This window comes from Synechococcus sp. R50.1 (genome assembly GCF_047462115.1).
GTDB lineage: Bacteria > Cyanobacteriota > Cyanobacteriia > Thermostichales > Thermostichaceae > Thermostichus.
Window position 1 is genome coordinate 56,445 of the sequence record NZ_JANSIN010000002.1, and the last position, 55,337, is coordinate 111,781.

59 protein-coding genes, 1 tRNA gene and 1 other RNA gene (1 of these 61 only partly in view) are annotated in these 55,337 nt (G+C 58.1%); 30 read left to right on the forward strand and 31 right to left on the reverse strand.

What is annotated here, in order from left to right; genetic code table 11:
* Positions 1–10: 10 nt before the first annotated feature.
* The 9 genes from NW870_RS01020 to NW870_RS01060 all read left to right on the forward strand — a co-directional run bounded on the left by NW870_RS01020 (position 11) and on the right by NW870_RS01060 (position 12,821).
* Entirely contained in the window at positions 11–1,192 is a 1,182-nt protein-coding gene (locus NW870_RS01020; RefSeq protein WP_414373414.1) for a pyridoxal phosphate-dependent aminotransferase, read from the forward strand.
* A 124-nt stretch (positions 1,193–1,316) separates the two neighbouring features.
* Positions 1,317–2,117 carry a ParA family protein gene (locus tag NW870_RS01025; protein ID WP_414351212.1) on the forward strand — a complete coding sequence of 267 codons (801 nt, stop codon included), beginning with the start codon at positions 1,317–1,319 and terminating at the stop codon, positions 2,115–2,117.
* A 1-nt stretch (position 2,118) separates the two neighbouring features.
* Complete coding sequence (locus tag NW870_RS01030) at positions 2,119–2,952, forward strand: hypothetical protein (protein ID WP_414373415.1); 834 nt, start codon at positions 2,119–2,121, stop codon at positions 2,950–2,952.
* Positions 2,953–3,246: 294 nt separating this feature from the next.
* On the forward strand, positions 3,247–4,872 hold the full coding sequence (locus NW870_RS01035) for a peptide chain release factor 3 (RefSeq protein ID WP_414373417.1): 1,626 nt from the start codon (positions 3,247–3,249) through the stop codon (positions 4,870–4,872).
* A 186-nt stretch (positions 4,873–5,058) separates the two neighbouring features.
* A complete protein-coding gene (locus tag NW870_RS01040) occupies positions 5,059–6,294 on the forward strand; it encodes an aminotransferase class V-fold PLP-dependent enzyme (protein WP_414373419.1) in 1,236 nt (411 codons plus the stop codon).
* Positions 6,295–6,456: 162 nt separating this feature from the next.
* Entirely contained in the window at positions 6,457–9,120 is a 2,664-nt protein-coding gene (locus NW870_RS01045) for a TIGR03960 family B12-binding radical SAM protein (RefSeq protein ID WP_414373421.1), read from the forward strand.
* 766 nt (positions 9,121–9,886) lie between these two features.
* Positions 9,887–12,058: an Rne/Rng family ribonuclease gene (locus NW870_RS01050; RefSeq protein WP_414373423.1), complete on the forward strand. Its 2,172-nt coding sequence runs from the start codon at positions 9,887–9,889 to the stop codon at positions 12,056–12,058.
* A 35-nt stretch (positions 12,059–12,093) separates the two neighbouring features.
* Positions 12,094–12,735 carry a ribonuclease HII gene (locus tag NW870_RS01055; protein WP_414373426.1) on the forward strand — a complete coding sequence of 214 codons (642 nt, stop codon included), beginning with the start codon at positions 12,094–12,096 and terminating at the stop codon, positions 12,733–12,735.
* Between the two features lie 12 nt (positions 12,736–12,747).
* Positions 12,748–12,821 (forward strand) — tRNA-Arg (locus tag NW870_RS01060).
* A gap of 17 nt (positions 12,822–12,838) precedes the next feature.
* Here the strand turns inward: NW870_RS01060 and msrP are convergent.
* From msrP to gvpA, 6 genes are all read right to left on the reverse strand, one after another.
* Positions 12,839–13,795, reverse strand: a complete 957-nt coding sequence (msrP, locus tag NW870_RS01065) for a protein-methionine-sulfoxide reductase catalytic subunit MsrP (RefSeq protein WP_414373427.1) — start codon at positions 13,793–13,795, stop codon at positions 12,839–12,841.
* A 324-nt stretch (positions 13,796–14,119) separates the two neighbouring features.
* The gene (locus NW870_RS01070; protein WP_011433424.1) at positions 14,120–14,539 is read right to left on the reverse strand and encodes an LptA/OstA family protein; all 420 of its coding nucleotides are present in this window, start codon (positions 14,537–14,539) and stop codon (positions 14,120–14,122) included.
* Between the two features lie 74 nt (positions 14,540–14,613).
* Complete coding sequence (locus tag NW870_RS01075; RefSeq protein WP_049749583.1) at positions 14,614–14,958, reverse strand: gas vesicle protein; 345 nt, start codon at positions 14,956–14,958, stop codon at positions 14,614–14,616.
* 32 nt (positions 14,959–14,990) lie between these two features.
* Positions 14,991–15,875, reverse strand: coding sequence for a gas vesicle protein GvpN (gene gvpN / locus NW870_RS01080; RefSeq protein WP_011433426.1), 885 nt, complete (start codon positions 15,873–15,875; stop codon positions 14,991–14,993).
* A 79-nt stretch (positions 15,876–15,954) separates the two neighbouring features.
* Positions 15,955–16,971 (reverse strand): gas vesicle protein GvpC, encoded by a 1,017-nt coding sequence (gene gvpC / locus NW870_RS01085; protein ID WP_414373430.1) that lies wholly within the window; start codon positions 16,969–16,971, stop codon positions 15,955–15,957.
* Between the two features lie 289 nt (positions 16,972–17,260).
* A complete protein-coding gene (gene gvpA / locus NW870_RS01090) occupies positions 17,261–17,479 on the reverse strand; it encodes a gas vesicle structural protein GvpA (RefSeq protein WP_011429717.1) in 219 nt (72 codons plus the stop codon).
* 406 nt (positions 17,480–17,885) lie between these two features.
* Between gvpA and NW870_RS01095 the strand changes: the two genes are divergently transcribed.
* The 6 genes from NW870_RS01095 to aroH all read left to right on the forward strand — a co-directional run bounded on the left by NW870_RS01095 (position 17,886) and on the right by aroH (position 21,293).
* Positions 17,886–18,104 carry an Hfq-related RNA-binding protein gene (locus tag NW870_RS01095; protein WP_041437389.1) on the forward strand — a complete coding sequence of 73 codons (219 nt, stop codon included), beginning with the start codon at positions 17,886–17,888 and terminating at the stop codon, positions 18,102–18,104.
* 328 nt (positions 18,105–18,432) lie between these two features.
* The gene (locus tag NW870_RS01100; protein WP_414373431.1) at positions 18,433–19,116 is read left to right on the forward strand and encodes a V4R domain-containing protein; all 684 of its coding nucleotides are present in this window, start codon (positions 18,433–18,435) and stop codon (positions 19,114–19,116) included.
* Entirely contained in the window at positions 19,113–19,364 is a 252-nt protein-coding gene (locus tag NW870_RS01105; RefSeq protein ID WP_414330906.1) for a hypothetical protein, read from the forward strand. Before NW870_RS01100 ends, NW870_RS01105 begins: the two co-directional genes overlap by 4 nt.
* Before the next feature lie 36 nt (positions 19,365–19,400).
* A complete protein-coding gene (locus tag NW870_RS01110; protein ID WP_041436599.1) occupies positions 19,401–19,859 on the forward strand; it encodes a hypothetical protein in 459 nt (152 codons plus the stop codon).
* A gap of 269 nt (positions 19,860–20,128) precedes the next feature.
* Positions 20,129–20,815: a V4R domain-containing protein gene (locus NW870_RS01115; RefSeq protein ID WP_414373433.1), complete on the forward strand. Its 687-nt coding sequence runs from the start codon at positions 20,129–20,131 to the stop codon at positions 20,813–20,815.
* A 103-nt stretch (positions 20,816–20,918) separates the two neighbouring features.
* Positions 20,919–21,293 (forward strand): chorismate mutase, encoded by a 375-nt coding sequence (gene aroH / locus NW870_RS01120; protein WP_011433434.1) that lies wholly within the window; start codon positions 20,919–20,921, stop codon positions 21,291–21,293.
* A gap of 384 nt (positions 21,294–21,677) precedes the next feature.
* Here aroH and NW870_RS01125 read toward each other — a convergent pair whose 3' ends face one another.
* Positions 21,678–22,079 carry a hypothetical protein gene (locus tag NW870_RS01125; RefSeq protein WP_414373434.1) on the reverse strand — a complete coding sequence of 134 codons (402 nt, stop codon included), beginning with the start codon at positions 22,077–22,079 and terminating at the stop codon, positions 21,678–21,680.
* A gap of 181 nt (positions 22,080–22,260) precedes the next feature.
* On the opposite strand from NW870_RS01125, the gene NW870_RS01130 reads away from it, so the two are divergent.
* The gene (locus NW870_RS01130) at positions 22,261–23,067 is read left to right on the forward strand and encodes a Ycf66 family protein (RefSeq protein WP_414373436.1); all 807 of its coding nucleotides are present in this window, start codon (positions 22,261–22,263) and stop codon (positions 23,065–23,067) included.
* Between the two features lie 62 nt (positions 23,068–23,129).
* On the opposite strand, the gene ppc is transcribed toward NW870_RS01130, so the two are convergent.
* A complete protein-coding gene (gene ppc / locus NW870_RS01135) occupies positions 23,130–26,066 on the reverse strand; it encodes a phosphoenolpyruvate carboxylase (protein WP_414373439.1) in 2,937 nt (978 codons plus the stop codon).
* Between the two features lie 188 nt (positions 26,067–26,254).
* Here ppc and NW870_RS01140 point away from each other — a divergent pair, with 188 nt between their 5' ends.
* The 4 genes from NW870_RS01140 (at position 26,255) to NW870_RS01155 (ending at position 29,522) form a co-directional block, all read left to right on the forward strand.
* The gene (locus NW870_RS01140) at positions 26,255–26,818 is read left to right on the forward strand and encodes a hypothetical protein (RefSeq protein WP_414373442.1); all 564 of its coding nucleotides are present in this window, start codon (positions 26,255–26,257) and stop codon (positions 26,816–26,818) included.
* Positions 26,815–27,009, forward strand: a complete 195-nt coding sequence (locus NW870_RS01145) for a hypothetical protein (protein ID WP_414373445.1) — start codon at positions 26,815–26,817, stop codon at positions 27,007–27,009. The genes NW870_RS01140 and NW870_RS01145 overlap by 4 nt, the downstream gene beginning before the upstream one ends.
* Positions 27,010–27,035: 26 nt before the next feature.
* Positions 27,036–28,148 (forward strand): bifunctional diaminohydroxyphosphoribosylaminopyrimidine deaminase/5-amino-6-(5-phosphoribosylamino)uracil reductase RibD, encoded by a 1,113-nt coding sequence (gene ribD, locus NW870_RS01150; RefSeq protein WP_414373448.1) that lies wholly within the window; start codon positions 27,036–27,038, stop codon positions 28,146–28,148.
* A 342-nt stretch (positions 28,149–28,490) separates the two neighbouring features.
* The gene (locus NW870_RS01155; RefSeq protein ID WP_414373451.1) at positions 28,491–29,522 is read left to right on the forward strand and encodes a hypothetical protein; all 1,032 of its coding nucleotides are present in this window, start codon (positions 28,491–28,493) and stop codon (positions 29,520–29,522) included.
* A gap of 114 nt (positions 29,523–29,636) precedes the next feature.
* Here the strand turns inward: NW870_RS01155 and NW870_RS01160 are convergent, their stop codons facing one another.
* Positions 29,637–29,876: a hypothetical protein gene (locus tag NW870_RS01160; protein ID WP_148202739.1), complete on the reverse strand. Its 240-nt coding sequence runs from the start codon at positions 29,874–29,876 to the stop codon at positions 29,637–29,639.
* Between the two features lie 49 nt (positions 29,877–29,925).
* On the reverse strand, positions 29,926–30,306 hold the full coding sequence (locus NW870_RS01165; protein WP_414329149.1) for an Npun_F0494 family protein: 381 nt from the start codon (positions 30,304–30,306) through the stop codon (positions 29,926–29,928).
* Positions 30,307–30,388: 82 nt separating this feature from the next.
* On the opposite strand from NW870_RS01165, the gene NW870_RS01170 reads away from it, so the two are divergent.
* Complete coding sequence (locus tag NW870_RS01170) at positions 30,389–30,637, forward strand: hypothetical protein (protein ID WP_011433446.1); 249 nt, start codon at positions 30,389–30,391, stop codon at positions 30,635–30,637.
* 315 nt (positions 30,638–30,952) lie between these two features.
* Here NW870_RS01170 and NW870_RS01175 read toward each other — a convergent pair whose 3' ends face one another.
* A complete protein-coding gene (locus tag NW870_RS01175) occupies positions 30,953–31,783 on the reverse strand; it encodes a DUF1350 family protein (protein WP_414373454.1) in 831 nt (276 codons plus the stop codon).
* Positions 31,784–32,102: 319 nt separating this feature from the next.
* Here NW870_RS01175 and NW870_RS01180 point away from each other — a divergent pair, with 319 nt between their 5' ends.
* Positions 32,103–33,158, forward strand: a complete 1,056-nt coding sequence (locus tag NW870_RS01180) for a TauD/TfdA family dioxygenase (RefSeq protein WP_414373457.1) — start codon at positions 32,103–32,105, stop codon at positions 33,156–33,158.
* Positions 33,159–33,358: 200 nt separating this feature from the next.
* Complete coding sequence (locus NW870_RS01185) at positions 33,359–33,541, forward strand: hypothetical protein (protein WP_414342619.1); 183 nt, start codon at positions 33,359–33,361, stop codon at positions 33,539–33,541.
* An 89-nt stretch (positions 33,542–33,630) separates the two neighbouring features.
* On the opposite strand, the gene NW870_RS01190 is transcribed toward NW870_RS01185, so the two are convergent.
* From NW870_RS01190 to crtE, 4 genes are read right to left on the reverse strand one after another with little or no spacing between them, the layout of a single operon-like run.
* The gene (locus tag NW870_RS01190) at positions 33,631–34,473 is read right to left on the reverse strand and encodes a SirB1 family protein (protein ID WP_414350903.1); all 843 of its coding nucleotides are present in this window, start codon (positions 34,471–34,473) and stop codon (positions 33,631–33,633) included.
* Positions 34,474–34,517: 44 nt separating this feature from the next.
* Positions 34,518–35,165 (reverse strand): hypothetical protein, encoded by a 648-nt coding sequence (locus NW870_RS01195; protein WP_414373459.1) that lies wholly within the window; start codon positions 35,163–35,165, stop codon positions 34,518–34,520.
* A gap of 13 nt (positions 35,166–35,178) precedes the next feature.
* Positions 35,179–35,661 carry a divergent PAP2 family protein gene (locus tag NW870_RS01200; RefSeq protein ID WP_414328881.1) on the reverse strand — a complete coding sequence of 161 codons (483 nt, stop codon included), beginning with the start codon at positions 35,659–35,661 and terminating at the stop codon, positions 35,179–35,181.
* A gap of 50 nt (positions 35,662–35,711) precedes the next feature.
* Positions 35,712–36,605, reverse strand: coding sequence for a geranylgeranyl diphosphate synthase CrtE (gene crtE, locus NW870_RS01205; RefSeq protein ID WP_414342614.1), 894 nt, complete (start codon positions 36,603–36,605; stop codon positions 35,712–35,714).
* A gap of 243 nt (positions 36,606–36,848) precedes the next feature.
* Between crtE and hemE the strand changes: the two genes are divergently transcribed.
* Positions 36,849–37,949 carry a uroporphyrinogen decarboxylase gene (gene hemE / locus NW870_RS01210; protein ID WP_414373461.1) on the forward strand — a complete coding sequence of 367 codons (1,101 nt, stop codon included), beginning with the start codon at positions 36,849–36,851 and terminating at the stop codon, positions 37,947–37,949.
* A 77-nt stretch (positions 37,950–38,026) separates the two neighbouring features.
* Positions 38,027–39,010 carry a glycosyltransferase family 2 protein gene (locus tag NW870_RS01215; RefSeq protein ID WP_414351237.1) on the forward strand — a complete coding sequence of 328 codons (984 nt, stop codon included), beginning with the start codon at positions 38,027–38,029 and terminating at the stop codon, positions 39,008–39,010.
* Here NW870_RS01215 and NW870_RS01220 read toward each other — a convergent pair.
* Positions 38,965–39,846 carry an inositol monophosphatase family protein gene (locus NW870_RS01220; RefSeq protein ID WP_011433458.1) on the reverse strand — a complete coding sequence of 294 codons (882 nt, stop codon included), beginning with the start codon at positions 39,844–39,846 and terminating at the stop codon, positions 38,965–38,967. The two genes, NW870_RS01215 and NW870_RS01220, sit on opposite strands and share 46 nt — an antisense overlap.
* A gap of 141 nt (positions 39,847–39,987) precedes the next feature.
* On the opposite strand from NW870_RS01220, the gene NW870_RS01225 reads away from it, so the two are divergent.
* The gene (locus NW870_RS01225) at positions 39,988–41,964 is read left to right on the forward strand and encodes a protein kinase domain-containing protein (protein WP_414373464.1); all 1,977 of its coding nucleotides are present in this window, start codon (positions 39,988–39,990) and stop codon (positions 41,962–41,964) included.
* Between the two features lie 207 nt (positions 41,965–42,171).
* On the opposite strand, the gene ssrS is transcribed toward NW870_RS01225, so the two are convergent.
* Positions 42,172–42,359, reverse strand: a non-coding RNA gene (gene ssrS, locus NW870_RS01230) — 6S RNA.
* An 85-nt stretch (positions 42,360–42,444) separates the two neighbouring features.
* Between ssrS and NW870_RS01235 the strand changes: the two genes are divergently transcribed.
* A complete protein-coding gene (locus NW870_RS01235) occupies positions 42,445–42,969 on the forward strand; it encodes a YIP1 family protein (RefSeq protein WP_414356283.1) in 525 nt (174 codons plus the stop codon).
* A 198-nt stretch (positions 42,970–43,167) separates the two neighbouring features.
* Here the strand turns inward: NW870_RS01235 and NW870_RS01240 are convergent, their stop codons facing one another.
* From NW870_RS01240 to NW870_RS01255, 4 genes are all read right to left on the reverse strand, one after another.
* Complete coding sequence (locus tag NW870_RS01240; RefSeq protein WP_011434056.1) at positions 43,168–43,395, reverse strand: indolepyruvate ferredoxin oxidoreductase subunit alpha; 228 nt, start codon at positions 43,393–43,395, stop codon at positions 43,168–43,170.
* Between the two features lie 395 nt (positions 43,396–43,790).
* On the reverse strand, positions 43,791–44,435 hold the full coding sequence (mreD, locus tag NW870_RS01245; RefSeq protein WP_414356284.1) for a rod shape-determining protein MreD: 645 nt from the start codon (positions 44,433–44,435) through the stop codon (positions 43,791–43,793).
* Positions 44,413–45,165, reverse strand: a complete 753-nt coding sequence (gene mreC / locus NW870_RS01250) for a rod shape-determining protein MreC (RefSeq protein ID WP_011434053.1) — start codon at positions 45,163–45,165, stop codon at positions 44,413–44,415. The genes mreD and mreC overlap by 23 nt, the downstream gene beginning before the upstream one ends.
* Positions 45,166–45,232: 67 nt before the next feature.
* Positions 45,233–46,261, reverse strand: coding sequence for a rod shape-determining protein (locus NW870_RS01255; RefSeq protein WP_414356309.1), 1,029 nt, complete (start codon positions 46,259–46,261; stop codon positions 45,233–45,235).
* A 204-nt stretch (positions 46,262–46,465) separates the two neighbouring features.
* On the opposite strand from NW870_RS01255, the gene NW870_RS01260 reads away from it, so the two are divergent.
* From NW870_RS01260 to NW870_RS01270, 3 genes are read left to right on the forward strand one after another with little or no spacing between them, the layout of a single operon-like run.
* On the forward strand, positions 46,466–46,846 hold the full coding sequence (locus tag NW870_RS01260) for a Rid family hydrolase (protein ID WP_414356286.1): 381 nt from the start codon (positions 46,466–46,468) through the stop codon (positions 46,844–46,846).
* 27 nt (positions 46,847–46,873) lie between these two features.
* The gene (locus NW870_RS01265; protein ID WP_414373467.1) at positions 46,874–47,587 is read left to right on the forward strand and encodes an isochorismatase family protein; all 714 of its coding nucleotides are present in this window, start codon (positions 46,874–46,876) and stop codon (positions 47,585–47,587) included.
* 53 nt (positions 47,588–47,640) lie between these two features.
* The gene (locus tag NW870_RS01270; RefSeq protein WP_414356288.1) at positions 47,641–48,066 is read left to right on the forward strand and encodes a VOC family protein; all 426 of its coding nucleotides are present in this window, start codon (positions 47,641–47,643) and stop codon (positions 48,064–48,066) included.
* Here the strand turns inward: NW870_RS01270 and NW870_RS01275 are convergent.
* The 10 genes from NW870_RS01275 to NW870_RS01320 form a co-directional block, all read right to left on the reverse strand.
* Entirely contained in the window at positions 48,063–48,656 is a 594-nt protein-coding gene (locus NW870_RS01275; protein WP_414373469.1) for an SAM-dependent methyltransferase, read from the reverse strand. The genes NW870_RS01270 and NW870_RS01275 overlap by 4 nt on opposite strands.
* A 133-nt stretch (positions 48,657–48,789) precedes the next feature.
* On the reverse strand, positions 48,790–49,557 hold the full coding sequence (locus tag NW870_RS01280) for an RNA polymerase sigma factor SigF (protein ID WP_414356291.1): 768 nt from the start codon (positions 49,555–49,557) through the stop codon (positions 48,790–48,792).
* Entirely contained in the window at positions 49,544–49,681 is a 138-nt protein-coding gene (locus NW870_RS01285) for a hypothetical protein (RefSeq protein WP_414373471.1), read from the reverse strand. Before NW870_RS01285 ends, NW870_RS01280 begins: the two co-directional genes overlap by 14 nt.
* A 428-nt stretch (positions 49,682–50,109) precedes the next feature.
* Entirely contained in the window at positions 50,110–51,288 is a 1,179-nt protein-coding gene (locus tag NW870_RS01290) for a tetratricopeptide repeat protein (RefSeq protein WP_414373474.1), read from the reverse strand.
* A gap of 24 nt (positions 51,289–51,312) precedes the next feature.
* Entirely contained in the window at positions 51,313–51,618 is a 306-nt protein-coding gene (locus tag NW870_RS01295; protein ID WP_414356294.1) for a hypothetical protein, read from the reverse strand.
* Positions 51,619–51,646: 28 nt separating this feature from the next.
* A complete protein-coding gene (locus NW870_RS01300; RefSeq protein ID WP_414373477.1) occupies positions 51,647–52,459 on the reverse strand; it encodes a hypothetical protein in 813 nt (270 codons plus the stop codon).
* Positions 52,460–52,569: 110 nt separating this feature from the next.
* Entirely contained in the window at positions 52,570–53,883 is a 1,314-nt protein-coding gene (gene hisD, locus NW870_RS01305) for a histidinol dehydrogenase (RefSeq protein ID WP_414356296.1), read from the reverse strand.
* Between the two features lie 35 nt (positions 53,884–53,918).
* Positions 53,919–54,050, reverse strand: coding sequence for a hypothetical protein (locus tag NW870_RS01310; RefSeq protein ID WP_414373479.1), 132 nt, complete (start codon positions 54,048–54,050; stop codon positions 53,919–53,921).
* Between the two features lie 80 nt (positions 54,051–54,130).
* Complete coding sequence (locus NW870_RS01315) at positions 54,131–54,874, reverse strand: hypothetical protein (protein ID WP_414356297.1); 744 nt, start codon at positions 54,872–54,874, stop codon at positions 54,131–54,133.
* 124 nt (positions 54,875–54,998) lie between these two features.
* Positions 54,999–55,337, reverse strand: the 3' end of a protein-coding gene (locus NW870_RS01320) for an LL-diaminopimelate aminotransferase (RefSeq protein ID WP_414373481.1). The gene runs 837 nt beyond the window's last position; 339 of the gene's 1,176 nt are visible here — the last part of the coding sequence; its start codon lies off the right edge, out of view; the stop codon is at positions 54,999–55,001.

The following is a 55,337-nucleotide window of genomic DNA, read 5'->3' on the forward strand; positions in this document are numbered from 1 at the left end:
TCCCTGACCGATGGTGTCTGCTGGCTTGTCCCAACGGGTCGCCTATCTATCCCCTTCCCCCACGCTATCCATTTCGGCTCTGGCTAAAGCCATGCAGGCAGAGGGGCTGGATGTGTGTAGCTTGAGCGCAGGCGAGCCGGATTTCGATACACCTGACCACATTCGGGCCGCGGCCATCCGTGCTCTGGAAGAGGGCAAAACCCGCTACGGCCCCACCGCTGGGATCCCCGCCCTTCGCCAAGCAGTGGCCGATAAGCTGCGGCAGGAAAACGGCCTGGAGTTCAGCCACGACCAAATCCTGATCAGCAACGGCGGCAAGCAAACCCTGTTTAACCTGGCCATGGTGCTGCTGGATCCCGGCGATGAAGTGATCCTGCCTGTTCCCTACTGGGTCAGCTACCCCGAAATTGCCATTTTGGCAGGGGCAAAGGTTGTGCAGGTGCAGACGGAAGAGGCCCAGGGGTTCAAGCTCACCGCCGCCCAACTGCGCCAGGCCCTCACCCCCCGCAGCAAGCTGCTGATTCTCAACTCGCCGGCCAACCCCACCGGAGCCGTTTACCACCAGCACGAGCTGGCAGCTCTGGCAGAGGTGATCCTCTCCGCCCCCCATCTGTACGTGATCTGCGACGAGATCTACGAAAAGCTGGTTTATGGACAAGCCCGCCACATCAGCCTGGGATCCCTTTGCCCTGACTTGATGCCGCGCCTGATTCTCAGCAGTGGCTTTGCCAAAGCCTACGCCATGACCGGCTGGCGGGTGGGCTACTTGGCCGGGCCCAAGCCCATCATTGAGGCGGCCATCAACCTGCAAAGCCACAGCACCTCCAATGTGTGTACCTTCGCCCAGTACGGCGCTCTGGAAGCCCTGACCAGCCCCCTATCGGCAGCGGCTGTGGAAAAAATGCGCCAAGAATTCTGGCAGCGGCGAGATCTGATGCTGGACGGGATCCGCACCTTGCCGGGGGTGACTTGCCCGGAGCCAGAAGGTGCATTTTATGTGTTTGTCAACATCGGCCAAACCGGGTTAAGTTCGGTGGAGTTTTGCCGGCAGCTGCTCAAGGAACACCACGTGGCTGCTGTGCCGGGGGTAGCCTTTGGGGCAGATTCCTACATTCGCCTTTCCTATGCTGCCGATCGCACCACCCTCGAAAAAGGGCTGCAGCGGCTGCACCGGTTTGTGTCTTCCCTCTGAGGATTGAAAAGAGCGGATGGATCCCCGCAGGCCATCCCCAGTGGCGGAATCCCCATTAGAGGTGTGAACACCATTGCTTAACCCTAGCTATAGTGTTAGGGGATGGGCTACGAGGGGATAACTCATGTCTGGCAGAACGGCGCTTGTCATCACCGTTGCCTGTTTGAGTGGGGGATCCGGAAAGACCACAGCCGCCCTCAACCTGGCCATCATGTTGGCCGAGCATGGCAAGACGCTGGCCGTTGACTTTGATCCGCAGGGCAACTTAAGCCAGTGGATGGGCTGGACGGATCTGTCCGAGTCGGCCACCATTGCCGAGACGATTCTGCCGGGGGCGGATCGGGTTCACATTCGGGAGATTATCCGTCCGCCGTTGAATGAGGATCGCCAGGAGCGGCTGTGGTTGGCCCCCAGCGATTACAGTCTCTCGCGGGCTATGGATGCGATCGTGATGGAGCCGGGGCGGGAGCTGTTTTTGAAGCGGGCTTTGCGACCGATTCTGCCGGAGTATGACTTTTTGGTCATCGACAGCCCCCCCTCGAAAGGGTTGCTCACCTACAACAGCATTCTCAGCGCCGATCTGCTGGTGGTGCCGACGGAGTGTACCCAAAAGGGGGTGATGGGGGCTCTGAGTACTCTGGTGCTGTTGAAAGAATTGGAAGAGCTGGATTTTCATGTGCCCAAGTTTTTGGGGGTGCTCCCCACCCGGGAACAATGGGTGGGCAACAACCGTACCAAAATGTCGCGGGCCGCGGTGGAAGCCTTGGCGGAAATGATGCAAGGGATCCCCATTTTTACGCCGGTGCGGCAAAGTACAGTGGTGCAGCAAACCAACAGCATGGGCTGGTCGTTGGCGGAGGCAGGGGAAGATCTCCTGGCCCAACCTTATCGCGAGATCCTCAAGGCTGTGCTGGAGGCCCGCTAACATGGCTACCGCCAAGAAGCCTCCCAAAAAAAAATTGCCCACCGGCCCCACCAAGGCGGATCTGCTCTCGCGCATGGGGGTGAATAAGCAGCCAGAGCCGATGGAACTTGCGCCTACGGCTGCCGACTGCGTTGATGCTCCGCACCGTCCAGAGGACAACAGGGGGACGGATTCCCTGGATCTGCCTCACCCTGCGGCATTAGATGTTGAGCCCGATCCATCTGCCGCCGCCTCGTCCCCTCTGTGCCAGGTTGCCACAACCCCACCAGAGGCAGGACGGATGCCTCTCCTGGCCAGTGTGCTCTCCACACCTGAAGCTCCTTCTCGGGATGCGGATCCCTTGTCCAACTTGTCGCCCGCTCCGGTCGAGGTGGAAAGGGTTGTCTCCCCACCCCAGGTCAGTCTGGCCAAATGGGCCAATACTTCGCTGCCAACTGAAAAGCCAGCCGAGCTTTTGCCCCCTGCTACTGCTTGCACCGACAATGGGGTTCGCCGCAATGGCACCCCCAATGGGCAGGGTGCCCAGTCGGATCCCCGCGAGGCTCTGGATGCACAACTGGGCCTGCAAAAGCTTACCCTCAAATGGTCTGCCGAGAGGGTAGAAAAGCTGGGATCCCTGGAAAGCGCCACCGGGCTACCGGGCGAGATTTTGCTGGAAGTCCTGCTGGATCATTGGGAACAATTGCCCAAGCCCTTGCAGCAAGATTGCCTCCTGCAAGCCCACCGCATTCGCGTCGAGCGGCTGGTGATCAGCCAAAACTTCACCATTGCCACGATTGAGCAACTGCTCTTCACGTCAGCGTTGCGCAACAACAACGAGCAGCATCTGCTTTGAGTTCTGGCCGGTTGGCCTGGGAAATTCCCCCTCAAGATCTCCGCCAGTATGCCAGACAACAGGGATCCCTGTTCCTGTGCTAGGGTCAAAATGGTTCTGTTGGCTTTTCGCGCTTTTCGGCCTGTGCTCTCTCCCCCTCGCTACCTGGCGGCAACCCAACCTCATTATTCTCAAGCGTATTTCCCACTGATTTTCTATTTTTTCCTTCTCCGTATTTCTCCCATCCTTTAGGGGACAACATCGCGGCGGAATCTTCTTTAAGGCGACCAGGTTGTAGTGGAGCGGCAACAGTTGATGAAAGAACTTGATTTGGCCAAAGCTGTAGAGCAACGGCGCACCTTTGCCATTATTTCCCATCCCGATGCGGGGAAGACCACCCTCACCGAAAAGCTGCTGTTGTACGGGGGGGCCATTCAAGAAGCGGGAGCTGTGAAGGCCCGTCGGGCGCAAAAGCGGGCCACTTCCGACTGGATGGAACTGGAAAAGCAGCGGGGTATTTCCATCACCTCTACCGTCCTGCAATTTGATTACCGCAACATTCGTCTCAATCTGCTGGATACTCCCGGCCACCAGGACTTCAGCGAAGACACCTATCGCACCCTGGCAGCGGCTGACAATGCCGTGATGCTGGAAGATGCCGGCAAAGGGTTGGAAACCCAGACCCGCAAGCTGTTTGAAGTGTGTCAGATGCGGGGGCTGCCGATTTTTACCTTTATCAACAAGATGGATCGCCCAAGTCGGGATCCCTTGGAGCTGATGGATGAAATTGAGACAGAACTGGGCCTCAAGCCCTATCCTGTCAACTGGCCAATTGGCTCAGGCGAGCGGTTTACTGCCCTATTTGACCGTCGGACTCAGGAGTTTCATTTCTTTGAGCGGGTATCTGGGGGGCGGCTAAAAGTTCAAGATACCGTCATTAAACTTGGGGATCCGCAAATTGAGGAGTTGATCGACAAGGACTTGTATTACCAATTCAAGGAAGAGCTGGAACTGCTGGATGGTCTCATGCCCACCTTGGATCTAAAACAGGTGCATTCTGGCAAACAAACCCCGGTCTTTTTCGGCAGTGCCATGACCAATTTTGGGGTGGAGCTTTTCCTCAATGCATTTTTGGAGTATTCCTTACCGCCAATGCCTCACGAGAGCACTGCTGGGCTAATCCCGCCCGAACATCCTGAGTTTACGGGCTTCGTCTTTAAACTGCAGGCCAACATGGATCCCCGCCATCGGGATCGCGTTGCTTTTGTGCGCATCTGTTCCGGCAAGTTTGAGAAGGATATGGTGGTCAACCATGCCCGCCTCAATCGTCCCATTCGCCTATCTTATCCCCAGAAGTTGTTTGCTCAAGAGCGCATCTCCATCGATGAAGCTTACCCTGGGGATGTGATCGGCCTGAATAATCCCGGCATCTTCACCATTGGGGATACCATCTACACCGGCCCGAAGCTGCGCTACGCCGGGATCCCTAGCTTTTCTCCTGAGCTGTTTGCCTACTTGAAGAATCCCAATCCTTCCAAGTTTAAGCAGTTCCAGAAAGGGGTAGCGGAACTGCGGGAAGAAGGGGCTGTACAAATCATGTACTCTATCGACGATTCCAAACGGGATCCGATTGTGGCAGCGGTGGGCCAGTTGCAGTTTGAGGTTTTGCAGTACCGCCTTGAAAGTGAATACAACGTCGAAACCCGACTGGAGATGTTGCCCTACACCCTGGCCCGCTGGGTCGAGAATGGCTGGAAGGCGCTGGAGAATATTCCCAGCTTGTTTAACACCCTAGTTGTTAAAGACATTCAAGACAGGCCCGTTCTTCTGTTTAAGAACGAGTGGACTTTGCAGCAGTTTGTTGCCAGCAACCCTAAAATCAAGCTCAGCAAAATTGCCCCTATCTCGGATCTCGGCCCAGAATTGGGTGACGGCCAATAGATCAACCTAAGAGAATCCGTCTCAAAGAGCCTTAGGTTCTGACATTCAGTCGAGATGCCATTGGTCTCCACATCAGCGGTGTTGATAGGTGTTGATATCTTCGGATTTCTGAGCAAACCCCTCACACAGATCGCAGCAATTCCCCCATCTTTTTCCTGCATCGTCCAGGGACAGAGGGAGTGAACCATGCCTTTCTTCTCCAACCTGGGATCCGATTCTCCCCACTTTGGCGCTGCCCTCAGTGCTTGTGCGCCACTTTGCGAACGCTCCTTGTGGGGACTGGATCCGCAAGCCGTTTTTTTGAATCACGGCTCCTACGGCGCGACCCCGAAAAAGGTGTTGCAGGCCCAGAGTGTATGGCGGGAACGCCTTGAGGCTCAGCCGGTGCAGTTTATGGGAGAGGAACTTCCTCGAGCCTTGCGGGCGGCGGCAGCAGAACTGGCCCATTTCGTCGGGGCCGAACCCGAAAATTTGGTGTTTGTGGAAAATGCCACCAGCGGGGTGAATGCCGTTTTGCGCTCGCTGCGGTTCCGGCCAGAGGATCAGATCGCCTGCACCAATCACGGTTACGGGGCCGTTCGTCAGGCATTGCAGTACATCTGTGCCCAGTGGGGAGCCATCCCAGTTGAGGCGCAGATCCCTTTCCCCATTGCGGGGCCAGAGCAGGTTATCGCCGCCTTCGAGGCCATCCTCACTCCCCAAACTCGCCTGGCGGTGTTGGATCACCTCACCTCGCCTACGGCTCTGATCTACCCCCTGCCTGAGCTGATCGGCCTCTGTCGGGAGCGCGGGATCCCGGTTTTGGTGGATGGCGCCCATGCCCCCGGAGTTCTCCCCTTGGAGTTGGAAAAGCTAGGAGCCGATTGGTACACCGGCAATGCCCACAAGTGGCTGTTTGCCCCGAAAGGCTGTGCCTTTTTGTGGGTGGCCCCCTATCGACAGGCCCAAACCCATCCTACGGTGATCTCCCACGGCTATGGGCAAGGGTTCACAGCGGAGTTCGACTGGGTGGGCACACGGGATCCCAGCGCTTGGTTGGCCATTTCAGCAGCCCTGGCGTTTATCCAAGGGGTGGGACTGGACAACATCCGTCAGCACAACCACACTCTGCTGCTGCAGGCGCGGCAGTTGCTCTTGGAGGCTCTTGAGGGGATCCCGCCCGCCCCTGAAGAAATGTTGGGCTTTATGGCCACCCTACCCTTGCCGCCCTTCTGGCAACAGGGGATCCCTGAGCTGCCTCTTGGGGAGCGCGCCCGTCGCCTGCACGATTACCTGTGGCACACGTACCGCATTGAGGTTCCGATCATCCCCTTCGCCGGGCAGCTTTGGGTACGCATCTCGGCCCAGGTCTACAACCGTTTGGCAGAGTACGAACAGTTGGCGCTGGCCTTGCAGCGTCCGCCGCAGAGTTTTCCCGGTTGAACAGACTTCACGACATTGCAAGTATGGTTGTTTCGCCTACCGGTAACCTGCAAACTTAGAGAGGCAAAGCGCGAGGCAAAGCGCTTTCCCTTGGGTTGGGTCTGCTCGAAGAGTTCGGCTAGAGTCAGATCAGTGGCTGTATTAACGTCTCGGCGGATCCCCATGCTCTCTCTGGCTGCAACTGAACCGCATCTGAGTCCCATCGATCTGGATCGCCTGCTTACCCCTGAGATTCAGCGGCCGGCCCGCTACTTAGGCAAAGAGTTTGGCGCCGTCCACCGTCCTTGGGATTCGGCGCGGGTGCGTTGGGTGCTGAGCTATCCAGAGTTGTACGAGGTGGGAGCTTCCAACCTGGGCCACCTCATCCTCTACAACATCCTCAACGCTCAGCCGGATCAACTGTGTGACCGCACCTACTTGCCAGGCCCGGATCTGGCGGCCCGCCTGCGGCAGTTGGGGATCCCGCTGTTTGCCGTGGAATCCCGCCGTCCTCTGCGCGCCTTTCACATCATCGGCTTCAGCCTGGCTTACGAGCTGGGGGGCACCAACATCCTGGAGATGCTGGACCTAGCCGGGATCCCGCTCAAGTGGTGGGAGCGGCAGCCCTTTACCCCGGAAGAGTGCCCTCTGATCTTTGCCGGCGGGCCAACCGCCACCTCCAACCCGGAGCCCTTTGCCGACTTTTTCGATTTCTTCGTCTTCGGAGATGGGGAAGAGGTGCTGCCGGAAATTGGCCAAGTGCTGGCCGGATCCCTGTCCAAGCCCCGCCGAGAGGTCTTGCTGGAGCTGGCCCAGGTGCCGGGGGTGTACGTGCCCCAGTTTTACGAAGGGATCCCACCGCGGCCCATCGTGCCTGGGGTGCCGGAGCGCATCCGCCGTCGGGTGGCCCTGCCTCAACCCCAATACTCCGTCGGCCTGGTGCCTTTGGTGGAAACCGTCCACGACCGCCTGGTGATGGAAGTGCGGCGGGGCTGCACACGGGGCTGCCGATTTTGCCAGCCGGGCATGCTCACCCGACCAGCGCGGGATGTGGATCCGGAAGCAGTGGTGGAGGCTGTGGTGCAGGGCTTGCGCAAGACCGGCTACAGCGAATTTTCCCTCTCTTCTCTCAGTTGCTCCGACTACCTTTCCCTGCCGGCGGTGGGAGCGGAGCTGCACAACCGTCTGCTCGGGGAGCACGTCGCCCTCTCCCTGCCCAGCCAGCGGGTGGATCGCTTTGATGAGCAAATTGCCGCCATCATGAAGGGATCCCGCCGCTCCGGCCTCACCTTTGCCCCCGAAGCTGGCACCCAAAGGCTGCGGGACATCATCAACAAGGGCCTCACCGATGCCGACTTGATTCGCGGCATTCGCACCGCCGTTCAAGAGGGCTGGGACAAAATCAAGCTCTATTTCATGATTGGCCTGCCCGGCGAGACCGACGCTGATGTCCTGGGGATCGCCCGCACCGTCGAGATGCTGCAGCGAGAATGTGCAGCCCTGGGTCGCAAGCGGGTGGAGTTTACCCTCACCCTCTCCAACTTCACCCCCAAGCCCCACACCCCCTTCCAGTGGCACCGGGTGGACTACGCCGACGTGCAGCGCAAGCAAACCCTGCTGCAGAAAGAGCTGCGCCGGCTGCGGGGAGTCAAGGCCCACTTCACCGATATCCGCTTCAGCATCCTGGAAGACTTTATTGGCAAAGGGGATCGCTCCCTGGGACAGATGATCGAGCGGGCCTGGCGGGCTGGGGCCGGCATGGACGCCTGGTGGGAAAACATCGACGCCGCCTACGCTGCCTGGGTGAGGGCCTACTGCGGCGAAGAGGTGGATCCTGCCGCCGATCCGGTCGCCCTCTGCGCCCGTCTCCCCATCCGGGAATTGGGCCTGGAGGATCCCTTGCCCTGGGATCACATCGATACCGGCATCGACAAAAAATGGCTGCAGAAAGACTACCGCCGCGCCCTGGAAGCCCTCACCGTGGAAGACTGCTCCTTCGAGGGCTGCTCCGCCTGCGGCATCTGCGGCCCCGGCTTCGGCCACAACATCGTCATCCCCCCTCCGCCCGTCCCACCCCTGCAGAGCAAACCCACCCCCACCCCGGATCCCCTGGAGCCGGAGCCACCTGCCCAGCGTTTCCGCATCACCTACGGCAAAACCGGGGATCTGCGCTGGCTGGGCCACCTGGATCTCATGCGCCTGTGGGAACGGGCCTGTCGGCGAGCGGGGTTACCTCTGGCCTTCAGCGGCGGCTACCACCCCATGCCCCGCCTGGCCAACGCCAACGCTCTGCCCATTGGCCAGGAAGGCTATGGCGAAATCCTGGATCTGGAGCTGCTGGATCGGCCTGAAGGTCCTCTGACGCCTGAGAAACTGCGCGCCCTTCTGAGCGAACAGCTGCCCCCGGAGATCCCCATCCAAGCCGTCCAAGAAATTAGCCTTCGGGATCCCTCGGCCACCGCAGCCGTTTACGCCGCCGAATATCAGCTTACGGTGAGCTGCGAGTTGCCCAAAGCCGTTCACGGCAGCGGGACGGAGTCCTCTTGGCCTGCCTGGGTCACCCAGATCCTAGACGCGCAGGAAATCTGGATTGAAAAAACCTCCAAGTCTGGCAAGTCCTCTCCCTTCAATGCCCGCGCCCTGCTTTACTACCTAGAGTTTCAGGGCCTGACCCCCGAGGGCAGCGCCCGCCTCCTTTACCGGGGCAGTTGCCGCAACGACGGTGCCTACCTGCGGCCTACCCATCTGGTTCAAATGGCCGAGTCATTGGGGTTGCCCCGCTGGACACTACAGACGGCAAAGCGGCTGCGCCTGTTGTGGGAGAACCCCCTAGCCGATCCAGATTGAGCACTTCCTCTGGGAGCAACCCAAGGGCTAAGGGTCTGTCTGGGCTGAGGGATCCCACAAGCGCTATAATGCTGCTATTGCTGGCTCCTGCCGCTGTGGGGCTCGCCAAGCATCAACTTGACCAAGGGCGGGGTGAGCAGCAGGCAAAAGCTGGGCCGGATTCTGGAATGGAGACACTCTTAACTCAGTACCCAGGGCAGGTAACAGGCGTGATGGGGTCGAGTCGATAGGTGCAACAGAAAAGTGTGCCTCTTCGACCTAGCCCAGATCTGACCAGAAAATTTTACCCTGAGAAGGTGCTTCTTTCCGCGCGCAAACCCTGTCTTGTTGTGGACTATCGCTACGCGACGCTTTCGCGAACAGGCTGGGCCGCACAACTGGGGTTCTGCAATGGGCCAGCGTTGGATCTCCCGAGGCGGAGCCGTCTTGCTCCCTGAGCCTATCGATTGAGCCCATCCATGAATCTCCATGCAAACCTCACCGAATCCATTCATCCCATCCGATGAGTTTTCCTTCCAATCAGCAGAAGCCCCCCGCTGTACCCACCAGAGCCAGCATTGGGTAGTTCACATGCACTTAAACTCACCTCACCCATTGGAGAGGAAACAAAGCCAAGCGTCAAAGCAGAGCTGAGGGTAATGGACAGCCCCATGACGACTCGATCCTGGTTAAAGAAACTTAAGCGGATCCCGGCAAAAGGACAACACCTCGCCAGAATGAGGGTTCAACCCGTAACCGCGTGCCCTTGGGGCGGGGAGGGAAGTTAATGCCCAGGCAGATTGTCATTGCCGAGCAACATCGAGTGGCAGCCGTCTTCGCCGAAGATCAAGTGCAGGAGCTGATCGTCGCCAGCGGCGCTCATCAAGTGGGAGACGTTTACGTCGGAATCATCGAGAACGTTCTGCCCAGCATCGATGCCGCTTTCGTCAACATCGGCCCTGCAGAGCGCAATGGGTTTATCCACGTCAGCGACCTGGGCCCGCTGCGCCTCAAGCGAAGTCATGCCTCGATTTCTGAGCTGGTCTTGCCGCAGCAAAAGGTGCTGGTACAGGTGATGAAAGAGCCTACCGGCAACAAAGGGCCAAGGCTTACCGGAGATTTGGCCTTTCCAGGGCGGTATTTGGTGTTGCGACCCTACGGAAAAGGCGTTCATCTGTCCCGCCGCATCGAGGATCGAGAAGAACGCAACCGTTTGAAGTCGCTGGCCATTTTGATTAAACCCCCGCAGATGGGCCTGTTGGTGCGCACCGAAGCGGAAGGTGTGTCCGAAGAAGCGATGATCGACGACCTGGAGCAATTGAAGAAACTCTGGGAAGATATTCAACAGCAGTATCAGGCAGCACGGGGGCCGGGGCTACTCAACCGGGATGACGACTTTATTCAGCGGGTGCTGCGGGATGTTTACTCCGACGATGTGAACCGTATTGTGACCGACTCTGCGGCAGGAGCGAAGCGAGTCCGTAGCTATCTGCAGGGCTGGAACAAGGGCCAAATGCCCCCTGGTGTCGTTGTCGATGCCCACCGCGAGCCCACCCCCATTCTGGAGTATTTTCGGGTCAACGCGGTTATTCGGCAGGCGCTGCGGCCACGGGTGGATCTGCCCTCTGGTGGCTACATCATCATCGAGCCCACCGAGGCCCTGACGGTAATTGATGTTAACTCGGGCTCCTTCACCCAATCGGCCACTTCTCGGGAGACAGTGCTGTGGACAAACTGTGAGGCGGCTACCGAGATTGCCCGCCAATTGAGGCTGCGCAACATTGCCGGTGTGATTGTGGTGGACTTCATCGATATGGATTCCCGCCGCGACCAGTTGCTGGTTTTGGAGCATTTTAACAAGGCCCTCTCCAGCGACAAAGCTCGCCCACAGGTGGTCCAACTGTCGGAATTGGGGCTGGTGGAGCTCACCCGCAAACGGCAGGGGCAAAGCCTTTATGAGATCTTCGGCCATTCTTGCCCTACCTGTGAGGGGCTGGGGATCCTGGCCCGCTTGCCGGGGGCCGAGCCGGGACATCTCTTGACGATAGAAAGCGGCCTGACGGTAACGCTGCCCACCGAGGTGGAAGGAGGGGATGAGGAAGACGCCGGCCCGATCCTGCCCCGCGATGGCAACTCCCAACGGGCGCGCCTGCGAGTGGGGAGCGATGGGCTGTCTCGAGGCGATAGCCGTGCGCTGCTGCGGCGGTCGCGATCTGCCCCCGGACAACGACGCCCCAGCCCGGATCCCTTTACGACTTCAGACGATCTGGAGGAAGAGCCACGGGTTGAAACGGGACGCAAGCGTCCCCGTGAAGACTGGGGGGATCCCCGCACTGGCCAGCGCCTCGTTGCTCGGAGCCTGGATACTCCTGTAGAAGAGGAAGCCCCAGAGCCGATGCAACTGCCAGGGGGCGGAGCAGACCTAAAGCGTCAAGAACCCCGCCGTTCTGGCCCTGGGGAAGAGGCAGAATCCGCCTCACGCAAAGATCACACTTCCCCAGCCCGCACCGTTCGCGCCAGCGGGACGGAGTCCTCAGAAGGCCGTCCGGCTCCGGTACGGCAAACCGTCACCGTGGAGATGACCCCGTTACAACAACGGGTCTACTCGGAGTTGGGGCTGTCGCCTCTGTTGCTGCTTGACCAGCCGCCGCCTTGGGGCCGAGACACGGCGGTTAGGGTGGTTCTGCCGGGAACTGTCGAGGTGGAAAGTAGCCCAGAGGTGGAGACTGAGGCAACTTCTCAGACAGAGGAGTTTGCACCCGAACCGGAGGCTCTGCAGGAGAAGGAGCTGCTGGACAACCTCTCTCCACCCGAACTTTCTGAACCCGAAATCCCTTCTGCTGAATCGTTCGTGCCAGCAGTGCAGAGCAGCTTGGCCGAGCCAGCCGCGGAACTGGGGATCAGCCCTGCCCAGCAATCTCCAGCAGCCTCCAGGCGACGGCGCTCCCGCAGCAGTTAGGCGCTGCTCTCAAGCCCAGGGGCAGGCATGGGAGTATGGTGGAGCGGGCAAGGCCGAGTTTGATCTGGGAGGGATCCCTTTGGCAGCAGGGGATCCTGCGGGTGGCGGGGGTGGATGAGGTGGGGCGGGGAGCCCTGGCTGGGCCAGTGGTGGCGGCGGCGGTGATTTTGCCCGCCCAGATGGATCCCAAAGCACTGGAGGGAGTGAGGGATTCCAAACAACTGCGTCCGCAGCAACGCGCTCAATGGGCGGAACGGATTCGGCAGGTGGCCCTGGCCGTGGGTATTGGCAGTGCCTCTGCTGCTGAGATCGACCGGCTCAACATTCGCCAGGCCACGGTGCTAGCCATGCAGCGGGCTTTGGCCAAGTTGGATCCAATCGAACACATTTTGCTGGATGGATTGCCGCTGGCCGAGCTGGGATCCCGGCAAACGGCGCTGGTCAAGGGGGATCAAATCAGCCTCTCCATTGCCGCCGCTTCAGTTGTGGCCAAAGTCTGGCGAGATGCCTTGATGCAGAGCTGGGATCGGCAGTACCCCGGCTACGGCTGGCGCACCAACGCTGGCTATGGCACGCGGGAGCACCGACTGGCGTTGCAGAACTTGGGGCCCACCCCGCAGCACCGCCGCAGCTTTGCCCCCTTGGCAGAACTGAAAGTCAGCAGATATGATGGTTAATGCAGTTGCATTGCCCACGTAGCTCAGTGGACTAGAGCACTGGGTTCCGGTCCCAGGTGTCGGAGGTTCGAATCCTTTCGTGGGCGTCTTCAGGCATATAAGTTCAGCCATATAAGTGGGCAACATACTCTCCGTACCCGTTGTAGGGCAAGGTGGGAACGATTTGCCACTGGGAACGGGATCCGAAACCGATCAAGACTTCCTGCTCCTGTGACCAGCGGGGGTGGGGCACCCTAGGATCCACATTGGCCTCAAATCCATACTCCTCAGGGGCGAGGGTATTCCAAAACGTAGAGGGTTGATGATCCAAAAGCTCGATTTTGACGATGGATTTTCCCCCCTTAAAGCCATACTTCCAGGGAACTACCATGCGAATTGGCGCTCCGTGCTGTTTGGGCAACGGCTTGCCATAAACGCCGAGGGCAAAAAAGGCCAACTCGTTGGCCATTTCCTCGATCCGCAACCCTTCCGTGTAGGGCCAAGGCAAGTTGGGGGGCCAGATTGGGCCAGGCATAATTTCCGGATCGTAAAAGGAAGTGAAGCGGACAAATCGAGCCGTCGGCAAAGGATCCACCCGTTCCAGCAACAGCCGCATCGGAAAGCCCAACCACGGCACCACCATCGCCCAGGCTTCCACACAGCGAAAGCGATAGATGCGCTCTTCGAGGGGGAAGTTAAACAGATCTTCCAGGCCCAACCGCTGAGGATGCCGCACCAGCCCGGTAATCTCGACAGTCCAGGGATCCGTGGGCAAAGCCTGTGCAGCCCGCCAGACGCGCTTTCCGGAGCCAAACTCGTAAAAGTTGTTGTAACGACCAGCTACAATCTCCTCGGTGACGGGCCTGCCCACATCCGAAAAGTGGGGGTTGAGTGGGATCCCCCTCAGCTCTCGTTCTACCGAGGGAGCAGCTCCCCTGCTGCCAAACCCAAAAATAGAAAAACTGGCTCCCACCCCAACGGATCCCAGTTGCGCTAGAAATTGCCGCCGGCTGAAAAACATCTCTTCTGGAGTGACCTGTGCCTCTCGTTGCCAGGGGTGAGGAACTCGGATCCCGAACATCCATCAGCCATCCTTTGATTCAGAGTCAGGGAAAAAGTCTGCCGCCCGAACTACTACATCCTAAATGAATTACTACATCCTAAACGGATCTAAGCCGACATTCCCCGAGCTCGTTTCCAGCGCTGCCCCATGTGTAGTCATTTCAAATGTAGTCATTTCAAACAGCAATGAAACGATTTGTTATGTCTGTCCCTGGCTCCCCTCTCCTTTTGAGAGAGGGGTTGGGGGTGAGGGAAACCCTGCAGGCTGGGATGATCGGTGACGAAATCACGGTATAGCCGTGTTGGCTGAGTCCGTGCTGCTGGAAAAAAGTGTGGGGATCAGCTAAGGACTTGAGCTGGGCTCCGGCAAAACGTAGATGGACTCCACTTGCCGCCCTGCCGATGGCACTGCCTGGATGGTGCCCTTGTCGATGTGGTAAATGACTTTCTCCGCTTGCAACTGATTCTCCCCTTGGTTGATGATGACTTGGCCCTCCAGCTCAATGCGTTGCTCCTGGCTGTAGTAAACAGCTCTTTGGGCACGGGCCGTAAGCCGCTCGGCAGGAAAACTGAGGGTGACATTGCCGATGGCCGTAAAAACCCCTGTGTTGGCGTTGGCCTCCTGCACATCGGCGCTGATGCTGATGGCACGGGGATTCTGACCCCAGGCCGGGATCCCAAGGGCCAGCACCACACCCACAGCCCAGCCCAGCGTCCCTAGCCGCTGCCAACCCTTCCGGTCAAACGCCATCTCCAAAGCCATGCCCCATCACCCCGTCAAACCACCACAGCAGCCAGTCTAGCCCGTCAATCCAGGTCACAATGGCGGGGGGCAGCCTATGGGTCCGTTCCCTTTCCCCCCTGGGGCAGAGCTTGGGCAAGCTGTCTTTCCAATTCGGCAACCCGCTGCATAAGCTGTCGGTTGGCTTCCAGCAGCTCCCGCGCCTGGCTGTTGAGGTAGGGATCCGATTCCCACCAATTGATGCCGATCTCCTTGGCCTTATCCACCGAAGAAATCAGCAGGCGAATGCGCACATTCAGCAACTCCACATTGCCCACCGAAACGGTGATGTCTCCGGCGATCACAATGCCCTTGTCCAGCACCCGCTCCAGCACATCGGCCAGCGAGGAGCCATGAGTAGCCGTGGTCAAGGGTTGAGAGCTAATCGGCACAGAGTTCATCGACCTCCAAAGTGTACCAACAGGCAAAAGACTCAGCCAGGCAGTTGGTCTAGCAGATAATTCAGCAGCTGGGATCCCTCTTCATAGCGCTTGCCGGCTCGGGGCAACAGCACATCCGCACACAAAGCGCGAAAATCGGCATTCTCTTTGCTAACTGCCAGCTCATGTTCCTTGACAATGCGCCCGATCATCAAACAACTGCGCAGGCTGGGGTGGCGCGTCAGATCCAACTTGCGGCGAAAAGCCCGCACAATGTGGACGATCTTGAGGGCATCGGGGCCGGATAAGCCTATTCGCGAGGTGAGAATCTCCTTTTCGGTCTCGATGTCCGGCTCCCCCATATCGATGGTGATCATCCGATCCAGCAGCGCATCTTGGGCCCTGTGAACCCCGGTATATTCCTCCGGGTTAGAGGTAAAAATGGCCCGGAACTGGGGATGCACCCGCAGATATTCCGAGCGGTTGCTGTCCGGCGGCAACACCAGCAGCCTCTCCTCCAAGGCACTCAGGAGAGCATTGTTGGCCTCAGGGCGGGAGCGATTGAACTCGTCGTAGATGAGGGTAAACCCCTCTCGGCAAGCCAAGGTGAGGCGGGCATCCACCCAGCGCTGCTGCACATCCTCCTCCGTCTTCACCACCGAGTGAATGAAGTTGTCCACCACCCGCCGATGGGTAAAACCGGTGCGCCCCCCGATGAGGTCGGAAGAATCGAAGCGGTCATCCCCATAGATCAGCATGATGGGACGGCCCAGCAGGCTGGCCAGATGCATCGCCAAAGTGGTTTTGCCCGTACCCGAAGGCCCCCGCAAATGCACCGCAAAGCCCGATTGCAAATAGCGCAAAGCGCGGCGGGTAATCCGCTCAATGTAGGGGGTGTTCACGAACTGGCGGGGACGCGCCTGCAGAACCGTGGCCATGGAGATACTCAACCTCTTTGCTGCCCTAGACTCCTTTGCCTTGACTATAGCCCGGATGTTCTTCCTGCGCTCGGCACAACTAAACTGCGACCGTCCCCGACACCATGCGCCGCAGCGTAGCCAAGATTTCCGAGGGATCCACCCCCAGATCCACCGCGCCGCGGGCCAACAAATCCCGCACCCGTTCCCGATCCCCAATTACCTGCAGCAGGGTCAAGTTGGGATCCTGCGCTTGTAGATCACTCACATACTTGTTGACATAGTCAAGGATGGGATCCACCTGTTTCTCAACAGTAGGCGGAACTTCAGGGGGTTCGAGCGTTGTCAAGCCCCCTGGGGGTTGGGAAACAGAGACCGGGGCGGACGGCTCCACCGGGGTTTGACCTTCGGCTACAGGCGTTGAGTCGGAAGCAGTCTCACCGGCAGTCGCAACGGCACTGTTAGAGCTTGCACTGGAAGTGGAGACTTCAGGTTCTGGGATGAGGTCAGGGATCCCATTGCCCCACACCTGCTTATGCAACTCCGCCCGGAAAGTGGCCAGGGATCCCCGCAGGGCCTGGGCCTGGGCTTGCTGTTCCTGAGCCATCTGAGCCAGCTCCTGTCGAGCCATTTGCCGGAGAGCCTGTACCCACTGCCGCAAATCGGCGCAAAAAGACTGCCGCGCTTGCTGAGTTTTGTCGGCCATCGCCTGCCGAGCCTGCGTATAGGTGCTCAGCAAATGCTCCACAGCCGCAGTCAAGTTAGCCCGGAAAGCCTGCAATTGCTGCCGGCTGACTTCCAATTGAGCAGCTCGTTCCTGCTCCAGGCGAGCCAGACTCTCTGCCACCGACTTGGCCCGCTGAGCCGCCGCTTCCGAACGGGAGCATTCGTCCAGGGATCGCCTCACAGCCCGCTCCTGCCTCAGTTTCTGCAATTGGCTGCGGGTTTGCTCCGTCTGGTGCCGTATTGCTTCTTGTCGTTGCTGGCGGCGCTGCCCCAGCTCAACCATCAGGGCTTGGTGCTGCTCTAGGCGCTGCTGCCGGGATCGGCTTAACAAACTTCGGTTTTGAGTCACCCGCCGGCTGCGAGCTATGGCCCATTGTTCCTGCAAACTCATGGTGTTCAATCCCTTACGTCGTGTTCAATGCTTGGGTGGATACAGCTTCTCTGCCTGTTCCCAACTCGATGGCACTGCCAACCTGTAGCTCAGTGCGGCTGCAAGACTCAATCCTCGAACAAAACCCGCAGAAGCAAGGCAGAGACCGGCGGTGGATCCCTGCCTCGCTTTCCGACGGCTAGCTTCCTACGCCTCCGCCCAGAGAGCATAACTCATCCAACCATTGCGATGCTCAAGGCGAGAGGGTTGTGGGCACTTTCCTTGGTTGAGTGATTTTGGTTAGGCAGATTTAGACGGCAGGAGCAGCAGCAGTAGCCGTCAGACCCACAGCCTCAGCGTACTTCAGGTAGGTTTCCACGGAAGCCACAACGACGCGGGCTTCAATGGCCAACAGCTCGATCCCAACCAAAGAAACACGCACCCAGGCATCGACCACGATACCTTTATCCAAGATGCGATCGATCACTTCGGCCAAGCTGGACGAGGAGTTCACTTTCTCTACTGCCATAACGATCTCTCCTGCACTGATACTGCTGATACTGATGAGGGTTGAAAAGGACAGACAACTCGGCGGCAAAATGGCATGTAGAAGGGATCCCAGCTGAGGATTCACCTTCCCTAGGGCGACAGCCGCACCCTCTATCACCCTAGCCCTATTGTGCTGGCTTTTTTCGGGGAGAACACCCGTAGATTCGCTTAAAAAAGACGGCGAACTCGAAAGGTTTACCGCTTTTCTAAGCGCCATCCCCCCTACATAGTACTCGCCAGCAGAAAAAATGGGCAAAGATGAGGGCGAGTTTTGAGCCCAAGTTGTGGAAGTGTGGTGGAGGGGCAGTGGGAAGCGGCAGGGATCCCCTATACTGGGGGCAGTGGGCTTGCTGACATACCGTTTCTCGCTGGCTGATAGGGCTGTCGTGACCGATTTCAACACCGGGATCCCGAGCGTGCGTCGCCTGCAAAAGGTCATCAAGGATCGGGAAACCCTCGAGGTCAAACTCAATACCGGAGATGTCTTCGTCGGCCAGTTGCGCTGGCAGGATCCCGATTGCCTCTGTTTAGCCGATGCCGAGGGGCGGGAGTCGCTGCTGTGGCGGTCTGCCATTGCTTTCATCAAGGTCAGGCCTCAGTCTTAAGTACTGCTCCGGATCCCTGTACAGCTCTTCTTCCCAATTTTTGAATTGAATAAATCTTTACAACAACTCAGGGCTTTTCTGTCTCCCTCTGAGGGCAGTTTTCTCCAGTTGACCCACTCCTGCTGGGTTTTTGGAGCGGTTGACTACCCTGCCGTCGCCCTGAGTCTATCCCAAAGCCGTCCCCCATTGCTCCGCAACGCTGTTGCAACTGCGTCAGCGGGCCGTAGGCCTTGAGGACGAGGCTTTAGACCCAGTTTTTTGGTAAAAATGCCAATTAAGAAGGGTATGATAAGGAGTGTTAAAAAATCTGATCTCTCCTCACCCAACCATGACGACTGCCCCCATTGAGATACCTCTTCAGCCTGCCGCCCAACGGCATAACCACTACAGCCGCGAAGACTTTTTTCGCTTTGACCTCTCCCAGGGATCCCTTGTGGACTGGACGGGTGCCCGCAATGTCTTGGTGAGCGAAGACTTTATTCTGGGCTTGCAGCAGGGCCTGGAGGAAGAAGTGGGAGATGCCTCAGCTTCTCTGATGTACACCATCGGTCAAGAGTGGGGACGCAACGATGCCCTCCATTTTTCCCGCTGGTTTGAGGAGGAATATCGGCGCCACCCCAAGCAGAGTAATCTAATGTTTCTCTTGGAAACCTGGTGGTGGCCTCTGACCTCGCAAGGATGGGGACGCTGGGAGGTCGAGACCGAGAGTCGGCGGCAAGGGTTTATTTTCATCAACCTCTTTGACTCCGCCGTGGCCCGCACCCTGGGGGATGTCGGTAAACCTGTCTGTCATCTTTACGCCGGATTGTTTGCCGGCTTTTTTAGCACCATGGTGGAACGGCAACTGAACTGCATCGAGATCCAGTGCTACTCCATGGGAGAAAGCTACTGCAAGTTTTTGCTCGGCAGCAAAGATCGCATCGATGCGGCTGCCTTCTGGCTAAACGAAGGGGCCAGTGCTGGTGAAATTGCCCAAAAATTGCGTTCAGGTCAGGGAGTAGCTAAGGCATGACCTGGAAGATTACTTTAGAGGATTCGGTGCAGAGCTTTTTTGCCCGTCTAAATTGGGATAACCGCCCCCTACAGATGCGCTCTCTGCCAATGCCTTTTCTGCAAGTGCGGGAGCATTTTGGTTCCATCCCCTGGGCGGGGGATCCCCTGAGTTTGGCTGCGCATTCTCTGGGATCCCTGTCGGCAGCACCAGAACCCGAGCCGGCAGAAGAACAGATCACCTTGGCAGATCTGTTCAGCTTGTTTTGAGTCTCCTAGCACCCACTGACATCCGGAAGAAGCGAGATGGTAAGCCCCTTGGAGCAGATGCTGATCGAGTCGGAAGCCCGCTACCTCAAGCCAGAGGAGCTGGAGCATCTGAAGGCCTATGTTCTCGGCTGGCCAAAACGACAACATGTGTACCGAGTTTTGCGGGAACGGGAGAGCCAGGTGGTGAGCAAAACCCTAGATGCCCTGCAAAAGGAGATGCCCGACCTTTCCCCCCAAGTGTTGGATCTGTGCCGGCGACACCTGCTGTTGCTGCTGCGTCACAGCGCTATGGCCATGTTGCTGCAGGACGAAAACCTCCTGAAGGAGCGGCTGCTCGAGTGGATGGAAGAAGAGGTGCGCCTGTACGGGCTGCAGAGGGTTTATGAGGTTGCCTATCGGATTTTCCAGCAAGAGCTGAGAGACCATTTGGCTCCTGGAGAGTTGGAGTTTATCCGCCCTTTGATCACCCAGGTACAGGTGGCCTTGCTGTTTTAGAGCTAGATACTTTTTTGCTTTTTGCATTTTTCGGTGCTAGAGCGCTCTATCTCAACTAGCCGGAGACTTCAGTGTCGTTGGAGTTAATGTTAGCGTTGTAGTAAATCTGCCCAAGGGGTATTCAATTGCTGGAGGGATCGCCATAAGATTTGGAGCGTAAACAACCGTTCTCCCAGCTCAACAACCAACGAACTGTCAACTGCACCCTACTCCTATTTGGATGCTTAAAGCTCAATAACGACTTGGATTGGATAACCAGGGGATCCCTTATGAACGGCACCAGCTCTATCTCCAATGGCTCAGTCACCTTTGATCCCTACACGCCCGTTTTGGCCAACTACTACACACCCAGCGCTTATCTGCGAAGCGATTTGGAATCGGGCTTACTGGAAAGTCGCCACGGTGAACGTCTCTTGGCCCTTCCAGAGGCATTGCTGCGGGGCATCTACACGGGCCTGGAATACGAGACCGGCCAGGCTGCTCGTTTGGTATTGCGCAACTGTGGTCGGATGTGGGGCAAGGAGTTTTTCCGCCGTTTTGCCCAAGAACTCTCCGACTACTACCAGAAGCCTTTGGCCGAGCTGGAGATGGGCCTTTTCCTGCAAAGTCTGAGACAAGCTTGGAAAACTCATGGCTGGGGATTGATCGAGATCGACTGGACTTACAAAGATCAAGGAGTGCTGGTGGTGTCGATTCGCAATTCCCCCTTCGCTGCCGTCACGCCTCCCCATTTCAAGCGGCCGATGGGCTTTCTGGAGGCAGGGCTGTTGGCCACCTGGTTTAGCCAGCTAACCGGCCAGGATTTGCTCTGCGTGCAAACCGCCAGCGAGGCTTTGGGAGCAGAGAGCAATTTGTTTGTCGTGACCGCTGCCGCCCGCCTCAAAGAAGGAGAAGCCTGGGTGGACTCCGGCCTCAGCCACGAGCAGATCCTGGAAAAGCTCCTGCAGCCCAGCTAGGCGATGGGGGCTGGTTTTCCCCAGAGGGATGGGATCCCAACAGGGATGAGTCTGTATAATTTTCTGGAAGCGAGGCGAGCTCAAGCGCACGAGGGTGTGGCCATTGGGGTGGCGAGTCAGAGCAATTCGGGGAGCCATCACCGTACCTACAAACAGTGCCGAGGCCATTGGCGCGGCGGTGGCTGAGCTGCTGGATACGCTAGAGCACCGCAACGCCCTCGATCCGGCTGAACTAGTCAGCGTTATTTTTTCCGTTACCCCTGATTTAAATGCAGCTTTTCCCGCCCAGTTTGCTCGTCGTCGCCCCGGTTGGGAGTCGGTGCCTCTGTTGGATGTGCAACAGATGGAGGTGAGCGGCGACTTACCCCGTTGCATTCGGGTTTTGATCCAGTTGAATACTCCACTTGCTCAAGCGGACATGCAGCATGTTTATCTGCGAGGTGCCCGCGAGTTAAGGCCAGATCTCAGCACTGTTTGATCGATCCATACAGCACCAGCACAGGGTTGACACTCTCACCGACTAAAGTCGGGGGATTTCTACACTGGAGGTGGGACAGTCTGTTGCCATGGGCTACATGGGGCATGATGGATCCCGGATTTGCCCGGCTTATTCTGGGGGAAAAGAATGGCTTAACTCAAGTTGATCCGGGTCGTATCACTACTGATTTGGGAAGGCGCAGAACATCCAGATTCACTCATAGACTTACTTGGACTTACAGTCATTTTAAACAGGTATGAAACATTTCCATCCAGCTCCCCTTTCTTTTTGGGAGATGGGGTGATGGCAGCGGCACAGAGCACTTGGGGGGCTTCTCAATTAGCTTAAAATGACTCTACTTAAGATAAGAGTAGATCTGAGAGCTCAAGGAGACAGCTTTTCTCGCAGACGGTTTTCCCACTGTTGCAGTTGCTCTTGGCGAGCGGCCACCTCTGCTTCGCGACGGCTCAGCTCTTGGCTTTGCCGAGTCAAGGATTGCCGCCAGCTTTCAATCTCCGACAGATCCACCAGACTGTGGGTTCGGGATAGGTTGTGCAACATCTCCACCAGCTTCATGGCTGCCTCTTCCACCTGCCGTACCTGCCGCTCTTCCGAAAGCTCAACCAGCAGCAACACCCCAATGTTGTAAGGGCCAACCTCTTTGCAGGTGACCCCTTCTGGCTTGCGCAGCGGCATCCAAACCCCGTCCTCGGCCTGCCGGGCCAAGAGCTGCAGCTCCCCCTGGCCGAAGAGACTTTTTTTGTGTACCCGTGCCAGATACAGCATGGAACATGCAGGAAGATGCTGCCGATTTTAGCACCGATCCCTTTTATTGAAGAGGGATCCCGTTCCTACACCCAAACCTGGGTTTTGTTGTCCGTGCCACCAGGAGGATCAATGCTAGGATCGGCTGTGGAATGGGTAAGGCTCAACGCTCTCCCGTCTTCATCGTTTAGGGATCCCTGGCATGTTTCTCACCCAAAGCCCCTACTTTTTGATGGCAGCGCTGGTGGCGATTGCCAGTGGAGCCATCTTCGCGGTTCGGTTCATCAAGCGCGAGGCCTCCGCTGAGTACGACGTGATTTTTGCCACGATGGGCCTGATCTATTCCGTCTGTTTGCTCTTGGAAGGTCAGCGGCTCATTCCGTTGCTGTTCTTTGCCCAGGTGCTGTTGGCGGTGATGGCCGGCTGGTTTGCCCTCGAAACTTTCCGGTTGCGCATCCTCTTGAGTGAAAAGGCACGGCAGGTGGGCGGGGCTCGTCCGACTACTCGGCGGCAAGGCTTTGTCCGCACCTATCCACCGGGCGGCTATGCCCAAGGGCGCACGGTTTCCACCCGGGCTGAGGGATCCCGTATCCGCGATACATCCTCTTACAGTCGCTCCATTCCTGGGCGCAGTGGTGAAGATCCTAGCCGTCGCCCGCGGCCCCAACTGACCAGCGATACCCGTGTGCGTCCCCGCCGCCGACCCGAAGGGGATGAGTATTACGAGGAGCCAGGGGTCCGCCCGCGTCAGGATACGGACTACGATGAACCAGCACCGCCGCCAGAGGCCCGCCGCCCCCGTCGTCCTGCCACCGAAGAGTATCCAGAGGATGTGGATGTGCAGGAAGAGCGCAGCACAGGTACAGCTACCCGCCGCCGTCCCCCACGGCTGCCCCAAGACCAAGGGGAAAGCTACGCAGATGAACCCCCCCGCCGTCCTTCCCGCCGCGTTGTCGAAGTAGAGCCAGTAGAGGTGGAGCCAGAAGAGTATGATGACGATCTGTTCTGATAGGCTCTCAATGCCGATCTGAACTTGATAGAAGCAGCGCCAGGGTCAATTAGTCGGATCCCTCAGCCTGTGTTGCGCATCCCGGCGGCAATGCCGTTAATGGTAAGTAAAGCTCCACGCAGAAGTTCAGCTCGGTCGTAGCGTGTTCGTCCGGTGCGGGATCCCTGATGCTCTCGCAGGCGCTTGAGGAGGGAGACTTGGATAAAGCCGAGGGGCACAATAGAGCGGTTGCGCAACTGCACCGAGCGCTTCAAATAAGGGTCGTTCTCCAACAGTTCGCTGTGACCCGTAATCTGCAGCACTATTGTGCGGGTGCGGTGCATTTCTTGGGCAATACACTCAAACAGCTCCATCGCCCGCTCTAGACGTTCTGGAGAGCTCATCTCCCGCACGTAGTGACGCGCTATTTGCAAATCCACCTTGGCCAAGGTCATCTCCACTTTGGAGATCACCATGCGGAAGAAAGGCCATTCGCGATACAGGTGCTGCAGGTGGTTGAGGTTGTGCTCGCCCTTGGCCACGTATTCCTGTAGGGCGGTGCCAACTCCATACCAGGCCGGCAGGAGAAAGCGGCTTTGCGTCCAACTAAATACCCAGGGAATGGCCCGCAGGGATCCAATATCCTTCTGGCTGCCGCTGCGGCGGGCAGGACGGGAGCTGATCTGCAGTTGGCTGATCTCTTCAATGGGGGTGACCTCGTGGAAAAACTCCACAAAACCTTCCTGCTCATAGACCAGGTTGCGATACACCTGCCGGGAGCGATCCGCCAAGGATTCCATTAGGCGCGACCACTCGTGCAGGTCGTTGGGGTAGGTGCGCAGCAGGCTGGCCTGGATCACAGCGCTGGTAACGGTTTCTAGGTTAAAAATGGCCAGATCTTGGAGGGAATACTTAGAGGCCAGCACCTCTCCCTGTTCGGTAATTTTGATGCGGCCCCCCACACTGCGCCCTGGCTGAGCCAAGATGGCCTCGTAAGCCGGGCCCCCCCCACGGCCCACCGAACCACCCCGGCCATGGAAGATTTGCAGCTTCACGCCATAGGATTCGGCCACCGTCTGCAGGCGTTGTTGAGCTTTGTAAATCTCCCAGTTGCTGCTCAAAAAGCCGGAATCTTTGTTGCTGTCGGAGTAGCCCAGCATCACCTCCTGCAGATTTCCCTGCTGAGCCAAGTACTGGCGATAGAAAGGGATCTCCAGCAACTGCCGCAAAACTTCCGGGGCCCGCTTCAGGTCTTCGACGGTCTCAAACAGCGGCACCACCGCCAGGGATCCGCGACCGCTAATGGGATCGTAGAGCCCCACCTCCTTGGCCATCAGCAGCACCTCCAACAGGTCGCTCAACTGGCGGCTCATGCTGATCACATAGGTTTGGCAAATGGCCAAGCCGAATTCCTGCTGCATGCGGCGCAGGGTGCGAAAGGTGGCGATCAGCTCTGCCGTTTTCTCGGAAAAGGCGATCTCCAGCGGTATCAGAGGCCGACGGGTTTGCAGCTCCTGCAGGAGAAAGGCGGTTTTTTCCTCTTCCGTCATCTCGTTGTAGGGACGCGGCAAAATGCGCAAGTACTCGAAAATCTCCGTGAGAGCGGCTTCGTGGTAGCTGCTGTCTTGGCGGATATCCAGATGGGCCAGGTGAAAGCCAAACACCTGTACCTGTTGAATGAGATGATCCAACTGACGGCAGGAAAGGCCGCTGTTTTTCAAGCTTTTCTGGATAAGCTGCAGGTCGGCCAGGAATTCTTCCGCGTTGGCATAGGCGTTGTCCACAGGGGGAGGGGTGGGCAAACAAGCGGAGTCGGCCAAGTTGCGGTTGCGCTCCCGCGTCAACTCCAGCCGCCGCTGAATGTAGCTGAGCTTGAGGCGGTAAGGCTCCTGGCGATATTGCAGCGAAAACGATTCGTAAACCTCGGGCATGAGGCGGTGATCCTGCTCAAGGGCATCCAGCAGTTGGCTGTCCACATCCCCCCAATGCAGGGAAATGCTCAGGGTTTTGGTGAGAGCCTTCACCGATTCGATGTACTTGCCCAGGATGAGGTTGCGCTGATAGCGAGCCGTTTGCCAGGTAACATCGGCGGTGACGGAAGGGTTGCCATCCCGATCCCCGCCTACCCACGAGCCGAAGTTGCAAAATCCTGCCGGCGGCGGCTCGACGCTGGGAAAAGCTTTTTTCAAGCTGCGGCTGAGGTACTCGTGCAGCAGGGGGATGGCCTGAAACAACACCTCTTCAAAATAGTGCAAGGTGTAATCGACTTCGTTCAAAACAGTCGGCTTGGACTGATGCAACTCGTCGGTACGCCACCAAAGCAAGACTTCTTCCGCCATCTGTTCTTTTATCATCTGGGCCTGCAAAGGCTGGGTTTGTTCTGCCCAATCCAGTTGGCCGAGCAGGCGAGAGAAGGCCCGTTGCTTCTCGCGAATGGTGTGGCGGACGATCTCGGTGGGGTGGGCGGTAAAAACCATGCGAATGTGCAACTGCTCCAGCAATCTGCGCAGTAGGCCCGGCGGCACCCCTTGAGCCCGCAGGTAAGGGAACAGCCGTTCAAATTTTTCGTTTTCTCGCACGGTACGTTGTTGGCTATCCACCATGCGCATGTCCGAGTCTTCTGCCCGTTCGTAGTGCTGTTCAACAATGTTGATCAACTGGAAGAAGAGGGCAAAGGCCCGTGCCGTTTGGATGGTGGCGTCGAGGCTGAGGTACTCGATAATTTGTAGTACCTCTGGGATCGGGTACTCCAGGGCTTGTCCTTCTGGGGAACACATGGAACGCAGTCGCTGCAACAGATCCACCAGAGACTGACCGCACTCCTGCAGGATCACCGATTCCCAGAGTTCTTCCACCAATTGCAGGCGACGGTTCAACAGGTTGTTCCTGCGGTTGAAGGCTTCGTTGACTTGAAGGGAATGGGCCAAGGGATCCCGTTCCCCAAACAGGGATGCCTCCTTCAGCCCGTTGGCAGAACCCGCTGCCCCCTCTGCAGCGGTCAGGTGGGGGGAAGAGGTCATGAAGGCAGCTCCTAGAATAACCATCCCAATATTAGAGCCTGTTTGTCGAAACGGCAGATGTAGCAGGTATCACGCTCAGATTGCGGTCTTCTCCGCGTCGGATTTTGTAGTTGAGCCTACAAATTGCAAGAAAAAAGTGTTTTACCTTGCCGCAATACCGGTCTAACGCCTTGTTGGCAGGAGTTCTGGTGGCTGCCACCCTGTTTATCAACGCACATCTGCTGGATCCCGACCAGGGATTGGACGAGATCGGGCAACTGCGGGTGGAGGAGGGCAAGATCGCTGCAATTGGACGCCACCTGCCTGTCTGTGGGGCAGAAGTTGTGGATTTGCGAGGGCAGCTCCTCACCCCTGGCTGGATCGATATTCACACCCATGTTTTTACATCAGTGGGGGATTTTTGTCTGCCGGCGGATGAGGTGGGGATCCGCTCAGGGGTGACCACGGTGGTGGAGGCGGGGATCACCTTCCCGGCGTTTTGTGCAACGGTGGCGTCAACTGCCCAGACGCGGGTTTATGCTTTGATCCTTACTCTGCTCTACATCGCCACTGCGGATTTCATCGCCCACCGCCTCAGGCTGGCTGTGGATTGGAAAAATCAAGATCTGGATCGGGCCAGAGCAGTGATCGAGACCCATCGCCAGGTGGTGGTTGGCCGCAAGGCTCGTCCCACCCTCAAGCTGGGAGAGAGGGAATCACCCACGCTCACTTCCGCTCTGATTCTTGGCGAAGAATATGCCTGCCGATCATGATTCATCTGGGCCGCTTCCGGATGGATGAGGTGTTGGATCCCTTCGATTTGTTGGATCGCCTGCGTTCGGGAGAGATTGTCAGCAACGAACAAAAGGCCCGCGCCCGCGACTACGCATTGCAGGTGGTAGAGCTAGAATCCAAGGCAATTGCAGCTTTCAACCGCAAGTTGGCAGCCTTGTCACCGGCTTGAGCCGCTCTGGAGCGGATGCCCATTTTATGATTTCGGATCAGCAGTGGATGGAACGGTGTCTATCCCTGGCCCGTTCCACACCTCAGCGTCCCTCTCCCAATCCGCGGGTGAGTTGCGTGATCGTGCAGGGGGATCGGGTGGTGGGGGAAGGCGTTCATCCGGGGGCAGGGCAGCCCCATGCGGAGGTGTTGGCTCTGCAACAGGCGGGATCCCTGGCCAGAGGCGCAACGCTCTACGTCAACCTGGAGCCCTGCAACCACTATGGGCGCACTCCCCCTTGTACCGAGGCCATCCTGGCCGCCGGGATCCGGCGGGTGGTGGTGGGGATGCAGGATCCCAATCCCTTGGTGGCTGGCAAAGGGATCCGCCGCCTGCAGGAGGCGGGGATCGACGTGACGGTGGGAGTGCTGGAGCGGGAGTGCCAGGAGCTGAACGAGGGGTTTGCCTTCGCCATTGTGCGGCAACAGTGTTTCGGCCTGCTGAAATACGCCATGACCCTGGATGGCAAGAGCGCCGCCGCCACCGGCCACAGCCGCTGGATCAGCAACTCTCCGGCGCGGCAGTGGGTACACCAACAGCGGGCCTGGCATGATGCCGTCATCGTTGGATCCCGAACCGTTTGGCAGGATAACCCGCGCCTCACCTGTCGCCTGGCGGAGTTGCAGGGATCCCAGCCGTTGCGGGTTGTTCTCAGCCGTTCTCTGAACCTGCCCCCTTCTGCCCATCTGTGGCAGGTGGAAGAAGCGCCGACGTTGGTGATCACGGAAGCCCCAAAGATCCATCCCCTCTGGGGATCCCTGGCCAAGCAGGGGGTGGAGCTGCTGCATCTGCCCCAAGTAACCCCCTCGCGGGCGGCACAGGTGCTCTTTCAGCGGGGGTGTCTGAGTGCCCTCTGGGAATGCGGGGGCACGCTGGCCTGGGCAGCCCTCAAAGATGGGGCGATCCAGAAAGTAGCCGCCTTTATCGCTCCCAAGATCCTAGGCGGAGCCGCTGCGCCAACCCCGGTAGCAGGGGAGGGGATCCCTGATGTCAACCAGAGCTGGCAACTGGTGGAGCCCCGGCTGGAGACCTTGGGGGATAACTGGTTGATCATCGGAAAGATCTCCTCTTCAGTTGGCCACAGTAACCTACTAAATTGACCAGCTTTCGATTGCCATACAGGGAGATTCAGGTTTCTGAACGAACAGGCTGATATCTGTTCAATGTAAATGGATATACTCATCAGAAAAACACGGCATTTCTGCAAAGTGGGGTTCAGAATTGAGCTCAATTGTGCTAGGCTGGTCAATGTTTTGGGGGGGTCAATTGACGTTTTGGTAAGGTCAGCAAAATCAAGCTGTAGGGATCTATCAAGATTCTTCTGAGGTGAGCCTTGTAAACGGCAACGACCTTGTTCAGCCCTTCTTTGCTTGCCCAGTGAGCAGTTTGAAAGCTCTCCTGTCCCGTTTTCAGGTGCAAATCCCAGGATAAGGAAGGGCATTGTGTTGAATCTTTTTGCCGGCCTGCTGTTTGCATCCGCTTTCCTCAGCCCATCGGGAAACGTCGTCATCGAGGGGGATCCAGGGGAGTGGGTTTTCGCCGATCATCAAGCTCTGGAAGGGCTTACTCTAACCCTTCTCATACGGCCTGGAGAGAGCTTGGCCTCTTGGAGAGAAATGCTCTCCGTCATGGACGTTCATGTCCAGGGATCGCCGCGCTTTCTCGCCAACCACATGCGGGACAACATCCTGGCTAGCTGCCCCCAAACGACTTGGGAGTTTCATCGGGAGAGCGAAGAAGATGTGCTCTACGAGTTCCGCAGTGCTGGCTGTCGTGGAACGGTGAGTGGAGTTGAGGAACATGAGATTGGCCGGATCACCCGAGGCCCAAGCGGCAGTGTGCGCATTGCCTATGCCGCAAAGCCAGAGATGACGTCCGAAGTGCGAAGCCGCTGGCTGAACTTACTGGGCAGCGAGGTGGGGACAGCTCAGGGTTTTCCCATTCGCAACCTCAGCGGGGCGATTGCACAGCCTTCTTCCCCGGTTTCGGAAGCCCCAACCGCAGAGCGGCAGATCGCCCGGTGGCTGCAGGAAGCAACCGATGCCCTGAAGCAGCAGGAAGATTTGCTGGCCGAGCTGGATCGCCTGGGTCAGGCTGCGCAAGCAGATGCCCGTGCCTACAGCCAAGGAACCCCCAAAGAGGCGGGGCTAAGGACAATCGGCCTGTACCAAGGTCGGGGGGACGGCAGCCCTGGCGAGGCCACAACCGAGTTCAAGACCACTGACACCTTGATCTGGGCCATCTTGCCGGTGGGCAACCTTCCTGCCAACGCCAAGGTGGAGATGCTCTGGTACTACGAGGGCGGAGAAGCTGGGGGCGAGCAACTAATCCGCAAGCTCGATGTTCCCTGGGATCCCTTGGCCGATACCGTGCGAGGCTTTCTGAGCTTCAGCCAACCCTACACCGGGCGCTACCGCGTCGAGATTCATGTCAACGGCGAGAAGGTAGGAATTGGCCGCTTCACAATCCAATAGTCTCCTGCAAGAAGTACCCCTCCTACGGGGTTACACAGGCTTGGGGGTGGACAATCTCCATCACCAACTCCGACGGGGTGAAGACTGTTGTGCTGGGATCCAGAGGGGGGCTTGCTATCCTCGACGGGTTCTGCTGACAGGCCTGGCTTTGAGGTTGTAGATAAGGCTGGTGCGGTATTGCAACAGCAAATTGCGCAGATAAAGGGGCAAGTTGCGTCGGTAGAGGGAGCGGGTTTTGCGGTAGATAGACTTGCTGCGCCGGTTAATTGCTTGGCTGCGCCGCTGCAAAGAGGTTTGGAGTGGACGTTGGAGTGCCAGGGATCCGGGCACACGCATCAACCTTGGCCGTACCATATCCCCCCTCGAGAGCGGCGTTGAAAGTTGGATCCAGTGTAGGGGATCCTCAGGGAAGCAGCCGCCAGCGGGTCAGCCTATTGCGCAGGCGGTCTGCCCAGCTTGCCGAGATCCCGGCAAAAGTTTCATCCCTCTCCAGATCTTGCAACAACTGCCGACCCAGAGGTGCCAGACGGTACCGGTCGGTGATCCCCTGCCCATCCACTTCCCGTCGCAACAGCCCTACCTGAATCAGCCACATCAGCTCCTGATCCACCCGCATTTCCGATAACGGGCGTCGGCTGTAGCCCGCTTGAACGCCGGCCCAACCTGCAATCTTTGCCGGCGGGATCCCTTTTGTGCTCATGGCCTGCAGCAAGGGCAACCGAAAAGGGCTGCAAATCCAGGCACGCCAAGCCCTTCTGTACACTGACTCAGAGTCATGGAGCATGAGGGACAAGGGGAGTCCTTATGTTCTTATTCAATTCTGTCAATGGCCGTTGAGCAGCAGGCTTGTTACAATAAATTACGATATGTTGATCATCCTTGCCATTGTTGTCCTCCTGGGATTCTGGGCGCTGCGCTTGATGGAGCAGGCTTTTCAGAGTCAGGAGTTCTCACGCATGTTGGCAGGGACACTGGTGGCTGTGGCTGCCGGCGGCGTCTTGACCTGTTACTTTCTGATGAGCGATACCCTTCAGATGTTGTTTCATCTGCAAGCGCAGTCCCCCTCTTCCTACTCTCAAGATCTGCTCTCCGATTTGAGCTGGCTTGATCAGTAAATGGGCGGTCATGAGCTACACCAATGCAGTAGCTCCGCTAGCGAGGTTGTGACGCAGCTTTTATAGTCGTTTTAAGCCGGAATGAAACATTTCCATCTAGCTCCCCTCTCTTGCTGGGGGTAGGGCGGCAGCGGAGAACGCTTAGGGAGTGTTTCAATCTAGTTTGAAATGGAAGGCCAAAGTATCTGGGGTTATGGCATCCTCCTGCATCCGCAAGGATGGAGTAGCAAGACCTGCCGCCCGCTTGCCAACAGTGAGCGGGAGAAATCCTGCAAGCTGTGAAAAAATCCGTTGACTTGAGCCGCGGGAAGAATGTCAATGGGCCAATTGGGTTGCCAGCCAGGCTCGGATGCTTCGGATCATTTGGTGGTTGGGGGCCAGTAGGTTCTGGTAGATCAACTGTCCAAAAGCATCGATGGGGCTGAACTCTTGCCCGACTTGGAAAGGGTAGCTAAAACCCAGTGGAGTGAGGTGATCCCCCTCGAGATGCTGCCACTCGGTGTGGCCTTGATACTTGCGGCAAAGCTGCTGGTAGAGCAGAGGAATGTCGTCAATATCATCCTGTCGAAATTCTACGAGCAGGTTGTGTCTAACCGGATACTGCTCCTCAATTAAGCGGTTGGTTTCTGCTGGGGAAGGCTCGAACTCTAACCACAGGTTCACAGGCGGCGAGGAGGATCCCATCCACATCCGCCACAGATCGGCAAGCTGTTGTTGAGGCCAAGCTTGGGCCAACAGCCGCAGCAATGGCAAAGCCCGATCTAGCCCGGCATTGCTGTAGGCCAGGAAAATATTGCCTCGCCGCTGGGATCCCAGAGAAGGAACGGCTAGACAAGAGAGGATCTGCAACTTACAGCCCAGGCTATGACCCAAACCAAACAGGGGCAACTCCAGCAAACCCTTGCTTTGCAGGCTTCTGTGCAAAGATTGGGCTGCGTTGAGCGCCAGTTGGGCGTGATCGATATCGGTGGTGTAGGGGGTGGCAACAACGGCCATGCCCATACGGGCCAGTTCTTCCAGCAGGCGGCTGTAGAACACTTGCGGGGCAGCTCCCACAAAAGCTCCACCCAGAAAGTGAACGACGGCGCGGGGTTGAGGGGGCAGAAGGAACCAAGTATGCCCATCGGTTTGCCAAGTTGGTGCCATGGTGTTGCAACCTCGCCTGCGAGTTTGTTGAAGCTTTCCCCATAACCCAGCGCTCGGCAGATCCCACTTTGCCCACTTTACGCCGGTTCCCCGCGCTGGCCAGCCCCTGGAACTCATCCTAATGGACATCTTGCCCAGACATGGGGATCCCCAGTTAACTTCTGATGCAGCAGGCAAAACTCTGCCCCGCCTCAGACTGAGGTTCTAGCACCGAAGGGTAGTGCGCTACACTCGCCGAGATTGGGTTTTGAGTGTAGGATCCCTGCCCAAAAGTTGCTGTGGCTGCTATGACTAGGGCAGTGGGTGGTGAGGGATCGTGATGAAGACTTCACAGCTTGCAAAAGGATGCCTGCTGATCGATTGTCGGGGCTTTGATGAAAAGACGATAAACCTGTTTTTTGCACCTGGGCCCGATCCCTATCGGGAAACAGAAGAATTTCTCCTGGACTGCGAGATGCGGGCAGATGAGCTGCCCCGACATTTGCGGCGGGCCTTGCTGGAGTTTCAGTTGTATTCCAATTCGGAAGGGATCCTGCTGCTGCGGGGCTTGCCCGTGGATCCCGGACTAGACCATACCCGCACACCGGCTCTGGCGCAGCGCTCCGAGGAGAAAACCACTTTTGTCAGCGAACGCTGCTTGGCAATGATCGGCAGCCGCTTGGGGCATTTGGTCTCCTACATTCAAGAAAAGAACGGGGATTTGTTTCAAAACTTGGTGCCTACTCCCGGCAGCGAAGAAGTGCAATCTTCTGAGGGATCCCGCACTCGGCTACAGTTTCACCGCGAGACGGTTTTTCATCCCCACTCACCGGAGTTTTTGCTGCTGTTTTGCCTGCGCCCCGACCATGATCGTGTAGCGGAAACCACCTACGCCAGCATCCGTCATGTCCTGCCTCTGCTAGGAGAGCGAGAGCGGGAGCTGCTGTTTGAACCCCTGTATCGCACCGGCATCGACTACTCCTTCGGCAACCGGCAAGCCCTGATCAATGGACCCATTTTGCCGGTGCTGTATGGCCGTCGAGAGGATCCCTTCTGGAACTACGACGAAGACCTGATGGTGGGGCTCACCCCCGAAGCCAGTCTGGCTCTAGAAGCCCTGAGGAAGGGAATCCACGCTGTCTACCGAGGCATCAAGCTGGAAACAGGGGATCTGCTCTGTATTGACAATCGCCGCACCGTTCACGGACGGACTGCCTTCTCTCCCCGCTACGATGGCTTCGACCGCTGGATCCAGCGCTCATTTGTGGTGCGGGATCTCGGCCTTTCGGCAGGGGATCGCCATCCCGGTGAGCGCATCATTCGCACCGCCTTCGCAACAGATGATGAGGCCCAAGCTGCCCTCAATGGGGAGCAGGTCTGTCTCAGAAGATCCTGAGAAGTTCGCAGACTTCAGCGCCATCCATAGCTCAAGTCCGTAAAAGTACTATTGGCGATTTCCCCGAAAGGGTTTGGATGAGTCGCCCCAGATTCTGATGTCAAAATACGTGATCCTCACGATGGCTATCGCAGAGCGTTTCCAGCATTCTAGGCTTATGAGCCAAAGCCATCAATTCTTCTCACGATTGCGAGGTTAAGATGAGCATTCGCCAGATCATCGATGAGGTTTTACAATCTTCGGTTTTAACTCTGCAGCAGGAGTCCAGCATTAACCAAATCCTCTGGGAAAAAAACTATGATCTATCTGATCTAGAGGCTTTAGATAAGCTGGTGGAAGCCATTTTGCGCCAAGAGGTAAGGGCTGCTTCCGATCCCTGCTAGAAACCTAGCCTTGCTTGCAAACGACGGCAGATCTTGCTCAAAACTTACACACTTACACAACGCACAACTGAGAGCAATTGTGCATGCTCCTAGCATGAGTCGGGATGAGATTCCAATCTCTCGACAATTTCCCGGATTAAATGCTCATCAGAGCGATTGATCTCGGGGTGGAAAGGCGCCTGTTTTAAGTAGCGCTTGAGATCCTGGCAGGCTTGCTGCCAACGGCCCAACTGATAATACAACAGCCCGCGATCCCTTAGGTGGGGCAAGGATTCAGGGATCAACAACAAGATCCGTTCCGCTGCTGCCAAAGCGGGTTCCAGTTCGGCGCGGCTCAGATAAATTTGCTTGAGGTTGTTGAGCAAGCGTACCAAGATCAGGCGGGGAGGGGTGGGGCGTAGGTGGTGTTCTTGGAAAGGGATCCCAGGCCCGTAGATTTGCGACAAAAGCTCTTGACAATCTTCTGGAAATAAAATCTCCCCCTGCTGAAAGGGATCCACAAAAATCTCGGCGCCTGCAAACAGGGGCCGGATTAAAAAGTGGCCGGGCATGCCCACTCCTGCCATGGGAAAATCGATCCGCCGCGCCAGCTCTAGATAGATCAGCGACAGCGTAATCGGGATCCCGGTGCGCCGATCGATCACTTCGTTCAAAAAGCTGTTGCGTGGGTCGTAATAATCTTCGCGATTGCCACGAAAGCCCAGATCCTCAAAGAGATAGTGATTCAAGATCTTGATGACCCGCAGGGGATAACGCTCCGGGGGAAGGCGCTCTTGCACCTCTGCGGCCATCTCATCCAGAGCGGCCACATACTCTTCCACCTCCAGATCGGGATAGGCTTCTTGGGCAATCCAGAGGGCCGCCCGACCCAGATCGATGGGCTCCGATTGGATTTCAAGGGCAAAGCGTTGACGGGCAGCAGGAATGCTCATGAAATGTTAATATTAAATATTGAGGTTCTTTGCAAGGATCTCGGTTAGAACAGCAGCGTGCAAAAGCTGGTCAACAGCAAGGTCACCGCCGTCAGGAGCAGGCTAAAGCTCCAAAGCCGCAAAGCGGCAAGCAGCAGGATCCCGATCACCCAAATCAGCAGAGCATTCCAATAGGGTCGGTTGGGGGCTTTGGACACATTAATTTTCTGGAAGAAGGGCAGCAGGATGAACGATACATCCAACAACAGGCGCGGCAGCCGCAAATCGTCCGGCAGCGGCAGATCTCGCACCGCCAAATAAAGCAGCCCCCAGCTCAACAAAAGCGGGATTAGGAGCAGATAGTTGGATTCGGCCAGCAAGGGTCGATCCACCACCAGCGGAAACAGAGGGCTGATCCCCCAGAGCAGATAGAGGTAAAAGTTGAAGTTCAGCAGCGGCTGTAGCAGAGGGGGCACCTTGAAGCGTTGACCTTGGGATCCGATCCCGTTTACCTGAGCTGCGATTTTCTGGCCCAGGGATCCACCTTTTTGAGGGGTTTGCGCTGCCGGAGCCGCCCGCCAACCGCAGTGGTCGCAGTAGGGAGACTTGAACCGGTAGGCTGGGATCGGCTTGCCACAGGAAGGGCAACGTTGGATCGGACGAGGTTGAGAACTGGAAGCCATGACCACCCCGCGGTACTTCTGCCTTAGCATGCCCCAATGGCTCTCAGTTTACTCCCAGGGCAAACGACAATGTAATACAGGCTGCCCCCAAAGCCGCGCCGGCCATGACCTGAACGGGAGTGTGCCCCAGCAATTCTTTCAGGTAGGGTTCTGGAAAACGGTCGGCGCCCTTTTCTTCAAACCATTCTTCCAGGAGGCGATTCAGCACCCGCGCCTGTTTTCCAGCGGCTTGGCGGATCCCCGCGGCATCGTACATCACCACCAATGCGAAAACCACCGTCGCGGCAAACAGAAGGCTGTCCCAGCCTTCCTGCATCCCCACCCCAATGGACAAAGCCGTCACCAACGCTGCGTGGGAGCTGGGCATTCCCCCGGTTTCCACCAAGACTCGCAGGTTAACCTTGCCTGACCGCACATAGGAAAGGATCAGCTTGATGGCTTGGGCCAACACACTGGCCAGCAAAGCAACCCAGAGGACATGATTGGCCATCAACTGTTGCAGCATACGGCTCTCCAGCACAGACATGCGAGCAGGGTCTCCAGGGATCCCATCTGATCTTGTCCTCTTGTCCTGCCCTAATGCTGACGGCGAGTGATGAAGTCCGCCAGAGCCAGCAGCGGTTCTGCCCGCGGTCCGTAGGGGCGCAACGTTTCCTTGGCCGATTGAATCAGCTCCTCGGCTTTTTGCCGGGAGGCCTCTAGGCCCAACAAGCTGGGATAGGTGGCTTTGGCGGCAGCTTGATCCTTGCCTGCCGTTTTGCCCAGTTGCTCGCTGGTGGCGGTGATGTCCAAAATGTCGTCCACAATCTGAAAGGCCAAGCCAATATCGCGGGCGTAGCGGCTCAGGCGGTCCAGCAGCTCCTCATCTCCCCCCGCCAGGATCCCTCCCGAAACCACCGAGACTTCCAATAGAGCGCCGGTTTTGTGGCTGTGAATGTACTCCAGAGTTTCCAGGGAAATGGCTTTGCCCTCCGACTCCAGATCCACCACCTGTCCCCCCACCAAACCGGTTGCCGCCACAGCATGGCCAATGCGGGCGATCACCTGTAACACCAACTGCGGCGGTACCCCCTGAGTTTGGCTGGCAATGTGCTCAAAGGCAAAGGCCAGCAGGGCATCTCCTGCCAAGATGGCAATGTCTTCGCCGAACACCTTGTGGTTGGTGGGTTTGCCGCGGCGAAAGTCGTCATTGTCCATGGCCGGCAGATCGTCATGGATCAGCGACATGGTGTGGATCATTTCCAGGGCACAGGCGGTAGGCAGAGCCTGCTCCACAGTGCCGCCGGCCAACTCGCAAGCAGCCAGACAGAGGATGGGCCTGAGGCGCTTCCCCCCTGCCAATAGGCTGTAGCGCATCGCCTCGTAAATGCGCTCCGGATAGGCGGGAACCAAAGCTGCAGAGAGAGCTTCTTCCACCTGTTGCTGACGCTGGCTCAGGTAGGCTTTCAGGTTAAAGGTTTGGGCAACCAAGCGGGGTTTCCTCTCAACTCGGCAATGGGGGGATCCTTGTCGAGCCGTTCTTCAACAGACTTGTCAGGTGTCATTATCTCATGTCCACTTTAATTGGGGATCCCAGCCCAGAGGCCAAAAGGGTAAGAAGTAACAGCAAGTTGCAGCCGATGAAGAAACTGCAGGGATCCTGAGCCGCCAACTTGCGGTTGCTGTCGCCACGATGTCAGGATTCATAAGGATCTTTAGCCGGATTGCCCTCCTATGTCCCACTCGCCTGTTCAGCTCAGCGCCACCTCCTCCACCGCCAGCGGTGCGGAGCACTTGGGTGACCGTTTGCTGCGGGCGGCCCGAGGGGAAGTGCTGGATCGCCCTCCAGTTTGGATGATGCGCCAGGCGGGTCGCTACATGGCGGCCTACCGCGAGCTGCAAAGCAAGTACACCTTTAAGCAGCGTTGCGAGATCCCGGAGCTGGCCATCGAGATCTCGTTGCAACCGTTTCGGGCCTTTGCCCCTGATGGGGTGATCCTGTTCAGCGATATCCTCACCCCCCTTGAGGGCATGGGCATCCCCTTTGAGCTGGTGGAGCATCAGGGGCCGATCATCGACCCGCCGATTCGTTCGCAAGCCCAAATTGAGCGCATCCGCCTCCTGGAACCGGAAGAAAGTCTGCCCTTTATCAAGACCATTCTCAGCACCCTGCGCCGCGAGGTGGAAGGAAAAGCGACGCTGCTGGGATTTGTCGGCTCCCCCTGGACTCTGGCCTGCTATGCCGTGGAAGGGCGCAGCTCCAAAGATTATGCCCACATCAAAAGCTTGGCCTTCGCGCAGCCGCCATTGCTGCATCAGTTGCTGAGTAAGCTGGCCGACAGCATTGCCCGCTACGTGATCTACCAGATCGAGGGCGGCGCCCAGGTGGTGCAGTTGTTCGATACTTGGGCCGGACAGCTCAGCCCAGTCGATTACGAGTGTTGGGCCTTGCCCTACCAAAAGCAAATTGTGGATCAGGTGAAAGCTCGCTATCCGCAGGTGCCACTGATCCTCTACATCAACGGCAGCGCCGCTTTGCTGGAGCGGGTGGGCAAAGCCGGCATCGACGTGTTCAGCCTCGATTGGATGAGCGACATGGCAGAGGCCAGGGCTCGCCTGGGATCCCTAGCGGTGCAGGGCAATCTGGATCCAATGGTGTTGCTGGGATCCCCGGAGTTCATCCGGCAGCGCACCCTAGAGGTGATTCGAAAAGCCGGATCCCGTGGGCATATCATGAACCTGGGCCACGGCATTCACCCAAGCACTCCAGAGGCCAATGTCCATTACTTTTTCGAGACGGTGCGCCAGTCGGCAGAGCTCCTAAAAGCCCTCTAGCCCAACAGGCAGTGGGAACCCCTCTTCCCTGAGGTGTTTTTGCTCAAGGGCTGTACAGCCATCCCTAGGGATCCCCGGTGTACATCAGCGTCATCATTCCCACCTACAACCGCCGTCCCATTTTGGAGCAGTGTCTGCGGGCCCTGGCGCAGCAGCAGCCCGGCCCCTACGAGGGCTACGAGGTGGTGGTGGTGGACGATGGCTCCACCGATGGCACAGTGGAATGGCTGCAGAACAACCCCATCGGCTTGCCCCAGTGGAAACTGTTGCAGCAGGAGCACCGTGGCCCCGCCGCTGCCCGCAACTTGGGGTTTCGCCACGCCCAGGGATCCCTCATCGTCTTTATCGACAGCGACCTGGTGGTGGTGGATCACTTCTTGGCCAGCCACGCCCAGATGCTGCGACGACACGGCGTCACAGGGGATCCCCGCTCCCCCCACGAGGCCAAGGTCTTCACCTACGGGCGGGTGATCAACACGAGCAATTTTCAGGATCCCCGCTCTGAACCCTTCAAGCCCACCGATTTTTCGGCAGCCTTTTTCGCCACCGGCAACGTGGCCATTGCCCGCCATTGGTTGGAGCTGGCCTGCGAAACCCCCGCCGGCCCCTTTGACGAGCGGTTTCACCTCTACGGCTGGGAAGACCTGGAGCTGGGGGTGCGGCTAAAACGTTTGGGCCTGCGCCTGGTCAAGTGCCCCCAGGCCACCGGCTACCACTGGCATCCGCCCTTTGAGCTGCAGCAGATCCCAGGATTGATTGAGCGGGAACGGCAGCGGGGCCGCATGGGTATTCTCTTTTACCAAAAACACCCCACCTGGGCCGTGCGCCTGATGATCCAACTGACGCCCCTGCACCAATTCCTGTGGGGCCTTTTATCCCTGGGGGGCTGGCTGAACGAGAAGCGGGTGGAACCGCTGCTGCGCTGGCTGATCCGGCATGGCCGCTCGCAGTTGGCCTTGGAGCTGTGCCGGATTTTTTTCCTCAACTGGTACAACGTGCAGGCCGTTTACGAAAGCTACAGAGCGATGAAGGCGCGAAATAAGGGGATCCACTCGGCTTGAGCTGCCACCAGGGCGGGGTAAGTGAGTCGGCCATAATCCTTGCCGGGAATGAGAGGCTGGCCGGGATCCGGATCGGCACAGCTCAGGGGTTCCCAAACGGCGCCGGCCCCCTTGACAATGGCCCACACTGCCGCCACATCCCAGATCTTGGGCGAGCGTTCTACCGCCCCCAAAAGGCTGCCACCGGCCACCGCCAGCAGGTTGTAGGCAGCGCCCCCCAACATCCGCGCTTTGCAAGGGAATTGCGGGCTAATCCAATGGCTGCTGCGGGAACAGAAATTGAACAATTGGTTGGGGCCGGGTGAGGCGGTGCTAGGACGGATTGGCTGGGGACAGGCGGGATCCCGGTCGTGGCGGGTGAGAAAAGCTCCTGCTGCTGCATCCCCAGGAAACCGAGGCCAATAACCGTAAAAAGTCTGGCGGATGGGCGGCAGATGGACACAGCCAAACACCGGCACGCCCCAATGCAGCAAAGCCAAGGAGCTGCCCCAAATGGGGATCCCACGGGCAAAATTGGTGGTGCCATCCAAAGGATCCACTACCCAACACCACTCCTTCTCGGGAAAAATGTGGTTGGATTCCTCGCTCAGATAACCGTGATCGGGGTAGGCAGCGGCAATGGCCCCTTGAAAAGCGCGATCCGCCCACTGGTCAGAAGAGGTTACCAAGCTGCCGTCGGCTTTTAAGGACTCCGTCCCGCTGGCGCGAACCGTAGGGTGGGCCTGGCCAAAGTCTGCCAAGAGCTGGGATCCCACGCTGGCCGTAGCCTGCAAGGCAAACTCGGTAACCTCCAGCCAGAAAGGGGATAGAGCAGCAGTTGCAGAAGGAGCACTCATGCCCCAATCCTAGCGGGATCCCTGGCTTTTGGGGTGGAAAAGGGGTCGCAATGGCAGCGGATCCCTCACAAGCAGGTTCTAGGCCCATAAGCTGAATAGAATCAAATCATAGGTAAACTCCCCAGCTGGCCACCCTCCTCCATGAACCAGCGCCTGATTGGACAACTGATTGGCAACCGCTACCGGCTGACCTGCCACATCAGCGAGGGTGGCTACGGCAATGTGTTCGAGGCGGTGGATACCCAGCTCAATGACGAGCTGGTGGCCGTCAAGTTGTTGCGCCCGCCGCCCCCGGACATGGGCCCAGAGTACTACCAGCAACTGCAGCAACGCTTCATGGATGAGGCCAGGGTCAGCGCTCTGTTGGGCGAGCACCCCAACATCGTGCAGGTGCGCTCTTACGGCCTGTACCAAAACCAGCCCTACCTGGTGATGGAGTACCTGAACGCCAAACCCTACAGCGGCCAGGGGTTGGACTATGTGCTGGCTCGGGAAGGCCCCTTGCACCCAGAGCGAGTGGTGAACTTGGCTCTGCAAATTTGCTCTGCCCTGCACCACGCCCACAACTTTCAGATGGATCTGGGCAAGCACTCCATTCGCGGCGTCATCCACCGCGACATTAAACCCAGCAACATCTTTGTGCAGAAAGGGCCCGATGGGAAAGAGCGGGTCAAGATCCTGGACTTCGGCATTTCCAAGCTCATGGGGGAGACCTCTCGTGGCCTGACGCAGACGGGCTATTTTTTGGGCACGATGGTCTATGCCTCGCCCGAGCAAATGCGCGGAGAAAAGCTGGATGGCCGCTCCGACATCTATTCCTTGGGGGTGGTGCTGTACGAGCTGTTAACTGGTGCGTTGCCCTTCGAGCCGGATACCGACACCTTGCAAGGCTGGTACCACGTCCACAACTTTCAAAAGCCCCGCCCCTTCCAAGACCACAAGCTAGCCCACCCCATCCCTGCTGCTCTGGAGAGGGTCATCCTCCAGTGCCTAGAGAAAGACCCTGCCCTCCGCCCAGCCAACATGGAAGGGCTCAGCCAGCAGCTACAGGCTGTCTATGGAAACAAGGTTGCCCCTCCTGCCCCGTTCGTCCCCTCAAATTCCTCTCGTTCACCTCAAGGTGTTCGCCCCCCGCGGATCCCGACCGGATTTGGCCAGCCGACTTCCCAACAGCCGATGGGTCGAGCCGCCCCAGACGAGGAAGAAAAGCTACAACGGGCGGTAAGGCTGATCGAGGCAGGCGAGTACAAGATGGCCGTCCATCTGCTCAATGAGCTGATCCAGAGCGCCCCCAACGAAGCCCGCTACTATCTCTACCGCGGCCTGGCCCACCAACGGCAGGGACATTGGGGCCTTGCCCAGATGGATTATCAAGGGGTGCTGCGGCTGGAGCCGGGTAACCCTTCAGCGGAACAGGGGCTGCGCGAGGTGGAACAGAAGGTTGGGCAGGAACATGTCAACAGCAAGTCCGGCTCTCATCTGTTGGATGCACCCCTGAATGCACCCCGCCTGGGCAAAGGGTCGGCGTTGAGTTGGCTCTTGGCCAATTTGGGGGCGGCTGGGATCGGCTACCTGGGGCTGGGGGCATCAGCGCCTCTGCTGGCGGCTTTGGGATCACTACAAGAAGCGGTGGCTGGAGCCGGCCTTGGCTTGCTGATGGGGCTGCTGCAGTGGCTGGTGTTGCGGCGGCAGGTTTCGGTGGGATGGGTGGCTGCAACTTTGCTGGCCACGGCTTTGGGCTGGGCGGCGGCGGATTTCCTCGCTCCCCAGGTGGGGGTAGCAACCTCTGCTTTTAACCCGACGGATCCCTGGCTCCAAAATGCCTTGCGGGCGATGGGAGATGTGCTGCGCGGTTTGCTGGTGGGGGTTGGCGTCGGTGGGCTGCAATGGGCCTTGTGGTCTCAGGGCTGGAAAGGTGGCCGGGCTTGGCTCTTGGCGGCAGTTGCCGAAGGGGCAGGATCGGCTCTGTTGATGGGCTGGCTGCTGGCCAATACTGCCTTGAACAGTTGGCTGCTGCTGATCGTGGGGCTACTGGCCAACACGCGCCCCCTCAGCGCAATGGTGCTTTTGAATTTGCGCCGGATCCCTACTGTTCAAAATCAACAACAAGCCTCTTAGGCCCCAGGGATCCCGTTCCGAAAAACAACCGCAGTTCGACAGTCCCTTTGACTCTCTCTAGGAAAGAGGGGAGCCAGGAATTGAAATAGATCATCATGGTACTGGATCCACCTGGCTATGGGCAATTTGGCTTGGGATCCCGTAAAGCAATGGCAATTCAACTGCAACATTCAAGCAACAAAAAGGCCCCCTTTCGAGGGCTCTTTTGAGGATACTGTTGCGCCGTTTTACCGTGGTTTTCGACCTGGAAAATCCAGTGTAGGATACCGGGGATGATTGTTGATAGTTTCCAAATCTAAGTTTGGCTTACTGCTCTCACATCCACTTCCCATCCTAATTGTCGAAGGGTATAGATCGCAAAAACATAACGGCAGTCACCAACGCCGCAGAATCCTTTTCCAATCATACCCCATTTTTGGGATGTGCCTGTCAAGTGCTCATAAGGGCTAGGATGAAAGATAGCTTGACTTGTTGCCGGCCATGCTCGGTTCCTGGTTAGACAACATCTATGGCGCTTGGTTTCTGCCGGAGCGCACTTTTCGGGCACTGCGGGAACAGCCCGTTCTCTGGCAAGCCTTTGGGGTGGTGGGGCTGCTTAACGTCCTAGAGGCGATTCGCCGCTCTGGGGCAAGCCTGCCGAGCATGGTGCTGGCAGTACTGATGGGATCCCTGGGCTGGGTGAGTTTGGCGGCTTTGCTGCAGTTGCTGGCCTTCTGTTTAGGTCGGGCTGCCCCTTCCTTTTCGGCGCTGCTGTGCTTGACGGGGTTTGCCGGCTTGCCGTGGCTGCTGCTGGGGCCTGCTCAATCGTTGGGTGGGGTACTGGGATCCCTGCTGGGCCTTGCAGCGCTGCTGTGGTTTGTGGTTTGGCAGGTGCGGGCGGTAGCTGTAGCGCTGGATTTGGAGTGGTGGCGCCTGGTGGGCCTGATCCCATTGGCTTTCCTAGGGGGGATCCTGTCCCTGAGCTGGCTGACCAGCGGCGTCGTTGCTCTGGCTTCCTTGCGCTAAAGCTTATAGTTGTTTCAGGTTAGGGTGAGACGCCTGGGCTACCAAGAAAAGCCTTCTGGTTCTGCGTATTGTTGCTCCGCAACGCTGACGCGACGATGCGACCAGGGCTTTAGGTGTGGGTGCAGTGTCCTAGTTGGAGTTGAAATGATCATAATTCCCATTGGATCTTGGGGTGTGGCCAGGGATGCTTCCCCGGAATTAGCGGGGCACTCGCTGCAGATGCGGCTTTTCCTCCGGCAGAATAGCGCCCTCTACGGGGCAGACCTGTAAACAGATGCCACAGTCAATGCAGGTGGAAAACTCAATCCAAAAGTAGTCGGTGCCTTTGGCATTTTTGGTATCGCCGGGGTGGATGCAGGCGACGGGGCAAGCCTCTACACAGTCGGCCACACCTTCACAGATATCGGTGACAATTGTATGCGGCATGGATCCCTCCCAATGAACGCTCTAAGTCAAATCCTAAGTGCAGTTGCCACAAGGTCAGCCTTTACGTCGCCTGCGCTTCCTATGCTGTTGACTTTTTGATTAGAATGCGCGATATTTGCCCGAAGCTGCCTGAAAAAGATGGGACTTATATCTCAGTTCTAGGGTTCATTTTAGGCCAAAATTGCTCCCCAACGAAGAATTTTCCGGATTGTCGCTTTTTCTGACTTTGTCTGGGGCCTCTCAGCACAGCGCCAACATGTGGGAGGTCAGAGACAGTCGGCAAACCGGCTCCCGCCGCCTCGAGAGTTCTTTCTTGCCAAAAATGCCAAGGGACATACTCTGCTTTGGCCTAAGTTTTAACCGAAAGGTAGGATGATTTGCCACAAAACCAAAGGCTAAACCTCTCTGGGATCCCGCTCTTGAGATTGCCACCAACGGCTGAGGGGCCAGTACAAAGCAGGTGCCCAGAGGCTACTTAAAATAGCAGACGTGAGGGCATTGCGTTGATGGTTCCACCAGATGCTCTCCAGAGAACGCGAACCGTCGCCGCCGATGCTGCCGAAAGAGTGAAGGGAGTTCCCCAATCCATCCAGCAAAGTTTGCATTCCCGCCGGATCCAGGCCCTCGGATCCCTGGGAGGCGGCAAGCCACATCCACTGCAGCGCCATCAGGGTTTCGGCAATCACCACCATACCAAAAACGATCAAGGCCACCGAGATGAAGTCTTCTTGCATGTAGCGTTGTTTTTGCAGCTTGGCGGTGAGGATCCCGACTACGGCCAGCCCCAGCGCATGGGTAGGACAAGGGCTGGTCAGCGCATCTTGCAGAAAACCCAGGGTGACCCCGGCAACAGCTCCCTGCCAAGCTTTACGCCGCACACTCCAGCACACCACCCAGATCAAGGGCCAATCTGGGGTTAAGCCTGCCAGCTCCAAGCCCGGCCCGCGCCACCAAGGGGCCACTGCTGCCAGCAATCCTGATAGGGCAGTCACCACCCAGTTGAGGTGAGACTTGAGCTTAAGAATCAGAGGGTTGAGCATAGCGGTAGATCAAGGCCCATTCCAAGAGGCCCAGCGGCGCCGACAGTTCGACAGTGGCTTGGGGGGCAGGGCTGGCATCCAAGTTGACCGCTCGAACCGTTCCCACCACCACCCCGGCTGGGTAAAAGCTGCTCAGGCCCGAGGTCACCACCACATCCCCCACCTCTACTTTGGGAGCCTTGTCGAAAAAATCCAAAATGGCGCTCTGGGTGCCCGTACCCCTCAGGATGCCCATGTGTCGGCTGCGACTCAACATCACCCCAACACGGCTGGTGGGATCGCTGATCAGGAGCACTCGGCTGGTGTTGGGCGTGACCGACTCAACTCGCCCGATCAACCCGCCCGGCGCCATGACTACATCTCCCACCCTGACTCCATGCCGGCTGCCGCGGCTGAGGGTGAGCTGTTGCCACCAGTGATCGGCGCTGCGACCCACCACTGCTGCCGGGATCCCCGCTTGGGGCATCTGCTCGGTAAATTGCAGCAGCCGCTTCAGCTCGCGGTTTTGGTACTGCAGCTCGGCTACCAGGGCTTGCAGCTCACGGTTGGCGGCCTGGCTGAGCACCGCGGCGGGATCCACAGGTGGACGGGCCGGGGCGGTGATCCAACTGTACAGCTCCACCAACAGGGATCCCTGGGTTTGGCGCAAGCCCAATGCTACCCCCATCGCCAAAGCAGACAGGAGTAACCCCAAGCCGTAGCGCCTCCACCATTGGCGTAGCCGATTCAAGCAATACCTCTCCGACCCACTCGACTCACACCTCAAATCAGGAAATCAGGGAGAGGGAGAAGCGCCTCTAGCCCTTGAAGCTGCCGCTCAACACTCGACCCAAGGTTTTGAAATCCTCCAGAACTCGCCCTGTACCCAGCACCACACAACTGAGGGGATCCGGAGCAATGTGAACCAAGATCCCGGTTTCATGGCTGATCAGGGCATCCAGACCCTTGAGCAAGGCTCCTCCGCCGGCCAGCATGATGCCGCGGTCGATAATGTCGGCAGCCAATTCCGGTGGAGTGCGCTCCAGGGTGCGCTTAATGGCTTCCACAATCACCGAGAGGGGCTCGGCCATGCTCTCGCGGATTTCGGTGCTTTTCACCGTAACGGTACGGGGTAAACCGGAGAGCAGGTGTAACCCGCGCACCTCCATGGTCAGTTCCTCTTGAATCGGGTAGGCAGAACCGATCTGAATCTTGATCTCTTCGGCAGTGCGCTCCCCGATGGTGAGGTTGTGGACTTTTTTCATGTACTGGGCGATGGCCTCGCTCAGTTCATCTCCCGCTACCCGCACCGACTCGCTCAGCACGATCCCCTGCAAGCTAAGGACGGCTACCTCAGTGGTGCCGCCGCCGATGTCGATGATCATGTTCCCGGTGGGCTCTTGCACCGGCAGCCCGGCCCCAATGGCTGCTGCCACCGGCTCATCCACCAAATACACCTCCCGCGACCCGGCCTGGAGAGCGGCTTCCATCACAGCCCGTCGCTCCACTCCGGTCACGCCGCTGGGGATCCCAATCACAATGCGCGGAGCAATGAGGTACCGGCCCTCGTGTACGCGGTGGATGAAGTGTTTTAGCATCATCTCCGCCGTGTCGAAGTCGGCAATCACCCCATCTCGCAGAGGACGCACCGCCACGATGTTGCCTGGGGTACGGCCCAACATTTTTTTGGCATCTTCCCCCACAGCCAGGGGTTGCTTGGTGTTTTGGTCGATGGCAACCACAGAGGGCTCTTGCAGGACAATGCCTCGCCCGGCCACGTAGACCAGCGTGTTGGCAGTGCCCAAATCAATGCCCATATCACGGGAAAATCGGCTGAAGAACCCCACGGTAAGTCGCTCCAGTCTTGACTTGGGAAGAAGCAGCAAGCTTCGGTACCTACTATAGTCTAGCTATAGTCTAGTTCTGCTAGAGAATCTCCCCCGAAGATCGGGAATCTGCTCCAGAGAAACCGGCTGTAGCTGTATCCCAGCCAACTGTGGAAGATTAAATTCGCCGCTAAGGTGCAATCCTGTTGTGATTCGGGATCCCATATGCCTAAGGTTGCCATTGCTCCAGCCGGATATCCGGCCATCGCCCCCTATTCTCCCGGCGTGAAGGTGGGCAATACCCTCTACATCTCGGGCACATTGGCCCTAGATCCGGAGGGCAAGACGGTGGGATCCGACATCGCCACCCAAACTCGCGTGGTGTTGGATCTGATTAAAAGCGTCGTTACAGAAGCAGGAGGAACGATGGAGGACATCGTCTTCTGCAGCGTTTTCTTGACCGACTACGCCAACTATGCGGGCATGAACGCCGTATACAAAGAGTATTTTCCGGGGGTATTACCGGCTCGATTTGTGGTGAAAGCAGACTTGGTACGTCCTGATCTGCTGGTGGAAATTGCTGCCGTGGCCCACATTGGGGCTTGAGGATTTGAGTCTATTTGGAGATTTTCAATGCCGACTCCTATTGTGATCCCCAGTCGCCCGGATCCGGTTACCTTTCAGTTGGAAGAAACCGCCTTGATCGTGGTGGACATGCAAAATGCCTACGCCAGCAGGGGCGGGTATGTGGACCTTTTGGGTAGTGATCTCGGCGAAGCGCCGGCGGTCATTCAGGTTATCGCCCGTGTGCTGGAAGCGGTTCGCCCTTTACAAATGCCGATCATCTTTACTCAAAATGGCTGGGATCCCCAACTTGAGGAGGCAGGTGGTCCCGGCTCCCCCAATTGGTACAAATCCAACGCCCTGAAGTTGATGCGCCAACGGCCCGAGTTGTCAGGAAAATTATTGATTAAGGGCACGTGGGACTATGATTTTGTTGAGGCATTAAGACCTCTCCCTGGAGAAATCGTTCTCCAGAAAACTCGCTACAGTGCTTTCGCCGGAACTCATTTTGATATGCTGCTGCGGCAGCGGCGGATTCGCAATCTCGTGTTTACAGGCATTGCCACCAATGTCTGTGTGGAATCCACCATCCGAGAAGCTTTTCACCGCGAATATTTCTGTTTGCTGCTATCTGATTCCACCCTGCAGGTGGGGCCGCCCCTGCTCAAGGAGGCCGCCTTAGCCAATATTGAGAAGTTTTTTGGCTGGGTTTGTAGCAGCGATGAGTTTCTCCAGGCTTTGCAAGCTGCTGTGCCGACACGGGTTGGTGCAAAGACTGCATAAGGGGGTTCTTCGACGTGGAGCATTGAGGAACTAAGATAAAGCAACTCGGTCTTTTGGCGGTTGCGATGCAGCTCTCCGGCGCCTTGGTCAGCGTGGCTACCCCAGACTTGCCCCGTCTGCAGCGCTTCTATCGGGCTCTCTTGGGGATCCCTCCCCAAGTCCAGCTTCCAACAGAGGGGGATCCGGTGTACGTGGAGTTTCGTCTGCCGGGGTTGCGGCTGGGCCTTTATCGCAGCCGTCATCTCGATGGTGGTGCCCAAACCGAAGCGGTGAGCCTCTGCCTACAGGTGCAGGATTTACAGGGATCCCTGACAACACTGGAGGGGTTGGCGGAAGCTTATCAGATCTCCATTTCCCCTCTGCGACAAGCCTTTCACGGACAGGAGGTGGATTTTCGGGATCCCGATGGCAACCGGATTGTACTGCACCAGCCTTCTGCTGCTTTTGGGGAAGCGACAGCCTGGGATCCCCAGGGTTAGATCCGCCAAAGGTAGATGGTGTAGGTGTTGATGACATCCGATACGGTGGTGGTGGCGGTGGGGGGCCAATCCCCCATGTCGAAGGAGTGGGTGACCAGACGAGCGCCGGGCCGAAGCTGGGAGCGCAACTTGTCTCGGATCAGCAGGTGGGAGCTGGGCAGCAAATAACAACTCACCACCGTCGCCGGGGTTAAGTCCAGAGTGAGCAGATCCTGCTGGAGAAAGGTGACTCGATCCTGAACTTGGGCTTCTTGGGCCCGCTGTTGGGCTTCCAGGATGCGCTCCGGGTCGATATCCACCCCCACGCCCCGCGTGCCAAAGCGCTGTGCCGCCCGGATGAGAATGCGGCCATCCCCACAGCCCAAGTCGTACAGAGTATCCTCGCTCCCCACCTGGGCCAAATCCAGCATGGCATCCACAACCAAGGGCAAGGTGCGCACATAGGGGGCTAAGCGGATTCCCTCTGGACTTTGCCGGTTGGACTGGCGTTGGAAGAAGGGATCCCTGACCACCGAGTTCTGACCGAGCTTAGGCTTGAAACCGCGGGGTGCCAAGGGTCGATCCCGAGAAGAGCGGTTTTTTCTATTCATCAAATACTCTCGTCCATGTTTCCATCAGTCTATCAATCTGTTGCGGTACAGAGCCCTCGCTGTTCTACAGGGTGGAAAGCCACCGCCAGTTGCGTCGGTTCCAGCATCTCGAAAAATATTCTGATTCAACAACTTAAAAAATATCTTGATTCAACAACTTGGCCAGACGTTCCAGCCCCTTTTTGACTTGGCGGGAAACGGTAACGGCGCTGATCCCCAGCCGCTCTGCCGTTTCTTTTTGGGTGAGGTCGTAGAAGAAGACAAATTCCAAAATCTTGCGGGTGCGTTCCTCCAGCTTGGCCAAGGCATGCTGTAGGCGAATGCGGTCTTCTTCGGCCAGTTGAAAACTGCGGTAGCGCTGATCCGGAACGACCTCCCCCAAAGCGACGCTGTCTTCCTCGGTTTGAATCGGGGCATCCAGGCTGAGCAAAAGGCTGTTTTGTTGAGCCAGTTCCAGCTCTCGCCATTCCTGCTCCGTCAGTTGTAGGGCTTCTCTCACCTCGGCCTCAGAGGGAGAACGGCCCAACTCTTGCCGCAGACGGGCAATCACCTTCTTGGCTTGTCGTTGCAGAGTTGTCCAGCGGCGTGGGATCCGCATGGTGGGGCTCTTGTCTCGCAGGTAATGTTGAATTTCTCCGCGAATGTAGGGCATGGCAAAGGAGCTGAAAGCCAGCCCACGGGTAATATCAAACCGTTCGATGGCCTGAATCAAACCCAAGCAGCCAACTTGGACCAGGTCATCGTACCCCTCATTGCACTGGTTGCGCCAGTGATGGGCTTCTTTGCGCACCAAGCCCATGTTTATTTCCACCAGTCGATTGCGCAGGGCCGGATCCCGATTCTGGTGGTACAGCCGCAACAGTTCGGCGGTTCGGGCTTTAACATCCTCATGAGATGCCATAGATCCACATGCGGCTGGGAATCCGGTCTTGGCCAAAGGCAATGGAGTGGAGGCCGCCGGTCGCCTCGGTGAGACGGAGTTCTTGGGAGAGATCAGGCGAGGGGCCGTTATCATAGACAACCACTTTACCGATTTGCCGAAAATAACTGTAGAACAAGCACTCAAGGAACTCGAAAACCATTCAAAGGTTGAGGATCCCACCCACAACCAACACCCATCCAGTCAAGAGACGCTTTTGCCCAGCCAGACCCTGCGCAAGCAGGTGCTACAGGGCTACAGGGATGGCGTTAGAAGCACAACCGGACACTGTTGAGATTTGCCAAGAGCTGGAACGTTCTTAGTTTGACCAGGTTTCTTGACCCAAGCAACAGCATCTCCACGGAAAATCGGCGGGTTTCATCGGCAAAAGAGCGCAATTTTCCCGTAAGACCCAACGAAATTGCCGGATTTCTGTTGTTGGCGTGCTCTCGTGGTTATTGGTAATTGGGTCAGGTTGGCGGTGAAACAGCCTGTGCATTCCAGCCTCTCCTCTCCTTCTGGGAGGTGAGAACGTCAAGAGGCTGTTCGTGACAGCGGCGGGGGGTTCTTGAGGGGTTCCGTGCCGGCGAGAGCTACCAAAAACGACGCAAAACTCGGCTCCTCGCGAATGGGGTGGAAATAGGGTTCAGAGGAGAGCAAGGGGCGGTAGCGCTCCGGCTCCAGGCGTAGGGCTTGCTCCAGGGCTTGTAGGGCCTGAGGCACTTGGCCTTCCCAGGCGCAGCAGCAGGCTTTGGCGTAGTGAGCCTCGGCATTGTCGGGATCCATCTGCAGGGCCCGATCAAAACTCTGGATGGCCAGCTCGTAGAGGTTCAAGTCCATCAGAACCAGGCCGCGCTGCACCCAGATCTGAGGGCGTTTGGGATCTTGCGCCAGGGCACGGTCGTAGCTGTTGAGGGCCTCCATCGGGTTGCCGAGGCGGTGGTGGGCAAGGGCGTGGCCGGCCCAGAGAGAGACGGATTCGGATCCCAGTTGCAGGGCTCGTTCGTAGCTGGCCAGAGCATCGGCGTAGCGCTCTAGGTGAAACAGAGCCAGCCCCCGACTCTGCCAAACTTGAGCATCGACGGGGTTGATGGCGAGGGCTTTGTCGTAGCTGATCAAGGATCCCTGCCACCGCCCCAGAGAGGCTAAGGTTAGCCCGTGCAGGTACCACGTTTCCGGGCTATCGGGGCTGAGAGCAAGAGCGCGCTCGTAGGCGCGTAGGGCTTCTTCGTAGCGGCCCAATTGCCGCAGCGTGTTGGCCTGGTTAAAGCGGGCCTCAAAAAAATCCGGCTTCAGTTGCAGAGCCCGCTCATAGCTGGCCAGAGCTTCCTGATGGCGACCGAGATCGTCCAGCAGAGAACCACGGTTGTTCCAGGCTTCGGGGAAATCCGGCTTCAGCTCCAGGGCGCGGTCGTAGCTGGCGAGGGCAGCTTGGGCTTGCCCCAGGTGGTCGAGGGTGGTGGCGCGGTTGTACCAGGCAATGGGATCCTGCGGCTGATCTCCCAGCGCCTGCTCGAACGGCTCCAGTTGAGCCGCTTGTTCCGCCGAAAGAGCCGATGGGTCAACCGCCGGGACGGGCGAAACGGTTGTCGATTCTGGGGAAGCAGCACGCTTCTGCCGCCGCAGCCACCAGGCCCAACCCCCGGCCAAAAGCAACAGGCCCACCCCCAGCACCAGCACGCCCAAGTCGGTCGGGGCAATCGCAAACGGCATGATCCACTGCCTCTCTTCGCGCCTTTACATCATCACCAAAAAGGGCAAGGGATCGCTCGGCCCTGCCGGCGAGATCAGCTCAATGCGCTTCTCACCGGGGTAGGTGCTGGGATCGATCTCGAAGGTAACCGTCAGGTGCTCGGCACTGGCCTGCACCGGCTCTCGGGATCGCCCCAAGGGATCCCCAAAGCTGACCCGGATCCCTTTGCCCGCCGGGCTGACTCGGATTTCCGTCACCTGATCCAGATGGGATCCCTCTAGGGTACAGACGATTACATCCCCGACAAAGGCCTCCAGAGGCCAGCCCCGCCGCACCACCGGTTTGGACATGGTTGTCGCTCCCACAGGCTTCTGCATCTCAGTTTAATTTTTCATTTTCCCCTCCCTGCTCCAGCCCAAAACGGCTTTGGTGGCAGAGAGGCTCTCCCCCCTTGGGCCGGATCTCCTGCCACCCCTGTAGAGAAGAGGGAGTTGGGGAAAGGGCAACGGCAGGCGCTCGCAGCAACACCTGGCGGTCTGGGCCCACGCTCACCAAGCGGGGCATCTCTCCAAGGCTATCGGCCACCGCAAACAGCACCCGCTCTCGCGCCTGGGGATCCCAGCCCAGCAGCTGCGCATACCCCAGCGCCGGCGGCGGATCCCAGATTTGCACCGGTGGGATCCCTGTCGAGCCGGTGGGCAAGGGCCAGACCACCGCCCGATCCCAGCTCAAATCGGTTTGGAACCAGCCTTCGTACTCCCGCGCCAGCAAAGTGTTCCCCTGCCAGGCCAAAGGCAGGATCATGGCAAAATCCAATGGCTCGGCAGGGTCGTACACAGACGCCGAGGCTTGATAAACGACTTGCAGGGCTTGAGTACGGGTGTTCTCGGCAAACAACACACTGGTCAACCGACCAGCCTCGGGTGTAGCCACCAAATCCAGCCGTGTGTACACCTGCCACTGGGGATCTGGCGCCGGCAGGGGATCGCTGCGCAACAGGCCAACCACCGTGCATTGCCGTTGCCGGGCTTGCTCCTGCAACCCATACACCCAATCCCAAGGGATAGAAACAGCAGAAGAAGAACTCCGTTGCACCGACAGAGCGGCATCCTGTTCGCGACAGCAGTGGGGAGAAGGGATCCTGCCGGAGGAAGACACTGCCGGATTCGCCAGCAACAGAGCCCAGCTCATCCCAACTGCCGCAAGCCCCCACTGCCCCTTTCGCCTGACCCAACCCGTCATCCTGCCCTCCGGTACGCGACCACGGCTGTAAGGCTTGAGACAAGGCTTTTGCAAACCCTCTAGCCTCCTTCTGCCAACCGCACCTGCACCGACTGGCCATGGGCAGGCAACCCCTCCGCCTGGGCGAGGGCCTGAATTGCGCTGGCCACCTCCCGCAAAGCCGCTGAGCCGTATTGAATCAGACTGGAATGCTTTAGGAAAGTTTCTACCCCCAGAGCCGAGGCGTAGCGGGCTGAGCCTGCCGTAGGCAGGGTATGGTTGGGGCCGGCCAGGTAATCTCCCACCGCCTCTGGGGTATGGTGGCCCAAGAAAATGGCCCCCGCATGGCGAATGGGATCCAACAAAGCCCAGGGATCGGCCACCTGCAATTCCAAATGTTCTGGCGCAAACAGGTTGGACAAGGCCACCGCCGTTGACAGATCCGGCACCACCGCAATCAGACCGTAGTTCACCACCGACTTTTCCACCATCAGACGGTTGGGATGGGCCTCCATCTGGGTGGCCACCGCCTGCTGCACCTGCTGGGCCAGCTGGAGATCGGTGGTCAGAAGGATGGCCGCCGCCAGGGGATCATGCTCGGCTTGGGCCAGCAAATCGGCAGCCACATAAAGAGGGTTGGCGCTCTCATCGGCGATGATCAACACCTCCGAAGGCCCTGCCAGGGAGTCAATCCCCACTGTGCCGTACACCAGCTTTTTGGCCAACGTTACGTAGATGTTGCCGGGGCCGGTGATCACGTCCACCTTGGGGATGGTCTCGGTGCCGTAGGCCAAAGCTCCTATTGCCTGAGCCCCCCCAACGCGATAGATGGTCTGGATCCCGGCTTCTTGGGCAGCCACCAAAATGGCCGGGCTAATCCCCTTGCCCCCCAACCCGTCAGATCCCGGTGGCGTCACCATCACAATCTCGGGCACCCCCGCCACCTGGGCCGGGATGGCGTTCATCAACACAGTGCTGGGGTAGGCGGCCCGCCCCCCCGGAATGTAGAGGCCGGCGCGATCCACAGGGCGGTATTGCTTGCCCAAAACGATCTCAGGGCCGGGAAAGCTCACCCAACTGCTGGGCACCCGCTGCCGGTGAAAAGCCTCAATGCGCTGCTTGGCCAGCCGTAAGGCTGAAAGCAATTGCGGAGACACCGCCTGGTAAGCCGCCTCCAGCTCGGCCCCAGACACCTTCAGTTCGGCAACGCTCAGCTCCACCTGGTCAAACTCAGCCGTATAGGCCAGCAGGGCACGATCCCCCTGACGGCGTACCGCTTGCAGGATCTCCCGCACGGTTGCTTCACGGTGCAGGTTCTGGTCAGCCTGAGTGCGCTCCGAGATCCGTCTAAGCTCGGCTTCAGCCTCGGCTAGCTGGGTGACGATTCTCAGCATGGCAACTCCTTCGCATAGCGCGCCGTAACCCCATACTAGCGAGGGATCCGGCGGCATCGCGGTAGCAAATGCAGATCTTCGGCTGCACCGGTTTCGGCGACAAGAGGAAACATCTCCAAGCAGGGATCCCGTCTGCACCTGGCGTGATCCGGGTTGATCATGGTCATAGCTTAGCCTGGATTTTCCTCGACCAAGAGCCGGGTAGAGTTCGCCGATAGCCCTACTCAGGAAAAAGACTGGCCCCTTTTCATAGGCGCAGTTCTGACGATTTGATCAAGTTGCGAAAATCGTGGATTACCTCTTCACAGCGACGGAAAAAAGCCAGCACCCAATCCCGTAGCACCCTTTGCTGAGATTCGTCCAGTTCCTTGAGGGATCCCCGGTAGTGGATCTGGCCACTGCGCTCGATCTCGAACTGGTTAAGCCATTCTGCTTGGGATCCCTGGCGTTCCACCACTTCCTGCCGTGCTGCCTTCCAATAGTTGACGATCACCGCCTTGCCCAAATAGCCGCTTGTCATCTGGCAGAGACGGTTCAGAGATTGCACGAAGACATCCATCTCCATGCGCGGGCCCGCCGCAGGAGCGGAACTGGGCTGGGTAGCGTTCCGGCCTGCCTCCGCCTGGCTGGTAAATAGACGAAAGGTGGCCAAGCCCTTTGGCGTATCCTGCTGCAGCTCGGCTCGCAGGCGGTTCACGGCCAAGGTGTAAACCGGCATCACCAGCTCGTCATTCACCGCCACCAGCAGCGCCCATTCCGGCCCAAGGGGGTAAACGAAAACCCGCTGCTCGGCAAACTGAAAATCAAAATAGTCAAGTCCTGGGGGCATGGTCTCCAAAACTTGAAACAGCCCTTCGGTAAGGGCTTGCTGCTGTCGGCTATCCAAATCCTGAAAAGAGCGGTAGAAGAAAGGGCGACCTGCCCGACTCAAGAGCGCCACCCCCATCACCCCACGGATGGACAAAAAACTGTCGAGCGTTTCCTTCTCCATGCCCACTCAACTTGGATAACACTCTTACTCTTATCCTGACTTAGATTGCCCGAGGGTGGGCGAGCACAACCAACCGAGAGCTGGATGCTCGATGTTTGGGATTGATGTTTGGGATTTAGGAAATTCACCGGGACAAAAACGCCTCGATCCGTCCCACTGCCTCCTCCAGACGGGATCCCTCGACCACCAAAGCAAAGCGGACATAGCCTTCCCCACTGGGGCCAAAGCCAGAACCGGGAGACAGGGCAACCCCTGTGGCTCTCACCAAGTCCAGACAAAACTGGGCAGAAGAGCCGCGATAAAACTCCGGCAGAGGCGCCCACAGATACATGGTGGCTTCTGGCAAGGGCACAGGCCAACCGATGCGGTGTAGAGCCGCCACAGCTATATCCCGTCGCTCGCGGTACACCTGCCGCCAGCGCTGCAAAAAGCTATCGGGAACTGTCAAAGCTGCTGCTGCCCC

Coding starts and splice junctions, on each gene's coding strand:
- NW870_RS01020 (WP_414373414.1), top strand. CDS start 11: ATGGTGTCTGCTGGCTTGTCCCAACGGGTCGCCTATCTATCCCCTTCC.
- NW870_RS01025 (WP_414351212.1), top strand. CDS start 1,317: ATGTCTGGCAGAACGGCGCTTGTCATCACCGTTGCCTGTTTGAGTGGG.
- NW870_RS01030 (WP_414373415.1), top strand. CDS start 2,119: ATGGCTACCGCCAAGAAGCCTCCCAAAAAAAAATTGCCCACCGGCCCC.
- NW870_RS01035 (WP_414373417.1), top strand. CDS start 3,247: ATGAAAGAACTTGATTTGGCCAAAGCTGTAGAGCAACGGCGCACCTTT.
- NW870_RS01040 (WP_414373419.1), top strand. CDS start 5,059: ATGCCTTTCTTCTCCAACCTGGGATCCGATTCTCCCCACTTTGGCGCT.
- NW870_RS01045 (WP_414373421.1), top strand. CDS start 6,457: ATGCTCTCTCTGGCTGCAACTGAACCGCATCTGAGTCCCATCGATCTG.
- NW870_RS01050 (WP_414373423.1), top strand. CDS start 9,887: ATGCCCAGGCAGATTGTCATTGCCGAGCAACATCGAGTGGCAGCCGTC.
- NW870_RS01055 (WP_414373426.1), top strand. CDS start 12,094: ATGGTGGAGCGGGCAAGGCCGAGTTTGATCTGGGAGGGATCCCTTTGG.
- msrP (WP_414373427.1), bottom strand. CDS start 13,795: ATGTTCGGGATCCGAGTTCCTCACCCCTGGCAACGAGAGGCACAGGTC.
- NW870_RS01070 (WP_011433424.1), bottom strand. CDS start 14,539: ATGGCTTTGGAGATGGCGTTTGACCGGAAGGGTTGGCAGCGGCTAGGG.
- NW870_RS01075 (WP_049749583.1), bottom strand. CDS start 14,958: ATGAACTCTGTGCCGATTAGCTCTCAACCCTTGACCACGGCTACTCAT.
- gvpN (WP_011433426.1), bottom strand. CDS start 15,875: ATGGCCACGGTTCTGCAGGCGCGTCCCCGCCAGTTCGTGAACACCCCC.
- gvpC (WP_414373430.1), bottom strand. CDS start 16,971: ATGAGTTTGCAGGAACAATGGGCCATAGCTCGCAGCCGGCGGGTGACT.
- gvpA (WP_011429717.1), bottom strand. CDS start 17,479: ATGGCAGTAGAGAAAGTGAACTCCTCGTCCAGCTTGGCCGAAGTGATC.
- NW870_RS01100 (WP_414373431.1), top strand. CDS start 18,433: ATGACGACTGCCCCCATTGAGATACCTCTTCAGCCTGCCGCCCAACGG.
- NW870_RS01105 (WP_414330906.1), top strand. CDS start 19,113: ATGACCTGGAAGATTACTTTAGAGGATTCGGTGCAGAGCTTTTTTGCC.
- NW870_RS01110 (WP_041436599.1), top strand. CDS start 19,401: ATGGTAAGCCCCTTGGAGCAGATGCTGATCGAGTCGGAAGCCCGCTAC.
- NW870_RS01115 (WP_414373433.1), top strand. CDS start 20,129: ATGAACGGCACCAGCTCTATCTCCAATGGCTCAGTCACCTTTGATCCC.
- NW870_RS01125 (WP_414373434.1), bottom strand. CDS start 22,079: ATGCTGTATCTGGCACGGGTACACAAAAAAAGTCTCTTCGGCCAGGGG.
- NW870_RS01130 (WP_414373436.1), top strand. CDS start 22,261: ATGTTTCTCACCCAAAGCCCCTACTTTTTGATGGCAGCGCTGGTGGCG.
- ppc (WP_414373439.1), bottom strand. CDS start 26,066: ATGACCTCTTCCCCCCACCTGACCGCTGCAGAGGGGGCAGCGGGTTCT.
- NW870_RS01145 (WP_414373445.1), top strand. CDS start 26,815: ATGATTCATCTGGGCCGCTTCCGGATGGATGAGGTGTTGGATCCCTTC.
- ribD (WP_414373448.1), top strand. CDS start 27,036: ATGATTTCGGATCAGCAGTGGATGGAACGGTGTCTATCCCTGGCCCGT.
- NW870_RS01160 (WP_148202739.1), bottom strand. CDS start 29,876: ATGGTACGGCCAAGGTTGATGCGTGTGCCCGGATCCCTGGCACTCCAA.
- NW870_RS01165 (WP_414329149.1), bottom strand. CDS start 30,306: ATGCTCCATGACTCTGAGTCAGTGTACAGAAGGGCTTGGCGTGCCTGG.
- NW870_RS01170 (WP_011433446.1), top strand. CDS start 30,389: ATGTTGATCATCCTTGCCATTGTTGTCCTCCTGGGATTCTGGGCGCTG.
- NW870_RS01175 (WP_414373454.1), bottom strand. CDS start 31,783: ATGGCACCAACTTGGCAAACCGATGGGCATACTTGGTTCCTTCTGCCC.
- NW870_RS01180 (WP_414373457.1), top strand. CDS start 32,103: ATGAAGACTTCACAGCTTGCAAAAGGATGCCTGCTGATCGATTGTCGG.
- NW870_RS01185 (WP_414342619.1), top strand. CDS start 33,359: ATGAGCATTCGCCAGATCATCGATGAGGTTTTACAATCTTCGGTTTTA.
- NW870_RS01190 (WP_414350903.1), bottom strand. CDS start 34,473: ATGAGCATTCCTGCTGCCCGTCAACGCTTTGCCCTTGAAATCCAATCG.
- NW870_RS01195 (WP_414373459.1), bottom strand. CDS start 35,165: ATGCTAAGGCAGAAGTACCGCGGGGTGGTCATGGCTTCCAGTTCTCAA.
- NW870_RS01200 (WP_414328881.1), bottom strand. CDS start 35,661: ATGTCTGTGCTGGAGAGCCGTATGCTGCAACAGTTGATGGCCAATCAT.
- hemE (WP_414373461.1), top strand. CDS start 36,849: ATGTCCCACTCGCCTGTTCAGCTCAGCGCCACCTCCTCCACCGCCAGC.
- NW870_RS01220 (WP_011433458.1), bottom strand. CDS start 39,846: ATGAGTGCTCCTTCTGCAACTGCTGCTCTATCCCCTTTCTGGCTGGAG.
- NW870_RS01225 (WP_414373464.1), top strand. CDS start 39,988: ATGAACCAGCGCCTGATTGGACAACTGATTGGCAACCGCTACCGGCTG.
- NW870_RS01235 (WP_414356283.1), top strand. CDS start 42,445: ATGCTCGGTTCCTGGTTAGACAACATCTATGGCGCTTGGTTTCTGCCG.
- NW870_RS01240 (WP_011434056.1), bottom strand. CDS start 43,395: ATGCCGCATACAATTGTCACCGATATCTGTGAAGGTGTGGCCGACTGT.
- mreD (WP_414356284.1), bottom strand. CDS start 44,435: ATGCTCAACCCTCTGATTCTTAAGCTCAAGTCTCACCTCAACTGGGTG.
- NW870_RS01260 (WP_414356286.1), top strand. CDS start 46,466: ATGCCTAAGGTTGCCATTGCTCCAGCCGGATATCCGGCCATCGCCCCC.
- NW870_RS01265 (WP_414373467.1), top strand. CDS start 46,874: ATGCCGACTCCTATTGTGATCCCCAGTCGCCCGGATCCGGTTACCTTT.
- NW870_RS01275 (WP_414373469.1), bottom strand. CDS start 48,656: ATGAATAGAAAAAACCGCTCTTCTCGGGATCGACCCTTGGCACCCCGC.
- NW870_RS01280 (WP_414356291.1), bottom strand. CDS start 49,557: ATGGCATCTCATGAGGATGTTAAAGCCCGAACCGCCGAACTGTTGCGG.
- NW870_RS01290 (WP_414373474.1), bottom strand. CDS start 51,288: ATGCCGTTTGCGATTGCCCCGACCGACTTGGGCGTGCTGGTGCTGGGG.
- NW870_RS01295 (WP_414356294.1), bottom strand. CDS start 51,618: ATGTCCAAACCGGTGGTGCGGCGGGGCTGGCCTCTGGAGGCCTTTGTC.
- NW870_RS01300 (WP_414373477.1), bottom strand. CDS start 52,459: ATGAGCTGGGCTCTGTTGCTGGCGAATCCGGCAGTGTCTTCCTCCGGC.
- hisD (WP_414356296.1), bottom strand. CDS start 53,883: ATGCTGAGAATCGTCACCCAGCTAGCCGAGGCTGAAGCCGAGCTTAGA.
- NW870_RS01310 (WP_414373479.1), bottom strand. CDS start 54,050: ATGACCATGATCAACCCGGATCACGCCAGGTGCAGACGGGATCCCTGC.
- NW870_RS01315 (WP_414356297.1), bottom strand. CDS start 54,874: ATGGAGAAGGAAACGCTCGACAGTTTTTTGTCCATCCGTGGGGTGATG.